This is a genomic window from Micromonospora sp. CCTCC AA 2012012 (assembly GCF_040499845.1).
Lineage (GTDB): Bacteria > Actinomycetota > Actinomycetes > Mycobacteriales > Micromonosporaceae > Micromonospora > Micromonospora mangrovi.
On the sequence record NZ_CP159342.1, the window covers coordinates 5,293,585 to 5,351,255 of the forward strand.

48 protein-coding genes and 1 pseudogene (2 of these 49 only partly in view) are annotated in these 57,671 nt (G+C 71.8%); 25 read left to right on the plus strand and 24 right to left on the minus strand.

The features are described 5' to 3' along the window. From rnpA to ABUL08_RS23760, 8 genes and pseudogenes are all read left to right on the plus strand, one after another. On the plus strand, window positions 1–272 hold the 3' portion of the coding sequence (gene rnpA, locus ABUL08_RS23725) for a ribonuclease P protein component (RefSeq protein WP_350932171.1). It extends 145 nt beyond the left edge of the window; 272 of the gene's 417 nt are visible here — the last part of the coding sequence; its start codon lies beyond the left edge, outside the window; it ends in the stop codon at window positions 270–272. 44 nt (window positions 273–316) lie between these two features. Next, entirely contained in the window at window positions 317–556 is a 240-nt protein-coding gene (yidD, locus tag ABUL08_RS23730; RefSeq protein WP_350932172.1) for a membrane protein insertion efficiency factor YidD, read from the plus strand. A 3-nt stretch (window positions 557–559) separates the two neighbouring features. Then, window positions 560–1,534 (plus strand): membrane protein insertase YidC, encoded by a 975-nt coding sequence (yidC, locus tag ABUL08_RS23735; protein WP_350932173.1) that lies wholly within the window; start codon window positions 560–562, stop codon window positions 1,532–1,534. A gap of 213 nt (window positions 1,535–1,747) precedes the next feature. After that, complete coding sequence (locus tag ABUL08_RS23740) at window positions 1,748–2,335, plus strand: Jag family protein (RefSeq protein ID WP_350932174.1); 588 nt, start codon at window positions 1,748–1,750, stop codon at window positions 2,333–2,335. Window positions 2,336–2,819: 484 nt separating this feature from the next. Continuing rightward, window positions 2,820–3,578 carry a 16S rRNA (guanine(527)-N(7))-methyltransferase RsmG gene (gene rsmG / locus ABUL08_RS23745; RefSeq protein ID WP_350932175.1) on the plus strand — a complete coding sequence of 253 codons (759 nt, stop codon included), beginning with the start codon at window positions 2,820–2,822 and terminating at the stop codon, window positions 3,576–3,578. Between the two features lie 257 nt (window positions 3,579–3,835). After that, window positions 3,836–5,200: a ParA family protein gene (locus ABUL08_RS23750; RefSeq protein ID WP_350932176.1), complete on the plus strand. Its 1,365-nt coding sequence runs from the start codon at window positions 3,836–3,838 to the stop codon at window positions 5,198–5,200. A gap of 27 nt (window positions 5,201–5,227) precedes the next feature. Continuing rightward, window positions 5,228–6,241: a ParB/RepB/Spo0J family partition protein gene (locus tag ABUL08_RS23755; RefSeq protein WP_350932177.1), complete on the plus strand. Its 1,014-nt coding sequence runs from the start codon at window positions 5,228–5,230 to the stop codon at window positions 6,239–6,241. A gap of 2,111 nt (window positions 6,242–8,352) precedes the next feature. Continuing rightward, a pseudogene (locus tag ABUL08_RS23760) lies at window positions 8,353–8,944 on the plus strand (hypothetical protein); the annotation flags it as partial. A gap of 412 nt (window positions 8,945–9,356) precedes the next feature. On the opposite strand, the gene ABUL08_RS23765 reads toward ABUL08_RS23760, so the two are convergent. Both ABUL08_RS23765 and ABUL08_RS23770 read right to left on the minus strand, forming a co-directional pair. Then, window positions 9,357–10,355 (minus strand): D-alanine--D-alanine ligase family protein, encoded by a 999-nt coding sequence (locus tag ABUL08_RS23765; protein WP_350932178.1) that lies wholly within the window; start codon window positions 10,353–10,355, stop codon window positions 9,357–9,359. Window positions 10,356–10,362: 7 nt separating this feature from the next. Next, complete coding sequence (locus ABUL08_RS23770; protein WP_350932179.1) at window positions 10,363–11,676, minus strand: aminotransferase-like domain-containing protein; 1,314 nt, start codon at window positions 11,674–11,676, stop codon at window positions 10,363–10,365. Window positions 11,677–11,969: 293 nt separating this feature from the next. Here ABUL08_RS23770 and ABUL08_RS23775 point away from each other — a divergent pair, with 293 nt between their 5' ends. Next, a complete protein-coding gene (locus ABUL08_RS23775) occupies window positions 11,970–12,635 on the plus strand; it encodes a GNAT family N-acetyltransferase (RefSeq protein ID WP_350932180.1) in 666 nt (221 codons plus the stop codon). A gap of 4 nt (window positions 12,636–12,639) precedes the next feature. Here ABUL08_RS23775 and ABUL08_RS23780 read toward each other — a convergent pair whose 3' ends face one another. The 7 genes from ABUL08_RS23780 to murJ form a co-directional block, all read right to left on the minus strand. Beyond that, window positions 12,640–13,800: an N-acetylmuramoyl-L-alanine amidase gene (locus ABUL08_RS23780; RefSeq protein ID WP_350932181.1), complete on the minus strand. Its 1,161-nt coding sequence runs from the start codon at window positions 13,798–13,800 to the stop codon at window positions 12,640–12,642. A gap of 143 nt (window positions 13,801–13,943) precedes the next feature. After that, complete coding sequence (gene trxA / locus ABUL08_RS23785) at window positions 13,944–14,267, minus strand: thioredoxin (RefSeq protein ID WP_350932183.1); 324 nt, start codon at window positions 14,265–14,267, stop codon at window positions 13,944–13,946. Window positions 14,268–14,306: 39 nt separating this feature from the next. After that, entirely contained in the window at window positions 14,307–15,260 is a 954-nt protein-coding gene (trxB, locus tag ABUL08_RS23790) for a thioredoxin-disulfide reductase (protein ID WP_350932184.1), read from the minus strand. Window positions 15,261–15,438: 178 nt separating this feature from the next. Then, window positions 15,439–16,506, minus strand: coding sequence for a hypothetical protein (locus ABUL08_RS23795; protein ID WP_350932185.1), 1,068 nt, complete (start codon window positions 16,504–16,506; stop codon window positions 15,439–15,441). Continuing rightward, window positions 16,503–17,237, minus strand: a complete 735-nt coding sequence (gene sigM / locus ABUL08_RS23800; protein ID WP_377522574.1) for an RNA polymerase sigma factor SigM — start codon at window positions 17,235–17,237, stop codon at window positions 16,503–16,505. The genes ABUL08_RS23795 and sigM overlap by 4 nt, the downstream gene beginning before the upstream one ends. Before the next feature lie 2 nt (window positions 17,238–17,239). Then, complete coding sequence (locus tag ABUL08_RS23805) at window positions 17,240–18,847, minus strand: protein kinase family protein (RefSeq protein ID WP_350932187.1); 1,608 nt, start codon at window positions 18,845–18,847, stop codon at window positions 17,240–17,242. A 438-nt stretch (window positions 18,848–19,285) separates the two neighbouring features. Then, a complete protein-coding gene (gene murJ, locus ABUL08_RS23810; RefSeq protein WP_350932189.1) occupies window positions 19,286–21,037 on the minus strand; it encodes a murein biosynthesis integral membrane protein MurJ in 1,752 nt (583 codons plus the stop codon). A 126-nt stretch (window positions 21,038–21,163) separates the two neighbouring features. Between murJ and ABUL08_RS23815 the strand changes: the two genes are divergently transcribed. After that, window positions 21,164–22,624 carry a CCA tRNA nucleotidyltransferase gene (locus ABUL08_RS23815; RefSeq protein WP_350932190.1) on the plus strand — a complete coding sequence of 487 codons (1,461 nt, stop codon included), beginning with the start codon at window positions 21,164–21,166 and terminating at the stop codon, window positions 22,622–22,624. Between the two features lie 184 nt (window positions 22,625–22,808). Beyond that, window positions 22,809–24,836 carry a S8 family serine peptidase gene (locus tag ABUL08_RS23820; RefSeq protein ID WP_350932191.1) on the plus strand — a complete coding sequence of 676 codons (2,028 nt, stop codon included), beginning with the start codon at window positions 22,809–22,811 and terminating at the stop codon, window positions 24,834–24,836. Between the two features lie 65 nt (window positions 24,837–24,901). Here ABUL08_RS23820 and ABUL08_RS23825 read toward each other — a convergent pair whose 3' ends face one another. The 4 genes from ABUL08_RS23825 to ABUL08_RS23840 are packed head-to-tail and all read right to left on the minus strand — an operon-like array spanning window position 24,902 to window position 28,605. After that, the gene (locus tag ABUL08_RS23825; RefSeq protein WP_350932192.1) at window positions 24,902–26,407 is read right to left on the minus strand and encodes a flotillin family protein; all 1,506 of its coding nucleotides are present in this window, start codon (window positions 26,405–26,407) and stop codon (window positions 24,902–24,904) included. Between the two features lie 23 nt (window positions 26,408–26,430). Next, the gene (locus ABUL08_RS23830; protein ID WP_350938808.1) at window positions 26,431–26,952 is read right to left on the minus strand and encodes a hypothetical protein; all 522 of its coding nucleotides are present in this window, start codon (window positions 26,950–26,952) and stop codon (window positions 26,431–26,433) included. A gap of 40 nt (window positions 26,953–26,992) precedes the next feature. Continuing rightward, window positions 26,993–28,087 (minus strand): TolB-like translocation protein, encoded by a 1,095-nt coding sequence (locus ABUL08_RS23835; protein WP_350932193.1) that lies wholly within the window; start codon window positions 28,085–28,087, stop codon window positions 26,993–26,995. Then, a complete protein-coding gene (locus ABUL08_RS23840) occupies window positions 28,084–28,605 on the minus strand; it encodes a SigE family RNA polymerase sigma factor (RefSeq protein ID WP_350932195.1) in 522 nt (173 codons plus the stop codon). Before ABUL08_RS23840 ends, ABUL08_RS23835 begins: the two co-directional genes overlap by 4 nt. Before the next feature lie 97 nt (window positions 28,606–28,702). Between ABUL08_RS23840 and ABUL08_RS23845 the strand changes: the two genes are divergently transcribed. Beyond that, window positions 28,703–29,191, plus strand: a complete 489-nt coding sequence (locus ABUL08_RS23845; protein ID WP_350932196.1) for a methylated-DNA--[protein]-cysteine S-methyltransferase — start codon at window positions 28,703–28,705, stop codon at window positions 29,189–29,191. Window positions 29,192–29,287: 96 nt separating this feature from the next. Here the strand turns inward: ABUL08_RS23845 and ABUL08_RS23850 are convergent, their stop codons facing one another. Together ABUL08_RS23850 and ABUL08_RS23855 are read right to left on the minus strand one after the other, a co-directional pair. Continuing rightward, entirely contained in the window at window positions 29,288–30,367 is a 1,080-nt protein-coding gene (locus tag ABUL08_RS23850) for an inositol-3-phosphate synthase (RefSeq protein ID WP_350932197.1), read from the minus strand. A 23-nt stretch (window positions 30,368–30,390) separates the two neighbouring features. Continuing rightward, window positions 30,391–31,029, minus strand: a complete 639-nt coding sequence (locus tag ABUL08_RS23855; protein ID WP_350932198.1) for a PadR family transcriptional regulator — start codon at window positions 31,027–31,029, stop codon at window positions 30,391–30,393. A 195-nt stretch (window positions 31,030–31,224) separates the two neighbouring features. Here ABUL08_RS23855 and ABUL08_RS23860 point away from each other — a divergent pair, with 195 nt between their 5' ends. From ABUL08_RS23860 to ABUL08_RS23870, 3 genes are all read left to right on the plus strand, one after another. After that, window positions 31,225–31,689 carry a DUF5318 domain-containing protein gene (locus tag ABUL08_RS23860; RefSeq protein WP_350932200.1) on the plus strand — a complete coding sequence of 155 codons (465 nt, stop codon included), beginning with the start codon at window positions 31,225–31,227 and terminating at the stop codon, window positions 31,687–31,689. 197 nt (window positions 31,690–31,886) lie between these two features. Beyond that, entirely contained in the window at window positions 31,887–34,664 is a 2,778-nt protein-coding gene (locus ABUL08_RS23865) for a transglycosylase domain-containing protein (protein ID WP_350932201.1), read from the plus strand. Between the two features lie 127 nt (window positions 34,665–34,791). Beyond that, entirely contained in the window at window positions 34,792–36,309 is a 1,518-nt protein-coding gene (locus ABUL08_RS23870; protein WP_350932202.1) for a glycosyltransferase family 87 protein, read from the plus strand. Between the two features lie 33 nt (window positions 36,310–36,342). Here ABUL08_RS23870 and ABUL08_RS23875 read toward each other — a convergent pair whose 3' ends face one another. Together ABUL08_RS23875 and ABUL08_RS23880 are read right to left on the minus strand one after the other, a co-directional pair. Beyond that, window positions 36,343–38,598: a hypothetical protein gene (locus ABUL08_RS23875; RefSeq protein ID WP_350932203.1), complete on the minus strand. Its 2,256-nt coding sequence runs from the start codon at window positions 38,596–38,598 to the stop codon at window positions 36,343–36,345. Then, window positions 38,595–39,386, minus strand: coding sequence for a deoxyribonuclease IV (locus ABUL08_RS23880; RefSeq protein ID WP_350932204.1), 792 nt, complete (start codon window positions 39,384–39,386; stop codon window positions 38,595–38,597). Before ABUL08_RS23880 ends, ABUL08_RS23875 begins: the two co-directional genes overlap by 4 nt. Before the next feature lie 678 nt (window positions 39,387–40,064). On the opposite strand from ABUL08_RS23880, the gene rpsF reads away from it, so the two are divergent. The 4 genes from rpsF (at window position 40,065) to rplI (ending at window position 41,725) form a co-directional block, all read left to right on the plus strand. Continuing rightward, on the plus strand, window positions 40,065–40,355 hold the full coding sequence (gene rpsF, locus ABUL08_RS23885) for a 30S ribosomal protein S6 (RefSeq protein WP_007073791.1): 291 nt from the start codon (window positions 40,065–40,067) through the stop codon (window positions 40,353–40,355). Between the two features lie 85 nt (window positions 40,356–40,440). Further along, window positions 40,441–40,983 carry a single-stranded DNA-binding protein gene (locus tag ABUL08_RS23890; protein ID WP_350932206.1) on the plus strand — a complete coding sequence of 181 codons (543 nt, stop codon included), beginning with the start codon at window positions 40,441–40,443 and terminating at the stop codon, window positions 40,981–40,983. A gap of 41 nt (window positions 40,984–41,024) precedes the next feature. Further along, window positions 41,025–41,264, plus strand: coding sequence for a 30S ribosomal protein S18 (gene rpsR / locus ABUL08_RS23895; RefSeq protein ID WP_007073789.1), 240 nt, complete (start codon window positions 41,025–41,027; stop codon window positions 41,262–41,264). A gap of 14 nt (window positions 41,265–41,278) precedes the next feature. Then, on the plus strand, window positions 41,279–41,725 hold the full coding sequence (rplI, locus tag ABUL08_RS23900) for a 50S ribosomal protein L9 (RefSeq protein WP_350932207.1): 447 nt from the start codon (window positions 41,279–41,281) through the stop codon (window positions 41,723–41,725). Between the two features lie 144 nt (window positions 41,726–41,869). Here the strand turns inward: rplI and ABUL08_RS23905 are convergent, their stop codons facing one another. After that, entirely contained in the window at window positions 41,870–43,438 is a 1,569-nt protein-coding gene (locus tag ABUL08_RS23905) for a hypothetical protein (RefSeq protein ID WP_350932208.1), read from the minus strand. A 413-nt stretch (window positions 43,439–43,851) separates the two neighbouring features. Here ABUL08_RS23905 and dnaB point away from each other — a divergent pair, with 413 nt between their 5' ends. Beyond that, entirely contained in the window at window positions 43,852–45,240 is a 1,389-nt protein-coding gene (gene dnaB, locus ABUL08_RS23910; RefSeq protein WP_377522576.1) for a replicative DNA helicase, read from the plus strand. A 10-nt stretch (window positions 45,241–45,250) separates the two neighbouring features. Here dnaB and ABUL08_RS23915 read toward each other — a convergent pair whose 3' ends face one another. The 5 genes from ABUL08_RS23915 to ABUL08_RS23935 form a co-directional block, all read right to left on the minus strand. After that, window positions 45,251–45,922, minus strand: coding sequence for a maleylpyruvate isomerase N-terminal domain-containing protein (locus tag ABUL08_RS23915; protein ID WP_350932210.1), 672 nt, complete (start codon window positions 45,920–45,922; stop codon window positions 45,251–45,253). Between the two features lie 89 nt (window positions 45,923–46,011). Then, window positions 46,012–46,398, minus strand: coding sequence for a TFIIB-type zinc ribbon-containing protein (locus ABUL08_RS23920; protein ID WP_350932212.1), 387 nt, complete (start codon window positions 46,396–46,398; stop codon window positions 46,012–46,014). A gap of 23 nt (window positions 46,399–46,421) precedes the next feature. Beyond that, window positions 46,422–47,054, minus strand: a complete 633-nt coding sequence (locus tag ABUL08_RS23925; protein WP_350932213.1) for a phosphoribosyltransferase — start codon at window positions 47,052–47,054, stop codon at window positions 46,422–46,424. 53 nt (window positions 47,055–47,107) lie between these two features. Then, window positions 47,108–48,403, minus strand: coding sequence for a glycosyltransferase 87 family protein (locus ABUL08_RS23930; protein ID WP_350932214.1), 1,296 nt, complete (start codon window positions 48,401–48,403; stop codon window positions 47,108–47,110). A gap of 47 nt (window positions 48,404–48,450) precedes the next feature. Further along, window positions 48,451–50,997: a putative bifunctional diguanylate cyclase/phosphodiesterase gene (locus ABUL08_RS23935; RefSeq protein ID WP_350932216.1), complete on the minus strand. Its 2,547-nt coding sequence runs from the start codon at window positions 50,995–50,997 to the stop codon at window positions 48,451–48,453. A 547-nt stretch (window positions 50,998–51,544) separates the two neighbouring features. Between ABUL08_RS23935 and ABUL08_RS23940 the strand changes: the two genes are divergently transcribed. From ABUL08_RS23940 to ABUL08_RS23960, 5 genes are all read left to right on the plus strand, one after another. After that, on the plus strand, window positions 51,545–54,586 hold the full coding sequence (locus ABUL08_RS23940; protein WP_350932217.1) for an AfsR/SARP family transcriptional regulator: 3,042 nt from the start codon (window positions 51,545–51,547) through the stop codon (window positions 54,584–54,586). Between the two features lie 259 nt (window positions 54,587–54,845). Beyond that, on the plus strand, window positions 54,846–55,337 hold the full coding sequence (gene moaC, locus ABUL08_RS23945) for a cyclic pyranopterin monophosphate synthase MoaC (RefSeq protein ID WP_350932218.1): 492 nt from the start codon (window positions 54,846–54,848) through the stop codon (window positions 55,335–55,337). Beyond that, entirely contained in the window at window positions 55,334–55,804 is a 471-nt protein-coding gene (locus ABUL08_RS23950) for a MogA/MoaB family molybdenum cofactor biosynthesis protein (RefSeq protein ID WP_350932219.1), read from the plus strand. Before moaC ends, ABUL08_RS23950 begins: the two co-directional genes overlap by 4 nt. A 37-nt stretch (window positions 55,805–55,841) precedes the next feature. Beyond that, window positions 55,842–57,101, plus strand: a complete 1,260-nt coding sequence (locus ABUL08_RS23955; protein WP_350932220.1) for a molybdopterin molybdotransferase MoeA — start codon at window positions 55,842–55,844, stop codon at window positions 57,099–57,101. After that, the gene (locus tag ABUL08_RS23960) at window positions 57,098–57,529 is read left to right on the plus strand and encodes a molybdenum cofactor biosynthesis protein MoaE (RefSeq protein WP_350938810.1); all 432 of its coding nucleotides are present in this window, start codon (window positions 57,098–57,100) and stop codon (window positions 57,527–57,529) included. The genes ABUL08_RS23955 and ABUL08_RS23960 overlap by 4 nt, the downstream gene beginning before the upstream one ends. 33 nt (window positions 57,530–57,562) lie before the next feature. Here ABUL08_RS23960 and ABUL08_RS23965 read toward each other — a convergent pair whose 3' ends face one another. Continuing rightward, window positions 57,563–57,671: the final stretch of a glycosyltransferase 87 family protein gene (locus tag ABUL08_RS23965; protein ID WP_350932222.1), read on the minus strand. It continues 1,334 nt past the right edge of the window; the window shows 109 of its 1,443 coding nt (coding positions 1,335–1,443); its start codon lies beyond the right edge, outside the window; its stop codon occupies window positions 57,563–57,565.

Sequence of the window (57,671 nt, forward strand, 5' to 3'; positions counted from 1 at the left end):
AGCCGGCGCGGAACATCGGTGCGGAGACATCCGCCCCGACCCGCGCCGGCTTCGTCGTGTCCAAGGCCGTCGGCAACGCGGTGGTCCGGAACACGGTCCGCCGTCGACTGCGGCATCTGGTCCGCGAGCGGCTCAGCGAGCTGCCCGACGGCAGCACCCTGGTCGTACGCGCGCTGCCGCCCGCCGCCGAGGCGTCGTACGCCCGGCTCGGGGCCGACCTGGACGCCGCTCTCGCCGCCGCGCGGACGGCCCGGGGCCGGCGGTCGCGGTGAGCAGCGGAACCGGCGCGCCCCGCCCCACCTCTACCGGTGCCCGGGTGCTGATCGCCCCTGTCATCGCGTACCGTCGTTGGATAAGCCCGGCACTGCCGGCCCGCTGTCGGTTCTACCCGTCGTGCAGTGCCTACGCCGTCGAGGCGCTGTCGCGGCACGGCGCGCTCCGGGGAGCCTGGCTGACGGTCCGACGGCTGTCGCGCTGCCACCCCTTTCACCCAGGTGGACACGACCCGGTGCCGGAGCCGGGCGGTCACCGCCGTGCCGATGTGACTGGAGTCTGAGAATTGAGTCTCGACTGGATCTACTACGCGATCTCGTGGATCCTGCTGACCTGGCACTCGGCCTGGGACGCCATCGGGGTGCCGGTGACCGCGGTGATCGGGACGAACTGGTCCTGGATCCTGGCGATCGTCTTCCTGGTGGTGACGGTCCGGGTGATCCTCTTCCCGGTCTTCGTCAAGCAGATCAAGTCGCAGCGGGCCATGCAGGCGCTCCAGCCGAAGGTCAAGGAGCTCCAGGAGAAGCACAAGGGTGACCGGGAGACGCTCCAGAAGGAGATGATGGAGCTCTACCGGAAGGAAAAGGCCAACCCGCTGATGGGCTGCCTTCCGATGTTCCTCCAGATCCCGGTCTTCCTCGGCCTCTTCCACACGCTGCGGCGGCTCGACCCCGGCAAGACCCAGAAGACCCTCTACGGCTGGACCGTGGAGCAGTTCGACAGTGCCGCGAACGCCAAGCTCTTCAGCGCCCCGATCGCCGGCAAGTTCGGCTCCACCGCGGACGAGCTGTCCCGGCTGGGCGCCAGCGGGCACACCGTCAAGATCGTCGCCGGCATCCTGGTCGCGATCATGATCGCCACGACCTACCTGACCAGCCGCCAGATGATCCTCAAGACCGGCTGGGCGGAGGACCCGCAGCAGCGGATGGTCCAGCGCCTGATGCTCTACGGCATCCCGGTCTCGCTGCTGGTCTCCGGCTCGATCTTCCCGATCGGCGTGATCATCTACTGGGTCACCAACAACCTCTTCACCCTCGGCCAGCAGCAGTGGGTGCTGCGGAAGTTTCCGCCGCCGGCGACCGCCAAGACCGGTGCCGCGGCCCGTACCGCCCAGCCCGCCAGGACCGGTGGTCTGCTCGGCCGTAAGCCCGCCGCGCAGGCGCCCGCCGCCACGCCGGCGGCCCCGAAGGTGGCCGGTCCGAAGCCGGGCGCGAAGCCGATGAACCCGAAGAAGAGCCGGCCCGCCAAGCGGCAGGGCTGACCCCGCGGGCCGCCGTCGATCCCGGCGGCGGCCCGGCTCCGGTACCGCGCAGCCACCGTACGGTCGGCGCCGGGCCGGAACCGCCGCGCGCAGCGCGGTCACGGGCGAGACTGGCCCGTACAGACGTGCCCGTGGGCACCGGCGAGAGCCCCCGCCGGCCCCGGGAGACCAGCGGACCCGACGGTCCGGACGAGCGAGTACGGAGAAGAGACCGTGACCGACACCAGCATTCCCAGCGCCGAGCAGTCCCTGGACGAGGAGACCGCGCCGGCCGCCGTGACCGAGGACGCCGACGAGACGGAGGCGGAGGCCGGCACCCGGGAGAAGAAGGCCCCGGCCGAGAGCGACCTGTTCCGGCAGAGCGAGATCGCCGCCGACTACGTCGAGGGCCTGCTCGACATCCTCGACTACGACGGCGACATCGACGAGCTGGTGGCCGGTGGCCGTCCGGTCGTCGAGGTGGTCGGCTCCGGCCTGCAGAACCTGGTCGGGCAGCGCGGCGCCACCCTGGAGGCGCTCCAGGAGCTGGCCCGGCTCGCCGTGTTCCGCCAGACCGGTTCCCCCAGCCGCCTGCTGCTCGACGTCGGTGGCTACCGGGCCAACCGCCGCAAGGAACTCGCCGCGGTCGCCAAGAACGCCGTCGAGAAGGTCACGGAGTACGGCGAGCCCGTGCGCCTGGAGCCGATGTCCGCGTTCGAGCGCAAGTGCGTCCACGACGTCGTCAACGCGATGAGCGGCGTGGAGAGCGAGTCCGAGGGCGTCGAGCCCAACCGACGCATCGTCGTCCGGCCGGCGGACTGATCGAGTGACCCACGACGACAGCACGGCGGGTGCCGTGTCCGGCCCGGGTGGCACGCCGCCCGGGCCGTCGCCTGTCCGCCCCGAGCGCGGCGATGCGGCCACCCCACTCTTCTCCGAGGACACGGACCACACCCCGACCTCACCGTCGGCCACGTCGGCCACCACCCCGGACGCCCCCTTCTCGGGTACGACGTCGGACGAGTCCGTCCCGGCCGCGCCGACGGGATCCGTCGAGGCGTCGTTCTCCTCGCCCCAGCCCGACGCCGCGCACCGGGCCGCCCCGACCGGTGCGGTCGGCCCGGCCTTCGCCGACGCCTCGCAGCACGCTGCCGAAGCGACTCCGGCGGGTGCAGCCGACCCGGCTTTCGTTGACGCGCCGGTCGGTGAGGGACGGTCTTCACGGCCGGCCCCCACGGCCGCGAGCGCCGGCCGTGAACCGGAGAGTGCGGCTGAGCCGTCGACCGGGGAGGTGCCGGCCGGGGAGGTGACCGCTGCGGTCCCGGCCGCGTCGGAGGTGACGTTGCCGCCGGAGTTGGCGGAGGCCGCCCGTACCCTCTTCGGCGACCGGATCGACCTGGCCGCCGCGTACGCGGAACTTCTTGCCACGGACGGTGTGGTCCGCGGTCTCATCGGCCCCCGCGAAGCGCCCAGGATCTGGGAGCGGCACCTGCTCAACTGCGCCGCGCTGGCCGAGCGGATCCCCGAGGGCGCCACCGTGCTGGATGTGGGCTCGGGCGCCGGGCTGCCCGGTCTGGTGCTGGCGATCGCCCGGCCCGACCTGACCGTCACCCTGATCGAACCGCTGTCCCGGCGTACCTCCTTCCTGGTGGAGGCGGTGCAGGAACTCGGCCTCGCGAAGATGGTGCGGGTGTTCCGGGGGCGCGCCGAGGAAGCGGCAACCGGCTCCCGGGAACGGGCCGCGCTGGTCGGGGACGTGGTGACCGCTCGCGCGGTCGCGCCGCTGGACCGGCTCGCCACCTGGTGTCTGCCCTTGGTCGTGCCGAACGGTCGGCTGCTCGCGTTGAAGGGTGCGTCCGCCGCCGAGGAAGCGGCCGAGCACGCCGAGGCGGTGACCCGGCTCGGCGGGAGCGAGCCGCAGGTGCACCAGTGTGGCGTCGGAGTGATCGAGCCCCCCGCCACCGTCATCGAGGTGGTCCGGGAGCGCATGGTCGGCCCGGCACGGAAGAAGACCGCGCCGAAGCGGTCGCGTGGCGGCCGTAAGCGCGGTGACCGGGGTCGGTAACGCTGATCCCGTGACGCCTTTCCGGCCGCCCCTTCGGTCGTTGAAAAGGGTGCGAGGTGGCCGACGGATCAGAACCCGACGTGGACCCGCTACGCCTGTCCGCCGTAGGCTGACCGCGCGTCGAAAGTGTGGAACGGCGGTGCCGGTGGCACCCGGCCCGACCGTTCCCGGGCGGGCCGTACGCCGTGCGAGACGAGCACGGGTGCGGCCGATTGACGGGGTGCGGACCGACCATCCGGAGCGGGCAGGGATGACAGGTGCATGACGACGGTAGGTACGACGATCCACGGGTGACCGGAGCGGGAGGACGATCCTCTGGCGACCCGGTTTCACGTGAAACCGAGCGCTGGCCGGTGAACGGGGACTCCAGCGACCCGTCCGTACGCCCCGAGAACTGCGACCCGGTCGTCCGGCGGGACACGCCGGTGGTGGGCGGTGTCCGACCCACCTCGTCGGTCCCGGCGAACCTCCCGCCGACGCGGGAGGCGCAGGAGCCGACCGGTCGACCGGCCAACGCCGCCGCCCCCCGACCGCTCCCCGTACGCGGCAACGCCGCGGCGGCTGCCCGCTACGAGCCGCCCACCGGCGGAATGGGCGCGGCGGTGCCGCAGCAGCCGTCGCCGCGTGCGGTGCCGGACGCCACCCCGGTCCCGGCGCTTCCCTCCGACACGCCATCCGTCGCCGGCTACGGCGCCGAACCCGATGCCAGCACGTACGTTTCACGTGAAACCCCGACGCGCGAAGAGGATGACCCACCGTTGGCTATGGAGGCGATGCGCGCCGTGCAGATCCTTAATCCGAGTGGCGAAGTGACCATGCCTCGCCCGGAGCGGACGCGGGTCATGTGCGTCGCGAACCAGAAGGGCGGCGTGGGGAAGACCACGACCACCGTGAACCTGGCGGTGGCCCTGGCCCTGCACGGCAACCGGGTGCTCGTGGTGGACCTGGACCCGCAGGGCAATGCCTCCACCGGGCTCAACGTCCCGCACCACACCGGCGTCCCGGACGTCTACGACTGCCTGATCGACAGCGTGCCGCTGGCGGAGGTGGCGCAGGCCGTCGAGGGCATCCCGAACCTGTGGTGCGTACCGGCCACCATCGACCTGGCCGGCGCGGAGATCGAACTCGTCTCCGTGGTGGCGCGGGAGTCCCGGCTCGCCCGGGCCATCGCCGCCTACCCCGGCCACTTCGACTACGTCTTCATCGACTGCCCGCCGTCGCTCGGTCTGCTGACCGTCAACGCGCTCGTGGCGGCACAGGAGGTGCTGATCCCGATCCAGTGCGAGTACTACGCGCTGGAAGGGCTCAACCAGCTGATCAACAACATCAACCTGGTACGGCAGCACCTGAACCCGCAGCTCGAGGTCTCCACCATCCTGCTCACCATGTACGACCGCCGTACCCGGCTGGCCGACGCGGTCGAGCAGGACGTCCGTAACCACTTCGGTGACAAGGTGCTCCAAGCCGTCATCCCCCGGAACGTGCGGGTCTCCGAGGCACCCAGCTACGGGCAGTCCGTGATGACCTACGATCCCGGATCGCGGGGGGCGACGAGTTACTTCGAGGCCGCCCAGGAGATTGCGGAGCGCGGCGTCAAGGAGCCGGTGAGCCGGAATGCGTAGTGCGGACAAGTCGCTGGGAGGCGTCGCATGAAGAACCGTCCCCGTGGCGGTCTGGGCCGAGGGCTCGGGGCACTGATCCCGACCGCGCCGGTGGAGCCTCCCGCTCCGCTGAACGGTGAGTCGGAGACCTCCGGCCCGGCGGCGGTCGGCACTCCCGAACCGACCGCCCCGTCCCCGGTCGCTCCGGCCGTGGAGACCGGTCCGCAACTGAGCCCGGTGCCCGGCGCGCGATTCGCCGAGATTCCGGTCGACGCCATCCTGCCGAACCCGAAGCAGCCGCGTCAGGTCTTCGACGAGGAGGCCCTGGAGGAGCTGAAGACGTCCATCCAGGAGGTCGGCTTCCTCCAGCCGATCGTGGTCCGCCAGCTCGACGGCGAGAAGTACGAACTCGTCATGGGTGAGCGACGCTGGCGGGCTGCCCAGGCCGTCGGCCGGGAGAACATCCCCGCGATCGTCCGGGACACCAAGGACGACGCGATGCTCCGCGACGCGTTGCTGGAGAACATCCACCGGGCCAACCTCAACCCGTTGGAAGAGGCCGCGGCGTACCAGCAGCTGCTCGAGGAGTTCGGCGCCACGCACGAGGAACTGGCCCGGCGGATCGGCCGGAGCCGGCCGCAGATCTCCAACACCATCCGGCTGATGAATCTGCCGGCCCAGGTGCAGCGCCGGGTCGCCGCCGGGGTGCTCTCCGCCGGTCACGCCCGGGCACTGCTGAGCCTCGACGACGCCGAGGCGCAGGAACAGCTCGCGTTGCGCATCGTCGCCGAGGGCATCTCCGTACGCGCCACCGAGGAACTGGTGGCGCTGGCGCTGGCCGACGGGCCCGCGAAGACCCCCGCCGCCAAGCGGCGGTCCAAGCCGCATGCCCCGGCGCTGACCGACCTGGCGGACCGGCTCTCCGACCGGTTCGACACCCGGGTGAAGGTCGACATCGGCCGCAGCAAGGGAAAGATCACCATCGAGTTCGCCACGGTCGACGACCTGGAGCGGATCGTGGGGATCATCGGGGTCGGCGAGGAGGAGCAGTCCGGCGAGTGAGCCGCCCCCGTCCGGCTTTCGGCCGCGTTCCCCGCCACGGGGTACGCGGCCGATCCGTTTCCCGGCCCCGAGGCCGGATCGGCGGATCTGCCCTCGCCGGTCCACGTGGAAGTAAGGGCGGGTCGGGCACACCACGAGCCTCGTGCCCTCGCCCCCCGTGATCCCGTGACCGGTCGGCGGTAGCCGTCTGGGAGGGGCAGCAATGACTGACCACACTGGGGCTGCCCAGTGCCGTTTCCTGACCGCCCTCGTTTCACGTGAAACGAGGGCGGTGGTGGTAGCGGACGGAACCTCAGCTCCAACGCCCGGCCTGGGAGGCCGAGCAGGTCTGCCGAGGTTGCCGAAGGGGCGGACTGCGGATCTCCGTCAGTCGCCCGAGACGGGATTCAGGAACGGCCGTCCGGCTTCGGGCGAGGCGGTCGCCCCGTGCTCCTTACGGCTGGACAGCCGACGCTCGCCACCCCGGCTCAGTGGGCTCCTACCCCGAATCGGACCGCTCCGCCGATCATCTGCGGCACGTCGAGCGGACGTGCCGCAGGCGGAAGGTTCTGCCTCGAACGAGGGGGCGGGGCCGTACCGCCGAGCGATCGGCATGCCAGGCGGTTGTGGTGATCCCAGCCTTTGTCGAAAGACGCGGCGGAGGGCCGACACGATCACGGGCGACACCAAGACCCCGAAGAAGCCGACCGCAGAGCACCCGGCGAGAGGACGAGTCCCGGAGGTGATCGGGCACTTTCGGCCGCCAGCGCGGATCACGACCGCCCCGGTTGATCACGATCACCCCGCCACCGGGATGGCGACCGCCCCAGTCGATCACGGACACCCCGTCACCAGGATCACGGCCGCCCCGGTTGATCACGAACGCCCCGTCACCGGGATGACGACCGCCCCGGTTGATCACGAACACCCTGTCGCCGGGGCGAAGTGACGCTCCGCTGAGACGGGTCATACCCGGTTCTTGAGCCCGCCTGACGGGCCCTGGACGCGTGGGCGCAAGTGCGGGCACGCCCGTGGTCTCCCGAACCGGCAGCGCGCCCTCCTCGTCGTGCTGAGGCCCTGACACCACTGGCGACGCTCACGCTTAGGCATGGCCATCATCACGCGCGCCACTGGCACGCGAACTGAAGTGAGCTGATCCGGGCGGCCGAGGTCACGAGTAGAGCCCGCTTGCCAGCATGGTTTCACGTGGAACAGAGGCGCCTACGCGACGCGAGCATCGGTGGCGCCCGGTCGAATAAGGCGACGAGCACTACTGCCAGCGGGAAGGTCGAGTGTTGTGGGGATCCTCCACCCAGAGACAGGGAGGGCACGTCCCCAACCACCCTTGGCCGGCCACCCCTGCTGTCGGCTGGCCACCCGCGCCCGTGCTCGCGGAGCTGCCTCCGTAGGTCTGGCATTCGCTGACGACTACTACGACGAGATCAGCCGTGGCTGCAAAGAGCCACTGCTCGCCGCCCGGCCCGGCGACTGGGTCCTCGACGTGGGCTGCGGCAGAGCACGGAAGGGAGACTCCACCGGTTGCGGTTCTGCCCAGCGAGGGCCGAACGGCCGTTGGTTCCGCCCCTCCCGGACCGCCGGCTTGAACAGAGGCAACTCTTCGTTCCCGACAACCAGCTCCCGCAGCCATGGGGTAGAGGTAGCGCCCAGCCGCTCCCGTCGTGTTCCACGTGAAACGACCGGGACTCCCAGGCGTGGACCCGGGTTGGGCCAACCACTCGGTCCGGCACCACGCCGCTGCCGGAACCGGCATCGGTGGGCCCTCGGCCCGCAGTCTCGGTGTCAAGATTTCACGTCCCGGGCAGTGCCGATCTCGGACTCGGTCGTTAGAAAGTGAGGGCCCGCCCGAAAGCCCCACCGGAGTTGTGGACGACCGGACGGGACCGCCCCCAGTTATCCACAGCGGTTTTCCACAGGCCACCCTCGTTTCACGTGAAACCCCGCGTGAAAGAGCCCACTGACCTGTGGATGACGCGGTGTGGTGGTGATCTCAGCACCCTGTGGACAACCTCGTGGACAAGGCCCGAACCCGGCCGATCCCAGTCGTGCGTTCCGGCATCCCGAAGCTAATTCAGGTAGGGACAGCCGTCGCCGTCTCGGTTAGGGTCAGCGTCGTGCAGGACACCCCTCCCTCAGTTCCAGACTTCACTCAATGGCCCTCCTTCCCCTTCGAGGGCGACCTCCGCGTCAAGAAGCTCGACGATCCGGTCCCGGTGGAACCTCCCCGTCGGGGTGAGGAAGATCGGGAGTGCACCGCGTGCAACGCCCCCGACGAGGCGTACATCTGGGTGGGCGAGCGGTGGCGGGTCCGCGCGATGGACCGGCCGACCGGCCTGCCGATGGTGCTCATCCTCGAATCCCGGTCTCACCTGGACCTGGGCGACCTGCCGAACCTCCTCGCCGCCGAACTCGGCGTGATGACGGTGCGGCTGGAGCGCGCGATCCGCTCACTCGACGGGGTGGCCCGGGTACACGTCAACCGCTGGGGTGACGGCTCGGCTCACCTGCACATGTGGTTCCTCGCCCGGCCGTACGGGCGGCTTCAGCTGCGCGGGACCTTCCTCTCCCTGTGGGACTCGATCCTGCCGCCCATCTCCGAGTCCCAGTGGCGGGAGAACCTCGCGATGGTCGCCGCCTGGCTGGCCGAGTTCGGTGGCCGACCCTTGGCGGAGCCGCCGCGCATCCAGTGGCAGGCACCGTCGAGTCTCTCCTCAGCGCCGGCAGCGGAAGCCGACGTCGTCGACGACGAGCCGGTGTCCGTGATCGAAGCGGCCGAGGAGATCCCCGAGCCGGAGCCCGAGTACGACAGCGCGAACGACACCGGCGACCTGGACGAGGGCGACGGGTCGGACGAGGGCGACACCGACGGGGAGAACCGGCCTCAGGGAAAGCCGGCGAACTGAGCTGACGCCGCCGGCGACCGAACGGCGGCCGGTCCGGGATCCAGGCCCCTGCGCACGCTCGACCCCGGTGACAGCGGCGGTGGCGGCCAGGGGCGCGAGGACCGCCGACACCGGCCCGAGCCACCCGAGGCTCGGGCCACGCGGACGAGCAGCCTGGAAGGCGATCGGACCGGCCGACGCCGAGGACGGCGGAACCGTCAGCGACGGCGGAACCGTCAGGGGCGGCGAGCTGCCGCGCGGGTGACCAGCGAGCCGAGGAGCCGGCCGAGGTCCAGCCCGGCTGCCTGGACCGCGAGCGGCAGCAGGGACGTCTCCGTCATGCCCGGGGAGACGTTCACCTCCAGCACGTGCGGCTGCCCGGCCGCGTCGACGATCAGATCCACCCGGGACAGGTCCCGCAGGCCGAGCGCCCGGTGGGCGGCGAGGGCCACCTCCGCCACCCGTGCGGTCACGTCGGCGTCCAGCCGCGCGGGGGCGTGCCAGGTGGTCCGGCCGGCGGTGTAGCGGGCGGCGTAGTCGTAGACGCCGTTGCGGGGGACGATCTCCACCGGCGGGAGCGCCTGCGGGCCGTCGCCGAGGTCCACCACGGAGACCGCCACGTCCATGCCCGGCACGTAACGCTCGACGAGAGCGGTCTGGTCGTACGCGAAGCAGCCGACCATCGCGGCCGGGAGTGACCCGGCGTCCCGGACCACCGCGGCGCCCAGGCCGGAGCCGCCCTGCGCCGGCTTCACCATCAGCGGCAGGCCGAGGCGGTCGACGATGCGGTCCAGCACCGCCACCGCGCCGAGTTCCGAGAACCGGTCGTGCGGCAGGGCCACCCAGTCCGGGGTGGGGATGCCGGCCTCCCGGAGCACCGCCTTCGCCGACGGCTTGTCCCAGGCGAGTCGGGACGCCCGGGCGTCGCAGCCGACGTAGGGGACGTCGCAGAGGTCGAGGACGCCGCGCAGCGAGCCGTCCTCGCCGGTGGCGCCGTGCAGGGCGATCACCACCGCGTCGGGCGGGTCGGCCGCGAGCGCGGGCAGCAGCGCCACGTCCGCGTCCCGCAGCTCGGCCTCCACGCCGACCGCCCGCAGGGCGTCGAGCACGCGCCGGCCGGAGCGGAGCGAGACGTCCCGCTCGTAGGAGAGCCCACCGGCGAGGACCAGCACGTGCAGGTCGGTGGTGACGGCGGGACCGGTCATGGGATTCGGTGCGGTGGAGCTGACAGCCATGCGGGAATCATGCCAAGTCGGGTCCGGGCGCGTCGGAGCCGCCCTGGCGCCGCCGTGGACCGGGACCGCCCACCGCGCCGAAGACCCGGCGCATGGCGATGTCCTGCTCCATCACGCCGGCCAGCCGGCGGACGCCCTCCCGGATCCGCTCCGGCGACGGGAAGGAGAAGTTCAACCGCATGTTGCCCGTACCGGTGCCGTCGGCATAGAAGCCGGTGCCGGGCACGTAGGCCACCCGGGCGGCGATGGCCCGGGGCATCATCGCCTTCGAGTCGAGGCCGTCGGGCAGGGTCGCCCAGACGAAGAGCCCACCGCCGGGAGTGGTCCAGGTGGTGCCCGCCGGCATCAGGTCCGCCATGGCGTCGAGCAGCGCGTCGCGGCGCTCGCGGTAGACCTCCCGGTAGACCTTGAGCTGCTGCCGCCACGGCATGGTGCTCAGGTACGTCGAGACGGCCGCCTGGGCGTATCCGCTGGGGCAGAGGATCTGTGCCTCGCTGGCGATCACCAGCTTGTCGCGGACCGCGTGCGGCGCGAGGATCCACCCCACCCGCAGGCCGGGGGCGAAGGTCTTGGAGAAGGTGCTGAGATAGAAGACGCCGTCGCGGCGGCGGGCGCGCAGCGGCTTCGGGGCCTCACCCTCGAAACCGAGCTGACCGTACGGGTCGTCCTCCACCACCAGCAGGCCGGCGCGCTCGCAGATGTCGAGCACCCGCTCCCGCCGCTCCTCGCTCAACGTCACGCCGGTCGGGTTCTGGTAGGTCGGGATGGTGTAGAGGAACTTCACCCGCCGTCCCGCCCGGGCGAGGTCGGCGATGGCTGCCTCCAGCGCCTCCGGGACGAGCCCGTCGTCGTCCATCGGCACGTGCACGACCTGCGCCTGGGCGGCCTGGAACACGCCGAGTGCGCCGACGTAGGTCGGGCCCTCGGCGAGCACCACGTCACCCGGATCGAGGAAGAGCCGGGCCACCAGGTCCAGCGCCTGCTGGCCGCCGACGGTGACCACCACGTCCTCCGGGGAGGCGCCGCAGGACGCGTCGATCCCGGAGAGGGACATCACCTCGCAGATCCGCTCACGCAGCTCCAGGGTGCCCTGGCCGATGCCGTACTGGAGGGTGGTGGCACCGTGCTCGGAGCCGAGCCGGCCGAGCATCTCGCCGACCGCGTCGAGCGGGAGCGCGGCGATGTAGGGGGCCCCACCGGCGAGCGACACGACCTCCGGCCGGCTGGCCACCGCGAAGAGCGCCCGGATCTCGGAGGCGGTCATCCCCCGGACCCGCCGGGCGTACCGGTCGGTGTAGTCGTCGAGTGTCGTGCCGGTCATGACATCACCTCGATCAGGTGTCGGCGGGCCTGCCGCTCGGTGTGGTACCCGCGGGGCCGGCAACCATGGCGGCGCGCGGACACCGGTTGCTCGATGGTAGTCCGCCCCGGCCTGGAACGTCCCCACGCCGTGAGGTTCTTCCACATCCCGGACCGCCGTCACCGGCTCGGGTGGGCATTCGCGCGTCCCCTCCCGTACGGTCCGGTTGCGGCGTACCATCGCTCGTCGGGGGCAGGAAAGCGGTGCCGGGCCGTGGTGGTTTCCCCTCCGAGCCTAGTTGTGGGGATGCGCTGATGTCGCGACGTCTGGTCAGTCTGACCCTCGACACCCTCGAAGACCTGCCCCGCCCGTGCCGGCAGTGCGTCTACTGGGAGCTGGATCCCGTCTCCGCCGACCGTGCCTGCGCCGCCGGCGACCCCGGGTTGGAGAAGGAGGCGTGGGTCTCCCAGACGCTGCTGGAGTGGGGTTCCTGCGGCAAGCTGGCGTACGTCGACGGCATGCCCGCCGGTTTCGTCATGTACGCCCCGCCGGCCTACGTGCCCCGCTCGATGGCCTTTCCGACCTCGCCGGTCTCCGCCGACGCCGCGCTGCTGATGACCGCCAACGTGGTGCCCGCCTTCGCCGGTGGCGGCCTGGGCCGGATGCTGGTGCAGGGCGTCGCCCGGGACCTCACCAAACGGGGCATCAAGGCGATCGAGGCGTTCGGGGACGCGAAGTTCGGCGACGGTGACGACCCGACCCGCGCCTGCGTCGCCCCGGCCGACTTCTTCCTCTCGGTGGGCTTCAAGACGGTCCGCCCGCACCCCCGCTTCCCGCGCCTGCGGCTGGAGCTGCGCACCGCGCTGAGCTGGAAGTCGGACGTCGAGTACGCGCTGGAGAAGCTGCTCGGTTCGATGAGCCCCGAGACGCTGCTCCGGCCGGTCCGCCCGGCCCCGGCGACCCGCTCGACGGCCGGCTGAGCGGTCAGCCGGTCCGGGTGCCGGCGGCCACCACCGCCCGCAGCTCGCTCACGTCGATCGAGCCGGTCGGCACGTCCCGCTCGATCGGGAAGTACATCCGCTGCACGGCGGCGACGATCGCCTCGACCACCCGGTCGCGGAACCTCGGGTCGACCAGCCGACCCCGGTCCTCCGGGGAGGTCAGGTAGCCGACCTCGACCCGTACCGCCGGCATCTTCGTCAGCCGGAGCAGGTCCCAGGCCTTGGCGTGGGTACGGCAGTCGCGCAGCCCGGTCCGCGCCACGATCTCCCGCTGCACCAGCCCGGCCAGCCGTTCGCCGGTGGCCGAGGTGACCCCGTTGTCGGTGCCGTAGTGGTAGGTCGCCACCCCGTTGGCGGCCGGGTTGGCGTGCCCGTCGGTGTGCAGCGAGATGAACACGTCGGCGCCGAGGGAGTTGGCGAGCTGCGCCCGGTCGGCGTCCGGGAGGCAGGTCTGCGGGGCCGGGCCGCGGGTGAGCTGCACCCGCACCCCGGCGGCGGCGAGCCGCCCCTCCAGCCGGCTGGCCAGGTCGTGCACCAGGTCCGCCTCGATCCAGCGCAGCGGCCCGTCCGGCACCACCATGCCCGGGTCGGTGCCGCCGTGCCCCGGGTCGATCACCACGGTGCGGCCGACGAGGGCCGGCCCGGCCTGTCGGATCGCGTCGGACTCGCGCAGCCACTGGGGTCGCCCGCCGACCACCTTCCGACCGAGGCGACGCAGTGCGCCCATGGTGTGCGGGCCGCAGGAACCGTCCGGTTTGAGGCCCATCTCCCGCTGGAACTGGGCGACCGCCCGGGCGGTACGGACGCCGTAGACGGCGTCGGCGCGTCCGGTGTCGTACCCCATCTCCAGGAGCCGTTCCTGGAGCGAGCGGACGTCCTCGCCGATGAGCGGCTCGGGCACCGCGTGGTAGAGGGTGCGGGCGCCGAGCCGCCAGCGGGCGGCGTCCAGGGCCTGCCAGGTCTCGGTACCGACCCGGCCGTCCACGCTGAGCCCCCGGGACTGCTGGAAGGCGCGGACGGCGCGTTCCGTCGCGGCGTCGAAGTCGTCGCCGTGGCCGTCGGGCGGGAGCAGGTCGAGGCCGGTGAGGACGGTACGGATCTCGGTCACCGCGGGTCCCCGGTCACCGGGTCGGATCGGACGCACGCACGACCCCCTCTGCTGCGGATGCTTACGGAGCGTATCGTGACCGCTCACCGATCGGCTCCAGGTTCGCGCAGGTCAGAGCCCGGAAAGACGGAACCCCGCGCCCGGGATCGGGCGCGGGGTTCTCCAGGTGTACGTCGGCTCTACAGAGCGGACTCGATGAGCTTGACCAGCTCGCCCTTCGGCTTCGCCCCGGCGATCGACTGCACCGGCTCGCCGTTCTTGAAGACGGTGAGGGTCGGCACGGACATCACCCGGTAGGTCCGGGCGGTCTCGGGGTTCTCGTCGATGTTGAGCTTGACGATGCTGACCTGGTCACCCATCTCGCCGGCGATCTCCTCCAGCAGCGGCGACACCTTGCGGCACGGGCCGCACCACTCCGCCCAGAAGTCCACCAGGACCGGCTTGTCGGACTTCAGCACGTCGCTCGCGAAGCTCGCGTCGGTGACCGCCTTGGTTGCTCCCACTATGAACCCCTCCTCCGGGAACTGCTTCTTGAAGGTCTTTCAGTCTTGCAGGGTGGCGATGAAGCGCTCGGCGTCCAGGGCGGCGGCACAACCCGTACCGGCCGCCGTGATCGCCTGCCGGTAGGTGTGGTCGACCACGTCACCGGCGGCGAAGACACCCGGGACGTTGGTCCGGGTGCTGGGCGCCTGCACCTTCACGTACCCCTCGTCGTCGAGTTCCACCTGCCCGCGGAAGAGCTCACTGCGCGGGTCGTGGCCGATCGCGACGAAGACGCCGGTCACGTCGAGCACCTTGCTCTCGCCGGTGTGCACGTTGCGCAGCCGGACCCCGCTGACCTTGCCGTCGTCGCCGAGGATCTCCTCGACGGTGGAGTTCCACTCGACCTTGATCTTCTCGTTGCCGAGCGCCCGCTCAGCCATGATCTTGCTGGCCCGGAACGAGTCACGGCGGTGGATGATGGTCACCGAGTCGGCGAACCGGGTGAGGAAGCTGGCCTCCTCCATCGCCGAGTCACCGCCGCCGACCACCACGATGTGCTGGTTGCGGAAGAAGAACCCGTCACAGGTGGCGCAGGACGACACACCGTGGCCCAGGTATTCCTGCTCACCGGGGACGCCCAGCGGACGCCACGCCGAACCGGTGGAGAGGATGACCGCCTTCGCCCGGTAGGCCGTCTCGCCGACCCAGACGGTGCTGACCGCGCCGGAACCGGTGTCGCCGGTGTCCTTCAGCTCGACCCGCGTCACGTCGTCGGTGAGGAACTCGGCACCGAAACGCTCGGCCTGCTTGCGCATGTTGTCCATCAGCTCGGGACCGAGGATCCCGTCCGCGAAGCCGGGGAAGTTCTCCACCTCGGTGGTGGTCATCAGCGCGCCGCCGGACTGCACGCCCTCGATCACGAGCGGCTTCAGGTTGGCCCGGGCGGCGTACACCGCCGCGGTGTAACCGGCCGGCCCGGAGCCGATGATGATCAGGTTGCGGACCTCGTCCACTGCCGTCTCCCGATGTGTGTGTTCGTCACCGGTGCGCACCGATGTCGATCCGAGTGCCGACCGCCCGAGGGAAGCCGGCGCCTGATGTGCAGAACGTCATCGTACGAAGCGGGGATTCCCGAGCCGGTCATCCGGTGGGTCAGGTCACGTGACGGGACAACCTGCGGTGACCGCGCCCTCACCCTACCCGCGTACGGAACCGGGTGTCCGCGCCGGATCCGGGGACGCCGCACTCGGGCCCGCTCACCCACGCCCACCGGGCGCCGGCGGCGTCCACGAAGTTGAGGACCAGGGCCGGGCGGCCCTGGAAGGAGGCGAAGTCGACCAGGTCGACGGTGACCGCGCCGCCGGCGTGCTCGGCGGCCACGGCGGCGAGGCAGGAGTCCAGCGCGTCGGAACCGGCGAGCCGACCCAGGTCGCCGCTGACGGAGAGGCGCTGAGCCTCGTCCTGCGGCACGTCCTGCGGGCTCTTCGGGGCGGCGGTGCCCATGGGCGGCACCATCGCCAGGGTGCGACCGGGCTCCGTCATCGACAGGTTGCTGCTCGACAACCGTTCGGGCGTCCAGTCCGTACCGCTGCGGCGCGGTGGGCCGGTGGTGCGGAACGGCGCGGCCAGCGGTCGGGCCGCGTTCCCCGCGCTCTGGTCCTGGGCGGTCACCGGCGCGCCGTCTCCGCCCGCCGTACCGACCAGCTGGTTGACGCCCAGCCCGACGGCGGCGATCGACGCGGCGGCCAGCGCGACCGGCCCGGCCAGTCGGGCCCATCGGCGTTGCCGGCGCCCGGGACCGGTGCCCTTGGTCGGCCCCTCGGCCGGCCGGGCCGTCCCGCTGCCGCGTCCCGGACGGCCGGTGCGCTGCCCGACGACCGTGACCGTCGGGGTGCCGCTGCGCCGCTGCCGGGCCACCCCGGGCTCCGCCGTCGGGTCCTCCTCGTCGTGGCTGTCCGGGCCGTCGGCGGCGCGGGGCTGCGGCACGTCGGCCGGAGCCGGACCGGCCCCGGCCAGTGCCGCGGTGATCCGGTCGGCGACCGCCAGGGGCAGCTCCGGCGCCGGGACGGCGGCCCAGTCGGCCAGGTCGGCCCGGACCAGGTCCAGCGCCGGCGCCAGCAGGGTGTACGCCTCGCGCCACGCCGGGTCCTCGTCGACCAGCCGGGCGACGGTGGCCTGTTCCGGGGTGCCGTCCAGGGCGCCGCCGAGGTAGTCGGCGAGCAGGTCGTGGTCGACCTCCCTGAACATCCCGGACGTCACGTCTCCTCCTGGCGGGGTTCCCGTCGGGCCAACCCCGACGACGATCCGACGGCGCCGGAGGCCCTGGGGTTCCCGGCGGTGACCCGCGGCACGTCGGACGTCGTACGGGCGGCCGGGCCCGGCATCGCGGTGGGCTCGTCGGAGCCGGTACGCAGGTGACCGAGGAGCACCGCCAGCCGGGCCCGGCCCCGGGCGCAGCGGCTCTTGACCGTCCCCTCGGCCACGCCGAGGATCCGGGCCACCTCGGCCACGGGATAGCCCTGCACGTCCACCAGGACGAGGGCGGCGCGCTGCTCGGCCGGCAGCTCGGCCAGCGCCTGGCGGACCACCAGGGCGGTGTCGTGGTCCCGGGCGGGTGCGGCGGGCTCCACCCCGCCGGTGTGCCGACCCGGCTCCGAGTCGGCGTGGACCCCGTCGGGCAACGGGACGGTGGCGTGCGTCTGCCGCCGACGCATCCGGTCCAGGCAGGCGTTCACCACGATCCGGTGCAGCCAGGTGGTGACCGCCGAGTCGCCGCGGAAGCGGGCCGCCGCCCGGTGCGCCGAGAGCAGCGCGTCCTGGAGGGCGTCCGCCGCCTCCTCCCGGTCGCCGATGGTCCGCAGGGCGACCGCCCAGAGCCGGTCCCGGTGCCGGTGGAACAGTTCGGTGAAGGCGTCCCGGTCACCGGCCACGTGGGCACGGAGCAGCTCGACGTCGGACGCCTCCGCGCCCGCCCCCGTACGCCCCGGCAGGTTCACGAACCCTGGACGGTGATCTCCTGGACACCGATCTTGTAGCCCCGGTCGTTCTCGGGCAGCTCGGTGAGCCAGAACAGCAGGTAGCGGTACTTCTTGTCGGGGTCGAAGCCGTTGCTGAAGGTCATCGTGGTGCCCCCGGCGGCCGGGACCTCGCCGATCGGCGACTTCAGGTATTCCGCCACCAGCGCCTTGTCACCGGCGGAGCTGGATCCGGGGTCGTTGCTGCCGGTGTAGAGCCGGGCGCTCGCCCCGCTGGCGGAGAGGACGGCCCGTACGGACTTGACGGTGTGCGGCGAGCCGAGGTCGAGCCAGACGCCCATGCCGCGCTTGAAGTTGCCGAAGTTGGCGGTCTTGTAGGTCTGGGTCTCCCAGCCCTCGTCCTCGCTGCCGTCGATCACCTTCTCGGCGTCGTCGAGCTCGTCGCGGACCTTGCTGTCCGGGTCGATGATCCGGACGTCCTCCACGGCGAGCTTCCGGATCGGGGCGGCCGAGGTGGTGTCGCCGGCCGGCGCGCTGTTGGAGGGGCGGGCGACCGGCTCGGTCTTCGGGTCCTTGTCGTCGCCGCCGCCGAGCGCGCTGATGCCGATGAGCAGACCGACCAGCGCGACGGCCAGCAGACCGGCGATGCCCAGGGCCACCTTGCGGCCTCCGGCGGCGGCCAGCGGGGAGGGCTCCTCGTCGGTGTCGGCCGAGAAGCGCAGCGGACCGGCCTGCGCCAGGAAGTGCTCGTCGGCCGGGATGTCCAGCCGGCCCAGCTCGGCCGCGAGCACCTCCGAGGAGGGCGGGGCGATCTCCGGGTCCAGCAGGTCCATGGTCAGGTCGTCCAGGTAGGCCGGCACACCGGCCCGGACCTGGCGGGGGGCGGCGATCCCCCCGGTGGCGTCGCGGACCGCGTCCGGGATGGCGGCGCGGCCGTGCCCCGCGGTGGCGCCGTGCAGCGGAGCCTCGCCGTGCGGCCAGTAGCCGGTCAGCGCGAAGTAGAGGATGCCGCCGACCGCCCGGATGTCGTTCTCCTGGCTGTCCGCGCCGTCGGTGCGGGCGTCGGCCAGCACGACGCGACCCTCGTCGCTGAGCATCACGGTGCCGGGGTGGACGTTTCCGTGCACCATGCCGGTCGCGTGCACCGCGGCCAGCGCGCTGGCGACGGCGTTGCCGATGGCGGTCGCCCGGGCCGGGTCCAGCGCCCCGTCGGTGGTGACCAGCTCGCGCAGGGACTGCCCGTCCACCCACTCGCGGACCACGTACGCGCGGTCGGCCTCGTCGATCGCGTCGTAGACGCCGACCAGGTTGGGGTGGATGACGCGGCTGGCCGCGACGGCGGCCTGGAGCATCTCGGTGGCGGAGTCGCCACCCGGGTAACGGAGGACCACCGCGACGGGACGGCGCAGCACGACGTCGACCCCGCGCCAGACCAACCGGCCCGCGCTGTCGTTGTTGATGTGCTCGACCAGCTCGTACCGCTCGGCGAGGATCTCACCGGCCGTGGGAGCACCGAAGGTCATGACGGGCGGAGCAGTCTCCTCCGCCTCCTGACCCTCGCCGACCTGGGTCACCCGTCCTCCCTCGGTGATCGTGTCGATCGATGGATCCGCGCTGCTGGGCATGTGCTTCCCGCTCTGCCTTCGATGGAACCGGCAGGCCGGCGTCGACACGCAGCGTCGGCACCTGCCGTACCCGTCGAGAGCGACCTTACCCGGGATGCCCCGTTCTCCGACATGTCATCTTCCCGCCGTGACCGCCCGGGAACCGGCAGCCGGGCGGTCCGCCCGGTGACGGCCGGAGTCAGCCAGGTTGCTGGCAGATGCACCAGCCAATCTAGAGGTTGACCGCAAGTAGTCGACGCAGGGGCGGCACCGGTGTGGCGACGCGTCCGACGCCATGTCGAATTCCCGCCGTTCGGGCCGTCACCCTCATCCGTACGGTTGGTTGTCCACAGGCCGTTAGGGCTGCTGAGCGGTGAATAATCGAGTTATCCACAGGCGTGTCCCCAGGCTGGTGATCCTCGTTTACCGTCCGTGTTCGGCGGGATCGAGGGGCCGGAGTCAGCGCCCCAGCCGGCGGCGGACCATCCCCACCACCTCGGTGATCTCGCTGATCCGCAGCACCATGGCCAGCCCCAGGTACGTCCCGGCGATCACCGCGCCGCCGATCACCAGCTGGACGGCGGCGGCCGACCAGCTCAGGTGCCCCGGGTCGCCGGGGAGCAGCTTGACCACGAGCAGCCCGACCAGCGCGGCGCCGAGCGCGGCGAGCACCACCCGACCCAGGGTGCGCATGATCGCGCCGAGCCCGATCCGGCCCACCCGGGGCCGCAGCAGCAGCGCCGAGATGATCGCCGCGGCCAGATAGGAGACGGCGTTGCCGAGCATCATGCCGGCCGCCGCGAAGGTGGCGGAGAAGGCGAGGAAGAGCCCGATCTGGAGGAGCACCCGCAGCGCCACCACCGGAATGTTGATCAGCGCCGGGGTGCGGGTGTCCGGCAGCGCGTAGAAGGCGAAGGTGAAGAGCTGGCTGATCGCGAAGGGCACCAGCCCCACCGCGGCGACCAGCAGCACGGTCGAGGTGGCGGTCGCGTTCTCCCCGGTGAAGGCGCCGTAGCGGAACACCACCACGGAGATCGGGCCGGCGAGCACGGCGTAGCAGACCGCGATCGGGGCGAGCACCGCGCTCACCATCCGGGTGCCCCGGGACAGGTCGGCGGTCACGTCGCGGAACCGGCCGTCGGCGGCGGCGGCGCTCATCCGGGGCATCAGCGCCGTGATGATCGAGACGGCGATGATCCCGTGCGCCATCATCAGCAGCAGGAAGACGTTGTTGTAGATCAGCAGGCCGGCGTTCTTGCCCTTCCCGCCGGTGGCCCGGGTGAGCAGGTTGACCACCACGAAGAGGCCGAGCTGGTTGACCGCGACGTAGCAGAACATCCAGGCGCCGAGCTGGGCCAGCTCACGGAGCCCCAGCTCACGGAAGTCGAACCGCCACTTCCACCGGAAGCCGACCTTGCGCAGCGCGGGCAGCAGGCCGACGGCCTGGACCGCCACACCGAGCAGGGTGCCGCCGCCGACCAGCAGGATCCGGTCCCAGCCCACCTCGTCGGGGCGCAGCCCGGTGGCACCGTAGACGACGATGTAGAGGCCGAAGGTGCCGATGGAGACGATGTTGTTGAGGATCGGCGCCCACATCGGGGCGGCGAAGTGGCCGCGGGTGTTCAGCACTGCCGCGATCAACGCGCTGATGCCGGTGAAGAAGAGCATCGGCAGCATCAGGTACGACAGCCGGGTCACCAGGTTCGTGTAGGCCGGGTCCTTGCCGCCGGCGGCGTAGATCGCGGTCAGCACGGGCGCCAGCAGCACCGCGATCAGCGCGGTGGCGGCGAGCGCGAGCACCGCCAGGGTGAGCAGCCGCTGCGCGTACGCCTCGCCCCGGTCCGCGTCGGTCTTGCGGCGGCGGACCAGCACCGGGATCAGCACGCTGGTGAGCACGCCGCCCAGCAGGAACTCGTACACCTGGTTCGGCAGGAACTGGGCGGTGGTGAACGCGTCGCCGACCATGGTGCCGAGGGCGGCGCCGATCATCAGGTTGCGGATGAAGCCCGTACCCCGGCTGACCAGGCTGCCGACGGCCATCACCGCGCTGTTCGCGGCGGCGCTGGTCTCCGCGACCTGCTCCGGCGGCGGCGCGGTGGCCTCCACCGCCGGCTGGTTCAGCGGCTCGGCCGAGATGAACGTCGCCTCGTCCGTGGGAGGGATCGCGCCGTCCGGCGTGGCGTTGGAACTGCGGTAGAGCCCGCCACTCATCGGAGCCTCCCAGGGTCACGTCGGGACGGGGTGCCGCCCCGACGATGAAGAACCTTAGTCAACCTGTACCTCTTACCCGCGCCCGGCGGCGGTGTTCCCGGAGAGGACCGATAGGCTGGCGATCCCATGTCCGAAGCCTCCGCATCCCACGCCGCCGACCGCCGCGAGCTGACCGCCGCGCAGCGCAACGCCGTCGCCGAACTGCTCCGCGTCTCGCCGGTCGCCGACGAGCTCGGTCGCCGGTTCGCCGAGGCGGGCCACGAACTGCACCTGGTGGGTGGTTCCGTCCGGGACGCCCTGCTCGGCCGGCTCGGCGAGGACCTGGACTTCTGCACCGACGCCCACCCGGACCAGACGCTGCAGATCGTCAAGGGCTGGGCCGAGGCGATCTGGGAGACCGGTCGGGAGTTCGGCACCATCGGCTGCCAGCGCGACGGCCTCCAACTGGAGATCACCACCTTCCGCGCGGAGGCGTACGACCAGGTCAGCCGGAACCCGGTGGTCGAGTACGGCACCAGCCTCGACGACGACCTCAAGCGGCGTGACTTCACCATCAACGCGATGGCCGTGAGCCTGCCCGAACACCGGTTCACCGATCCGCACGGCGGCCTCGCCGACCTCGCCGCCAAGGTCATCCGTACCCCCGGCACGCCGCAGGAGTCGTTCCGGGACGACCCGCTGCGGATGCTGCGCGCGGCCCGGTTCGCCGCCCAGCTCCGCTTCGCCGTCCACCCCGACGTCCGGGCGGCGATGGCCCGGATGGCTCCCGACCTGGACCGGATCACCGCCGAGCGGATCCGGGACGAGTTCACCAAGCTGCTCTGCGGCGCCGACCCGATCACCGGGCTGCGGCTGCTGGTCGACACCGGGCTGGCCGAGCGTTTCCTGCCCGAGCTGACCGGGTTGAAGCTGGAGATCGACGAGCACGCGCAGCACAAGGACGTCTACGAGCACACCCTCACCGTCGTCGAGAACGCCATGTCGATGGAGGAGAACGGCTGCGACTTCGTGCTGCGGATGGCCGCGCTCATGCACGACGTGGGCAAGCCGGCCACCAAGGCGGTCGGGTCGGACGGGCGGGTCAGCTTCCACCACCACGAGGTGGTCGGTGCCCGGCTGACCAAGGCCCGGATGAAGGCCCTGCGCTATCCGAAGGACGTCACCGCCCAGGTGGTCAAGCTGGTCGGCCTGCACCTGCGCTTCTACGGGTACGGCCGGGGCGAGTGGACCGACTCGGCGGTCCGCCGGTACGTCGCCGACGCCGGTGACCTGCTCTCCCGGCTGCACAAGTTGACCCGGTCGGACTGCACCACCCGGAACCGGCGCAAGGCCGCCGCCCTGGCCGCCGACTACGACGCGCTGGAGGAGCGGATCGCCCGGATCGCGGCCGACGAGGACCTGGCCCGGGTCCGCCCCGACCTGGACGGCAACGCGATCATGGAGCTGCTCGGCGTACCGCCGGGGCCGGTGGTGGGGAAGGCGTGGCAGCACCTGAAGGAGCTGCGCCTGGAGCGCGGGCCGCTGGACCGCGACGAGGCCGAGGCGGAGCTGCTTCGCTGGGCCCGGGAACAGGGCATCGCCGGCTGACCCCGGCCCCTTCGACGACGACACGCCGGCGTATCGACCGAACGGTTGACGCCCTTCGCGGCGATCTTCCCGCATGATGTATCGGCGTCCTTCCGCCCTGCCGACCGCAGTCCGGGGCGGGACGCGTCGATCACCCGTCGCCCGTCCGTCGTGGACGGTCACCGACCCACGGGGAGAAACACACGTGCTACGCCGTTCAGCGGTGGCCGGGCTCGCCCTCGCCACCGCGACCACACTCGCCTGCGTCACCACCGGCGGTCCCGCCTCGGCCGCCCCGCTCGCACCGGACAAGGTGCGCGGCACCGACTCGCCCGACGCCGTGCCGGGCCGCTGGATCGTCGTGCTCAAGGACCGCAAGGCCAGCGCCCGCACCGTCCGCACCACCGCCGACGGGCTTGCCGACACCGCCGGCGGTTCGGTCGGCCGGATCTTCAGCAGCGGCCTCCGCGGCTGGTCGGCGCAGATGAGCCCGGCGCAGGCCGCCCGGCTCGCCGCCGACCCCGACGTCGCGTACGTCGAGCAGGTCCGCAAGTTCTCCGTCGCCGGCACCCAGAGCACCCCGCCGTCGTGGGGGCTGGACCGGATCGACCAGACCACCCCGGTGCTCAACCGCTCCTACACCTACCCGACCACCGCCGCCGACGTGACCGCGTACATCGTGGACACCGGCATCGACATCAGCCACCAGCAGTTCGGCGGCCGGGCCAGCTACGGCTACGACTTCGTCGACAACGACGCCGTCGCCGACGACTGCGAGGGGCACGGCACCCACGTCGCCGGCACCGTCGGCGGCAGCACGTACGGCGTCGCCAAGGACGTCAAGCTCGTCGCCGTACGGGTGCTCGACTGCAACGGTGAGGGCTACAGCGACCAGCTGGTCGCCGCCATCGACTGGGTCACCGCGAACGCCGCGAAGCCGGCCGTGGTGAACATGAGCCTCGGCTTCGGCGGGGTCGTGCAGTCCGTGGACGACGCGGTCAACCGCTCCATCGCGGCCGGCGTCACGTACGCCGTCGCGGCCGGCAACGACCACGGCGACGCCTGCCTCGCGTCGCCGGCGCACGTGCCCGACGCGATCACCGTCGGCGCCACCGACCACCTGGACTTCCGCGCCTGGTTCTCCAACTTCGGTCCCTGCCTGGACGTCTTCGCGCCGGGCGTGAACATCACCTCGTCGATCGGCGAGAGCACCGGCACGGCGGTGGAGAGCGGCACCTCGATGGCCTCCCCGCACGTGGCCGGTGCCGCCGCTCTGCTGCTGTCGGCGCACCCCGACTGGACGCCGCAGCAGGTCCGCGACGCGATCGTGACCGGTGGCATCTCCGGTGCCGTGCAGGACGGTCGCAACTCGGTGAACCGGCTGCTGCACGTCGGCCCGACGCAGGCGGCCCGGTCCTCGTTCGGTCTGCGGGCGCGGGTGAACGGCCGGCTCGTCACCGCGGAGAGTGCGGGCACCCTGCCGCTGATCGCCCGCAGCACGGCGCTCGGCCCGTGGGAGAAGTTCGACGTGGTGCCGACCAGTGACGGCTTCGTCGCCCTGCTCGCCAAGATCAACGCGAAGTACGTCACCGCGCCCGCCTCCGGCACCTCACCGCTGATCGCGAACAAGACCACCATCGGCGCGGCGGAGAAGTTCACCGTCGTGGACAACTCCGACGGCAGCGTCAGCCTGAAGGCCAACTCCAACGGCAAGTACGTGATGGCCGACAACTCCGGCAAGCTGCCGCTGATCGCCAAGTCCACCGCGATCGGCCCGTGGGAGAAGTTCGACTTCACCGCCCCGGCGCCCACGGTCAGCATCAAGGCCACCGCCAACGGCAAGTACGTCACCGCCCAGAGCGCCGGCACGCTGCCGCTGCTCGCCAAGGCCACCGCGGTCGGCCTCTGGGAGAAGTACGAGGTGGTCGACGCCGGGCTGGGCTTCGTCGCCCTGCGGGCCAAGGTGAACAACAAGTTCGTCACCGCGGAGAGCGGCGGCGCCCGTCCGCTGATCGCCCGGTCCGCCAGCATCGGCGCCTGGGAGAAGCTCTGGGTGCTCGACTACAACACCGACGGGACGCTCTATCTCGTCGCGGCGGTCAACAACAAGGTGATCACCGCGGAGAGCGGCGGCGCCCGTCCGCTGATCGCGAACCGGACCATCGACTGGTCCAGCCCCACCCTGGGGGTCGGCGCCTGGGAGAAGTTCACGGTGACCCCGATCCAGCCCTGACGTACCACCCGAACGACGGTGCCCGCCGGAGGAATCCGGCGGGCACCGTCGTTTCTGCGGGTCGGTCAGTGCTCGACGCTGCTGCCGTCCACCGTGGCCCTGCCGTTGGTGTGCGCGCCACTCAGCTTGGCGAGCAGCCCGGCCAGGTCGATGCCGGTCAGGTCGGTGCCGAGCTGGAGGCCCTGGGCGACGTTTCCGGCGACCGACTTGGTCAGCGACGAGGCACCGTCGGTGGAGATGACGGTCATCTTGTCGATCGCGCCGATCGGGGCGCTGGCCGCCTCGACCACCTGCGGCAGCACCCGGACCAGCAGGTCCAGCACGGCGGCCTCGCCGTACGCGGCGAACGCCTCGGCCTTGCGGGCCATCGCCTCCGCCTCGGCCTGACCCTTGGCCAGGATCGCCGCGGCCTCCGCCTGGCCCTCGCGCTCGATCGCGTCGGCGATCGCGGTACGCCGGCGCTGCTCGGCCTCACCCTCCTTGGCACCCTCGACCGCGTTCGCCTCGGCCAGCGCGGCCCGGCGGGCCCGCTCGCCCTCACCGGTGAGCCGGGCCTGCTCGGCCTCGGCCTGCGCGGCCGCGATGGTCGCCTGCCGCCGCGCGTCGGCGTTCAGCACCGCCGCGTTGCGGGCCGCCTCGGCCTCCTGCTCGACCTTGTAGCGGGCCGCGTCGGCGGGCTTGCGCACCTCGGTGTCGAGCTGCCGCTGCTTCAGCTCCGCGTTCCGCTCGGCCACCTTCTGCTGCTCGGAGAGGATCGCCTGGTCCCGCTCGGCCTGGGCGAGCGGACCGGCCGCCGCCGACTTCGCCTTGGCGGCGTCGATCTCCGCCTGGATGCCGGCCTGCTTGAGGGAGAGGTTCCGGTTCGCCTCGGCGATCGCCTCCTCGGCGAGCAGCCGCTCCTGCTCGGCCTGCTGCCGGGCCCGGGCCTCGGCGATGGCCGCGTCCTTGAGCACCCGCGCGGCCTCCGGCCGCCCCAGGTCCTGCAGGTACGACCCCTCGGCCAGGATGTCCTGGAGTTGGAAGGTGTCCAGCACCAGCCCCTGGTTGGTCATCGAGTGCTCGGCCTCCTCCGCCACCGCGCTGGCGAACGCCGCCCGGTCCCGGATGATCTCCTCGACGGTGAGCCGGCCGACGATGGAGCGGAGCGCGCCGGCCAGCACCTCCCGGGTGAAGTTGTCGATCTCGTCCTGCTGGTGCAGGAAGCGCTGGGCGGCGGCGCGGATCGCGTCCTCGGTCCCGCCGATTTTCACGATCGCCACGCCGTGCAGCTCCGTACGGATGCCCTGCTTGCTCACCGCACCCTTGATGCCGACGTCGATCCGGCGGCTGGACAGGTCGAGCGACTGGAGCTTCTGCACCACCGGCAGCACGAAGACCGACGCGCCGAGGACGACCTTCTGCCCGGACATGTCGGTGGAGCGCAGGCCGTCGGCGGTCTGGGTGGTCCGACCCTTGCGGCCGGTGACGATGAACGCCTCGTTCGGACCGGCCACCTTGATCCGGGAGAGCACGAAGAGGATGAGGACGACGGCGAGGAGGACCGCGCCGCCGATGGCGACGAGCAGGGGCATGGGAGTTCCCGTCTGTCGGGGGTTCAGTAGGTTTCGACGTGCACGCTGGTCTCGCTCAGCGCCTGGACCACGAAGATCTGGGCACCGACCGGGATGGGCTGGTCGGCGCGGGCGTTGAGCTTGACCGGCTGGCCGGCGACGCGAACCCGGACCTCGCCGTAGCCGCCGGCGGGGACCGGGGTGACGACCAGGCCGATCGCGCCGACCAGGTCGTCGCGGGTGGGGGTGGGGTCGGTGCGCATGTCGCGCGCCGCCCGGGTCAGCCGGATCGCCAGCCACGCGGTGGGCACGGCCGCGAGCACGCCGCCGGCCGCCGCCGCGGCGACCATCCCGGGGGTACGTCCACCGAGGAGCTCGTTGACGATCGCGGCCCCGAAACCGAACGCCCCGACGAAGCCGGCGACCGCCTCGACCGACACCGGACCGTCGACGTCGGGGTGGCCGATGTGGAGCAGCCCGGCACCGAGCAGGGCGAGCGCCAGCACGCCGACGCCGGCCCCGCCGATGATCAGAAAGACGAGCGTCCCCGTGGCCACGACCTGCACGGTAGTCCGCCGACGCAACCGGACGACCTTGAGCGACGGGTCAGCGAGGGCTGAGGGTGAGGTGCTGTGCGACGAGTTCCCTCGGCAGCGGTTGCCGGACCAGTTCCCGACCGGCCGGGTCGGCGAGCACGTAGTCGCCGGCCCCGATCGGCTCGCGGTAGAGCAGTCGGTCGTCGGAGACCCAGACGACGTCGGCGGCCGGCAGCGGGTTCACCACCCGGCCGGTGGCGGTCTCGACCAGCAGCGGCTCCCGCTGCCCCTGGACGACCACCAGCCTCCCGTCCGGCGACCAGGCGTCCGGCCCCGCCGGGTCGCCGGGAACCGGGACGAGCCGGGTCGGCTGCCCGTCATCGGCGGAGAAGAGCTGTACGCCCCGCCGCTCGTCCCGGACCGCCTCGTTGTGGTCGCCCCCGCCGGTCTGCGGCAGCGCGACCTCCCGGCCGTCCCGGGTCCAGGTGAAGTTGCAGTAGTCGGTGCAGAACCACCGCCTCCGGTCCACCGGGTACGTGTGCGTCGTGCCGTCGGTCTCCAGCACGATGAACCCCTCGTGATCGAGTCGGCGGGTGGTGAGGAGCAGCCGTCGGCCGTCCGGGGACCACTGGGGGTCGGAGAGGGCGCGGCCCACCTCGTACCAGTGGAACCTGCCGGTGCGCAGGTCCGCCAGGCCGACCTGGCGGGGTCGTTTCTCGTCCCGGACCGCGACGAAGGACCCCGTGGGCGCCGGATAGACGCCGTCGAAGCTGCTGGTCCTGCGGTATTCGCCGGTGCCGCGGTCCAGCACGAAGGCCCGCCCCGCGCCACCCGGGTACGCCGCGCCGACCACCAGCCGGTCGCCGGGCAGCAGCAGCGGCTTCGTGGTCCAGTCCGGCCCCGGCGTGGGCAGCACGGTCGGCTCGGGGGTGGCCGTGGCGGGGGGCGTGGCCGGCGGCGCGACCGGGTCCGGCCGGAGCAGCACGAACGGCAGGAGCACCGCGACGATCGCCGCCAGTGCGGCCCCCGCGGCGGTGGCCCGCCGACGGCGGCGCAGCCGGCGGCCCCGACGCAGCGCCGCACCGGCCAGGTCCGGTGCGGGCCGGACCCCGGCCGCGAGGTCGTGTACGGCCGCCCGCAGGGCGTCCTCCGCCGACCGGGTCATCGCGTCACCTCCGAGCGCTCGGTCAGGTCGTCCAGTCCGGGCACCAGTACGCGGAGCTTCGCCAGCGCCTTCGACGCCTGGCTGGCCACGGTGCCGGCCCGGCAGCCGAGGAGCGCGGCGGTCTGCTCGACGCTGAGGTCCTCCAGGTAGCGCAGGGTGAGCACGGCGCGCTGCCGGGGCGGCAGGGCCAGCAGCGCCTCGCGCAGCAGCATCCGCAGGTCGGCGTCGTGACCGCTGTCGCCGGTCGCCGCCCGCTCCGGCAGCACCGCGACCGGCACCTCCGGGCGCCGCGCCCGACGCCGCCAGCCGGAGACCTGGTCGTGGTAGAGGATCCGTTTCACGTACGGCTCGGCGTCGCCCCGGATCCGCGGCCACCGGGCGTACGCCTTGGCCAGCGCGTTCTGCAGCAGGTCCTCGGCCGCGTGCTGGTTGCCGGCGAGCGCGTACGCGATCCGCAGCAGCGCGTCGCCCCGTTCGTTGACGAACGCGGTGAACTCCCCGTCGGTCACCTCAGTCACCGCCCACCTCCGCTAACCAGGACGCGGGCCACGCCGGAAACTTTGCCTCGGTCCGCGCGTGGAGTCGATGTCGTGGGGCAGGAGCAGAATGGCGGGCATGCGCTGGGCCGTGCTCGATTCCCCGATCGGTGAGTTCTCCGTGGCCACCGAGGGCGGGGCGGTGTGCGGGGCGCACTTCGGCCGGGTGGAGTCGGCGGTCGAGGAGCCCGTCGACGAGGTGGCCCGGCTGGCCGTGGCGGAGCTGCGGGCGTACTTCGCCGGTGCGGCGACCGGCTTCACGGTGCCGGTGCTGGCGCCTCGGGGGTCACCGTTCGAACGGGCCGTCTGGCGCGAGATGACCCGCATTCCGTACGGCGAGAAGCTCACCTACGGCGAGGTGGCCCGGGCGGTCGGCGAGCCGGGCGCGGCGCGGGCGGTCGGGGTGGCGTGCAACCGGAACCCGGTGCCGGTGCTGGTGCCCTGTCACCGGATCGTCGGGGCGGGCGGCAAGCTGGTCGGCTTCGGCGGCGGCCTGCCCCGCAAGGTCACCCTGCTGGAGCTGGAGGCGTCGGTGGCGCTGCGCCGCGTCTGGCTGCCCGAGGGTTGATCGCACACGTCGTCGCCGTACCTGGAGATGTCGGAGTGAACGCGCGAGGGCCGGGTCCGTGCGGACCCGGCCCTCGGTGCTGCGTGGTTCAGCGCGTCAGCGCTCGACCTCGCCCTTGATGAACGCCTCGACGGCGGCGTGCGCGTCGTGGTCGGCGTACTGGGTGGGCGGGGACTTCATGAAGTACGAGGAGGCCGAGAGGATCGGGCCACCGATCTTGCGGTCCAGCGCGATCTTCGCGGCCCGGACGGCGTCGATGATGACACCGGCCGAGTTCGGCGAGTCCCACACCTCGAGCTTGAGCTCGGCGTTCAGCGGGGTGTCACCGAAGGAGCGGCCCTCCAGGCGGATGTACGCCCACTTGCGGTCGTCGAGCCACGGCACGTGGTCCGACGGGCCGATGTGCACGTCGCTCTTGCTCATCTCGTGCGGGATCTGCGAGGTCACCGACTGGGTCTTCGAGATCTTCTTCGAGACCAGGCGGTTGCGCTCCAGCATGTTCATGAAGTCCATGTTGCCGCCGAAGTTGAGCTGGTACGTGCGCAGCAGCTCGACACCGCGGTCCTCGAAGAGCTTCGCCAGCGCGCGGTGCACGATGGTGGCGCCGACCTGGCTCTTGATGTCGTCACCGACGATCGGCAGGCCCGCGTCCTCGAACTTCTTCGCCCACTCGGGGTCGGAGGCGATGAAGACCGGCAGGGCGTTCACGAACGCGCAACCGGCGTCGATCGCGGCCTGCGCATAGAACTTGTCGGCCTGCTCGGAGCCGACCGGCAGGTAGGAGACGACCACGTCGACCTGCGCGTCACGCAGCGCCTTGGCGACGTCCACCGGCTCGGCGTCCGACTCCTCGACGATCTCGCGGTAGTACTGGCCCAGACCGTCGAAGGTCGGACCGCGCTGGACGCTGACGCCGGTCGGCGGCACGTCGCAGAGCTTGATGGTGTTGTTCTCGCTGGCGACGATCGCCTCCGCGAGGTCCATGCCCACCTTCTTGGCGTCCACGTCGAACGCCGCGACAAACTCCACGTCCGATACGTGGTAGTCGCCGAAGGTGACGTGCATGAGACCCGGGACGCGGTCGTTCGGGTCGGCGTTCCGGTAGTACTCCACGCCCTGCACGAGGGACGAGGCGCAGTTACCCACACCGACGATGGCGACGCGGACGGAGCCCATAGCGTCTGCCTCCTTCTTCTTCATCACGGCCGCTCTGTCCTGGACGCTCCAGGCGGGGGCGGGCTGTTGTCTTCTCGTCGGCCGCCGGCTGCCCCGCTGTGCGGGACGGTCGGGGCTCGGCCGGAGCGCTCATTGGCGATGAGCTCCTCCAGCCAGCGGACCTCACGCTCACAGGCGTCGAGGCCGTGGCGCTGCAGTTCCAGGGTGTACGCGTCGAGCCGCTCGGCTGCCCGGCCGAGCACGTCACGAAGACCTTCGCGACGCTCCTCGATCTTGCGACGACGACCTTCCAGGATCCGGAGTCGGGTGGCCTGGTCGGTCCGGGCGAAGAACGCGAAGTGCACGCCGAAGCCCGTGTCGTCGTACGTCTCGGGTCCAGCCTGCGCTATCAGCTGGGCGAAGCGTTCCTTGCCCTCCGCGGTAATGGTGTAGACCACCCGACCGCGTCGGCTGGTCAGCGCGGGAACCTCCTCGGCGGTCGCGGGTGTCTCGGCGGCTTCGGTGATCCAACCCGCCGCCTGCAGCCGCCGCAGGGTCGGGTAGAGCGAGCCGTAGCTGATCGCCGCCCGGATGGCACCGAGCTTGGCGGCCAGCTCCTTGCGCAGCTCGTAGCCGTGCATCGGGGCCTCCTGAAGGAGGCCCAGGATGGCGAGCTCGAGCATGGCCACCCCTTCTTCAACCCCGACGCGGAGCTGTTTACCCCGGGGCACGGCCCGGTAACCGCCGCGATGTATCGGACCGATACATCGCAACTTAGCGGAGAGCCGTGATCAGGGCAAACCCTCGCTCCGGGGTGCCGTCGTCACGGATGGTCACGGTGGTCGCCTGGCCCCGCCGGACCGCGTACCCTTTGCCGCATGCGTACGCAGCGCCAGGTCGTCGACTACTCGCTCCAGAAGCGAGCGGTGCTGCGTGAACTCCTCGCCGGCCGGATCGGCACGTACGACGTCTGCGACGCGTCGCCGTACCTGAAGAACGCCGCCCGGTTCCACGGCGAGCCGACCGATGAGCGTTGCCCCATCTGCCGGAGCGAGAACCTCATCCACGTCCACTACATTTACGGGGACGAACTCAAGCAGTCCGCCGGCCAGGCGCGGACCCGGGCGGAGTTGCCCGTCCTGGCGATGACGCTGCGTGAGTTCCAGGTCTTCGTGGTGGAGGTGTGCCCCGGGTGTGACTGGAACCATCTCGTCGAGCAGTTCCTGCTCGGGCGGGACGGGCTGACCGGTGGCACGGAGGACGGGTCGGCTCAGGACGCGATGGGTGGCTCGTCCACCACGTCCGGGTCGACCCCTCGTCGAAGGCGAGAGGCGCAACGGTGATTCGAGCGGTGTCGGCCGATCCTGGTCCGGTGGACGAGGGACGGGACACTCGACAGCTCGTACGTCTGATTGGTCCGAATGATCAGGAATTGACGCCTGCGCACCGGCTGGCCCGGGGTGTAGCGTCGCGTGTTCCGGCTCACGGCAACCCGGTGGTGGCGCGTCCGCGCCCCACCGCGACCGGCAGGGTGTGAGGAATGAACTACGGCGAACCCAGTTCTTCGCGTGGGCGGGCGCAGATCCCGGGGCAGGAGGGCGGGGCCTCGGCCCGGGCCTCCGTGACGCCCCCGGGTTCGGCATCCGCCGGCCGCGCGTCGGTCGGCGGCGCGGCCCCCGTACCCCGCAGTGGTGGCGCCTCCGGCGCGGCCCCGGTGGGTCGGGCCGGTGCGGGACGGGCCTCGGTCCCGGTCTCCCCGGCGCCCGGCGGTGTCTCCGGGCGGGCGGGCGCGGGGCGGGCCTCCGTCCCGGTCTCCCCGGCACCGGGTGCCGCGTCCGCGCGGGCCTCGGTCGGCGCGGCCAGCGTGGGTACGGCCGGACGGGCGAGCGTCGGCTCGGCCTCCGTCGGTGGTCGGGCCGCGGTGGCCCGGGCGGGTGTCCCCGGCATGGTCGGCGGCGGGCCGGGTGGCCCCGGCGGACCGGGTGGTCCCGGTGGGCCGAGCGGCCCGGGACGGGGCGGTCGTGACCCGAACGCGGTGGCCCGGGCCAAGAAGCGCCGCCGGATCAACATGCTGATCGCCGGCTTCGCCGTCTTCATCATGCTCGCCGGCATCGGCGTCGTCGGCTTCACCTACTACTCGACGAAGGTGATCCTCCCCGAGGACGTCACCCCGCCGCTGGCCACCACGATCTACGCCAAGGACAACAAGACGCCGATCGCCAAGGTCGGCGCGGAGAACCGCACCTTCGTCACCATCCAGCAGATTCCGCAGTGGGTCCAGGACGCGGTCGCCGCCGCCGAGGACCGGAACTTCTACGAGCACTCCGGCGTGGACTACAAGGGCATCGCCCGGGCCGCCTGGAACAACCTCACCGGCGGCGACAAGCAGGGTGCCTCGACCATCACCCAGCAGTACGCCCGCAACGCCTACGACAACCTCAAGCAGGACACGTACGGCCGGAAGGTGAAGGAGGCGATCCTCGCCTCCAAGCTCAACGACAAGTACAGCAAGCCCGAGATCATGCAGCACTACCTGAACGTCATCTACTTCGGGCGGGGCGCGTACGGCATCGAGGCGGCGGCACAGACCTACTTCGGCCACTCGGTGTCGAAGCTGACGGTGGCCGAGGCGGCGGTGCTGGCGGCATTGATCAAGCAGCCCGAGCCGAGCGCGACCCACAAGGGCTACGACCCGGCGATCAATCCGGAAGCCGCGCTGGACCGGTGGAACTACGTGATCAGCGGCATGATCACCAAGGGCTGGCTGGACGCCGCCGGCAAGCCGGCACACCCCACCGAATACCCGAAGAACATCAAGAAGCCCAACCTGAAGGGCAACGCCGCCGACTTCGGCGTCAACACGCCGTACGGCAACGTGATCAACTATGTCTCGCAGGAGATGCGGGACATGAAGCTCTGCACCGACGAAGACGCCCAGGTCACGCCGACGAAGCCGCTCTGCTCGCAGGCCCTGCAGAAGGGCGGCTACCGGATCACCACCACGATCGACCCGGACGTCCAGGAGGCGGCGCTCGAGGCGGCCCAGCGGGCCAAGAAGGGCTCGGAACTCGACGGTCAGCCGGCGAACCTGATGGCCGCCGTGGTGGCGATCGACCCCGGCACCGGCGGGGTGCGCGCCTACTACGGTGGTGACAACGGCACCGGCACCGACTACGCCGGCAAGAACTACGAGAACGGCCAGGTCAGCGGCGGCCACTCGCCGGGCTCGAGCTTCAAGATCTATACCCTGGCCGCGGCGCTCAAGGCGGGGATCTCCGTCAAGTCGCTCTGGAAGGCCTCGGCGTTCACCCCGGAGGGGACGAAGTTCAAGGTCAGCAACGCCGGTTCCGACAAGGTCTCCTGCGGCGACTCCTGCACCCTCGAGTTCTCCACCCTGCGGTCGTACAACGTGCCGTTCTACTACGTCACCGAGCAGATCGGCCCGGACAAGGTGATCGACATGGCCAAGCAGGCCGGCGTCACCACGATGTGGCGGACCGACACCAACCCCGCCAGGGCCTACGACCTCACCAACGCGGACCCGAAGAAGCTGGCGCCGAGTCCCTTCTTCAACGTGGTCGGCTACGGCCAGTACCCGATCACCGTGCTGGACCACGCCAACGGCGTCGCCACCTTCGCCAACGAGGGCCTCTACAACAAGGCGCACTTCGTGAAGCTGGTGCAGAAGCAGAACACCACGACCGGCAAGTGGGACACGGTCGGCACCGAGCGGGTGAAGCCGCAGCGGCGCATCGACAAGGACATCGTCGCCGACGTCACCTCGGTGCTGGAGCAGTACCCGAAGGGCATCAACCGCGAGTTGGCCGGCGGCCGGCCGGCGGCCGAGAAGACCGGCACATGGGAACTCGGCGACGGCAGCGACGACAACGGCGACGCCTGGATGATCGGCTACACGCCGCAGCTCGCCACCGCCGTCTGGGTCGGCAACGTGGGCGCCCGCAAGGCGATCAAGGACAAGAACAAGCGGATGATCAGCGGCGCGCGGATGCCGGGTGCCATCTTCCAGCGCTTCATGAACGACGCGCTCAAGGGCAAGGAGAAGCTGGACTTCCCGCCCGCCGCGCACGTCGGCAAGGACGACGTCGGCAACGGCACTCCCCCGCCGCCCCCGGCGCCGGACCCGAACCAGCAGCCGCAGCAGCCGCAGAACTGCACCGACCCGCTCGGCATCTTCTGCCCGCCGAACAACGGCGGCGGCAACCCCGGGCCGGGCGGCCCGAACGGCGGCGGCGGTCGACCCGGCGGTGGCGGAGGCGGGATCCTCCCGAGCACACCACCAACCCGTCAGACGTACTGACCCGTCAGACACGCACCGCCGACGGCGGCCGGACACCACGTCCGGCCGCCGTCGGCGTTTCCGCGTACCGGAATCTTTGCCGTCGGGGCGGGACGGCGACCCCCGCCGTACGGCAGGATGCCTCTTCATGAGCACCCAGTCGACGGCAGGCATCGAGGACACCGGGACGGTCGACCACCCGTCCCGCTCGGACGGCTTCGTCCGGGGCGTCTCCGAGGTGATCGGTGGCCCGCTCGGCGACCACGCGGTCGCCCTGGACCGGCCCGCCGGTCGGGAGGGCCGATTCTGGACGGCCGCCCGGATCGTGCTGGCGCTGGTCTGCCTCACGCTCGCCCTGCACTGGGTGCAGAAGTCGCCCTGCCAGGACGGCGCCTGGCAGAACAACGTGCAGTACACCCGGCTCTGCTACACCGACGTGCTCGCGCTCTACTACGCCGAGGGCCTCAACGAGGGCAAGGTGCCCTACGTCGACCACCCCGTCGAGTACCCGGTGCTGACCGGCTACTTCATGGGCGCGCTCGGGCTGCCGGTACACGCCCTCGGCGCGGACCACCCCGGGATCAACCAGGGCCAGTGGTTCTACAACCTCAACGCGCTGGTGCTCGGCGCGCTCGCCGTCGCCACGGTCGGGGTGATCCTCGCGCTGCGCCGCCGACGACCGTGGGACGCGGCGCTCTTCGCCCTCGCCCCCGCACTGGCGCTCACCGCCACCGTCAACTGGGACCTGCTCGCCGTCGGTCTCGCCGCCTTCGGCCTGTACGCCTGGTCGCGGACCAGACCCGGCCAACAAGGTGTCCTGATGGCTGTCCTGGCCGGGGCACTGATCGGGCTCGGTGGCGCCGCGAAGATGTGGCCGCTGTTCCTCCTCGGACCGATCCTGGTGCTCGCGTTCCGCGCCGGCCGCGCCCTGACGGCCCTGCTCTCCGTGGCCGCGGCTGCCGTGGCGGTGCTGGCGGTCAACCTGCCGATGGCCATTCCCTACTGGGACAACTGGAACCGCTTCTTCGAGCTGAACACCACCCGGCCCATCGACTGGGGCACCCTCTGGTACATCGGCCGCTATCTCGACGGGAAGGTCAGCCCGCAGGCGGGACCCTTCGACTGGCTGAACGCGCACATCCCCACCCTCAACTGGGTGTCGTACGCCCTCTTCGGGCTGGCCTGCCTCGGCGTGGCCGCGCTGGCGCTGCTGGCGCCGCGCCGCCCCCGGCTCGGCCAGCTCGCCTTCCTGGTCGTCGCCGCGTTCCTCATCTTCAGCAAGGTGTGGTCGCAGCAGTTCGTGCTCTGGCTGCTGCCGCTCGCGGTGCTGGCCCGGCCGCGCTGGGGTGCCTTCCTGGCCTGGCAGCTCGCCGAGGTCTGCTACTTCGCCGCCTTCTACGGCGAACTGCTCGGCGCGGCGACCAGCCGTCCCGTCTTCCCCGAGGGCGTCTTCGTGCTGGCCGCCAGCCTCCGGCTGGTCACCGTCGCGGTGCTCTGCGGCCTGGTGATCCGGGACATCCTGCACCCCGAGCGGGACGCGGTACGCGCCACCTACGCCGACGACCCGGACGGCGGAGTCCTGGACGGCGCCCCGGACGCGCCCTGGCTCGCCCGCCGGCGCGACCGGGAGGCCAGCCACCTCCCGGCCGAACCCGCCCCGGCCTGACCGGGCCGCGGGGGAGGTCGGTCGCGAGGCGGGTCAGAGCCGGTAGACGACGGCGTCGCCGACTTCCTCGCGGGTGATGCCGAGCCCGTCGACCGGGTTGTCCACGATGCGCTCCCAGGGCGTGCCGGCGAGCTGGCCGCGCAGGATCACCACGTTGCGGACGCCGAGGCCACGCAGGTAGTCGACGCTGGGCCGGTCCGGGAAGCCGAGGGTGAGCTCACGGACCTTGGCGAGGGAGTCCGGGGTGAAGCCGCTGCCGCCGTTGACCACGTCCTGGAACCGCGTGGTCGACCAGAGCATCACCGGCTGGTCCAGGTTCTGGCTGCTCGGCAGCACCAGCATCGGGCCGTTCACGTCGCGCATCGCCACCGGCTGCTGGGGCACGACCGGGTGCGGCGTGACGTTGAGCCCTTCCCCGATGACCAGCAGTAACGGCAGCAGGGTGGCCAGCCGCAGCCACGGGCCCGGCCACGGCGGGACCCGCTCGGCGGCCAGTTCGCGTACCCGGGCGCAGAACGCGGTGACCGCGCCCGCCGCAAGCAGGCCGAGCAGCAGCGTGGTCCAGAGCATCATCCGGCCCGGCGTACGCAGCCCGTTCCAGCCGGGCAGGTGCTCGAAGAGCGGGACGTAGGTGTAGGTGCCGTGGAGGAAGCGGGTGCCCATGGCCAGCGCCATCGTCACCAGCACCCCGGCCAGCAGCAGCAGCCGGTGCCGCAGCCGCCAGACCGAGAAGAAGAGCCCACCGGCGGCCAGCGCATAGAGCACGAAGCCGGGCAGCAGGGTCATCTCCGGATGCCAGGGCAGCGCGGCCCGGGCCCCCTCGTGCAGCTCACCCCAGACCCGCGACTCGGCGGGCGCGGTGAAGAAGCCACTCACCGGCGGCGAGTAGATGGCGATGTCGCCGATCGTCCGTACCGCGTTCGGGTGCAGCTCACTGACCTTGAAGTACGGCACCGCGAGCAGGCCGCCCACCACGGCGAAGAGCAGACCGCCGACCAGGTCGGCCACCAGCAGGCGTACGCCGAAGGGACGCCGGACGCCGGTCAGCCGCCGGCCGAACCAGCTCACGGCCGAGACCAGCACCACCCCGGCCAGCAGGTACGCGAACGGCAGCCCGATGCCGAAGCCGAGGCTGAGCTGCCACGCCGCCACCACCCACCCGGCGTACGCCCAGCCGGCATGCCGGCGCTGCGGCCGGTAGCCGTGGCGCAGCGACCAGCCGTGGCCACGGGCCAGCATCGCCAGCGCGAGCGGGATGCCGCCGTTGGAGACGATGTGCAGGTGCCCGGCCTGGGCGAGCAGCCACGGCGCGTAGGTGTAGCTGGCCCCCGCGACGGCTGCCCCGATCCGACCCGCACCCAACTGTCGCGCCAGCGCGTACGCCCCGAACGTGGCGAGGGCGTGCGCCAGCACGAACATGATGTTGTAGCGGAGCACAGCGGCCTCGGGGCCGTTGCCGATCATCCCGGCCGGGGCGTAGCCCAGCAGGGTGTCGGAGAAGGCGAAGCTCCACTGCTCCGGGAAGAACGTGTTGGAGTCCCACAGGCGCGCGGGATCGGTCAGCAGCGCGTGCCCCGACCAGGCCATCTGCCAGGCCTGGAGGCTCGGGTCCCAGTAGTCCTGCGGGAGGGTGTAGAGCGGGTAGCGCAGTGTCGGCCAGGTGAGCAGGACGGCCAGGGCCAACGAGGCGACGGCGGCCAGCGTCCACTCGTGCCCCAGGAACCGGCCGGTAGCCCGCCCGATCCGGCCGAGCCGGGTGGGCACCGGATCCGGGGCGGGCCCGAAGGACTCCCACGGGTCGGTCTTCGTCTTTGTGCCGCTGTCGGGGCCGGCCTTGCCGTCGCCGGCCGCGCCCTGGACCTTCTTGCCGGCTCCGGCCTTCCCGGCGCCGTCGGCCCCGCCACCACCCTCGGCTTTTCCGGCCCCGTCGGGCTCTCCGCCGCCGTCGGCCTTCTCCATCGCGTCGGGCTTCCCGTCTCGGTCGGCCTTCCCGACCGCGTCGGGCTCGCCGCCTCCGTCGGGTCTGCCGATCGCGTCCGACTTCGGGGCCGCGTCGTCGGGCTGTCGGCCCGGGGCGCCGGTCGGGGTCGCGTCGTCGGGCTGCCGGCCCGGGGCGCCCGTCGGGGCTGCCTCGTCCGTCCCGGTGCCACCGTCGGTCCCGGTCGGGGCTCCGCCCCCCGTCGTCCCGCTCTGCCGCGCGCCGGAACCGACCGCGCCCGCGGGAGCCGGTGCGTCCGCGTCGGCCGGCTCGGCGCGACCGCTCGTCGCGTCGGACTGCCCGGTGGTCATGCCGCCCGGCTCTCCGCGCCGAGCTGATCGCGCAGGAAGGCGATGTCGGCCGACTGGCCGTCGACCCCGCCGGGGGTCTCCACGATGACCGGCGCGCCGGCTGCCCGGATCACCGCCACCACCAGTTCCGGCTCGATGGTGCCGCCGCCGAGGTTGTCGTGCCGGTCCTGACCGGAGTTGAAGGCGCCCTTGGAGTTGTTGGCGTGCACCAGGTCGATCCGACCGGTGATCGCCTTGACCCGGTCGACCAGCCCGAGCAGCTCCTCACCCCCGGCATGCGCGTGGCAGGTGTCGAGGCAGAAGCCGACCTCATGGTCACCGAGGACGTCCCAGAGCCGGGCCAGCGCGTCGAGGTGCCGGGCGCAGGCGTTGTCCCCGCCGGCGGTGTTCTCGATGAGCACCGGCAGTGGGAAGCCGCCGGAGTCCGCCGCGTACGCGAAGGTCTTGCGCCAGTTGTCGAAGCCGACGGCCAGGTCGTCACCGGCGTTGACGTGGCCGCCGTGCACGATCAGCCCCTTGGCGCCGATGGCCGCGGCGGCGGCCGCGTGGCCGAGCAGCAGCTTGCGGCTCGGGATCCGGATCCGGTTGTTGAGGGTGGCCACGTTGATCACGTAGGGCGCGTGGACGTAGAGGTCGACGTCCGCGTCGCGCAGCCGTTCGGCGTCCTCCCGGGGCTTCGGGGCCTTCCAGCCCTGCGGGTCGGAGAGGAAGAACTGCACCGCCTCGGCGTCGCGGGCGGTCGCCTCGGCGAGCGGGTCGGTCGGATCGACGTGGGCTCCGATTCGCATGCAGGGGAGCCTACGTCGCCCCTGCGACGTCCGGGGTGACGGCGGCGGGGAGTTGCGGTGACCGGTTCGGGGGATCGACCGCCGTCGGCGCGTCCGTGGCCCGCGTCACCCGCCGGGCGGGCGGTCGTTGTGCGAGGTGGGATCGATGGTCGACGCTCCGGACGGGCGCGGTCCACAACGCGTCCGGGTCGGAGGGTCGACCCCCGGAAACGGGGTCGCCCCGCCGTGCGGCCCGGCACGACGGGGCGGGATCCGGTCCGGCCAGGACGGCACCCGACAAATTATCGGGACGAGTTTCGCCAATCGCCGCAAGACGTGACGAGAGTCGTTGTATGGTCACATCAGGTAACAACCTGATAAAGCTCCGCGGGGTGTCCTCGATCCAACCTCATCGGTGTGGTCGTTCCTCCCCAGGTCCCACCCAAGGAATGCGGACGGGACGCCCCGCGGCCTCGTGGACAGGGGTCCACCTCCGGTGCTCGACACCGGCGGTGGACCCCTGTCGCCGCGCCGGCCCGGTGCCCGTTCCGACCGGCCCGGGCATGATCGTCAGGACCGGGTATTCTGGTCAGGTTGTCCGCACCCGGCCGGGTTCCCCCGGTGTCAGAGCGGGCCACGACGCAGACCTCCTGCCACGGAAGGACCGTGGCCGCATAGCCCACAGGAGGTGAGCACGTCTTGCGTCATTACGAAATCATGGTGATCCTCGATCCCAGCCTCGAGGAACGCACCGTCGCACCGTCGCTCGACACGTACCTGAACGTGATCCGGACCGCGGGTGGCTCGGTGGAGAAGACCGACGTGTGGGGCCGCCGGCGCCTCGCGTACGAGATCAACAAAAAGGCCGAGGGCATCTACGCCGTCGTCGACCTGCAGGCCACGCCTGCGGCGGTCGCCGAGCTCGACCGTCAGCTGCGGCTGAACGAGTCCGTGCTGCGCACCAAGGTCATCCGGCCGGAGATGCGCTAAGCATTCACCCCTTTCCGGTTCGTCCGGACCAGCCTCATCGGCTCTGTCGGAGGGCTCTGAGAGCCTGTACGACAGACCTGATTGAGTGCGCGAGGAGATGGTCATGGCAGGAGACACCACCATCACGGTCATCGGCAATCTGACCGATGACCCCGAGTTGCGGTTCACCCCGTCGGGTGCGGCGGTCGCCAAGTTCCGGGTCGCTTCGACGCCCCGGTTCATGGACAAGACCACCAACGAATGGAAGGACGGCGAGCCGCTCTTCCTGGCCTGCACCGTGTGGCGGCAGGCGGCGGAGCACGTCGCCGAGTCGCTCCAGCGGGGCGCCCGCGTGATCGTCTCGGGCCGGCTGCGTCAGCGGTCGTACGAGACCCGCGAGGGCGAGAAGCGCACCGTCATCGAGCTCGAGGTCGACGAGATCGGCCCATCGCTGCGCTACGCCACGGCGAAGGTGCAGAAGATGTCCCGCTCCGGCGGCGGCGGTGGCGGCTTCGGCGGCGGTGGCGGTGGCGGTGGTGGCCAGGGTGGCGGCGGAGGCAACTTCGACGACCCCTGGGCCTCGGCTGCGCCAGCTCCCTCGCGCGGTGGTTCGGGCGGCGGAAACTTCGACGAGGAGCCTCCGTTCTAATGGCGCAAAGCGCCCGCGATCGCAAACCAGGAGCACGTGCAATGGCCAAGGCTGCGGCACTTCGCAAGCCGAAGAAGAAGGTGAACCCGCTCGACAAGGACGGGATCACCTACATCGACTACAAGGACACCGCGCTGCTGCGCAAGTTCATCTCCGACCGCGGCAAGATCCGCGCTCGACGGGTGACCGGCGTGACCTCGCAGCAGCAGCGGCAGATCGCCCGTGCGGTCAAGAACGCCCGTGAGATGGCGCTCCTGCCGTACACCGCCACGGCCCGCTGAGAGGAGGCACCGACATGAAGATCATCCTGACCCAGGAAGTTTCCGGTCTCGGTGCCCCCGGCGACATCGTCGAGGTCAAGAACGGCTACGGCCGTAACTACCTGCTGCCGCAGGGCTTCGCGATCAGCTGGACCAAGGGTGCGGAGAAGCAGGTCACGGTCATCAAGCGGGCCCGCGGGGCCCGTGAGATCCGCGACCTCGGCCACGCCAACGAGGTCAAGGCCCAGCTCGAGGGCCTGAAGGTCAACCTGAAGGCCCGCGCCGGTGACGGCGGTCGGCTCTTCGGTTCGGTCACCCCGGCCGAGATCGTCGATGCCGTCAAGGCGGCCGGTGGTCCGACCCTCGACCGTCGTCGGCTCGAGATGCCCGGGCACATCAAGTCGCTCGGCGCCTACCCGGTCAGCGTCAAGCTGCACCCCGAGGTGAGCGCCAAGTTCGACCTGAACGTCGTTCAGGGCTGACACCCGCGACACCCACGACAGGGCCCGCACCGGAACCCCGGTGCGGGCCCTGTCGCTCGTGAAAGGGCCGGCGCTGGTGGGGCCGGCGTTCGGGAAAGGACCGACGCCCGGTCAGCGCTCGTAGCTGCCGGCGCTCGCGGGGCGTCAGCCGATCGGCTGGCCCGTCACCGCGCTGATCATCACCGTGGAGAGGCCACCGCCGACCACCGCAGCGGCGAGCGCCACCGTCGTGGAGCGCCAGGTGGTGCCGACCCGGCGCAGCAGCACCGCCACCACCAGGCTGCTGACCAGCGCCAGAGCGAAACGGGGCGCACCCGCGACGAGCGAGTCGAAGGCGTGCGCCCGCGGTGAGTCGCACCCGCCGCCCGTGATGTCGGTGACGCACCCCGGCGGCGCCTGACCGCTCAGGGTCAGCAGCCAGAGGAAGACCAGCACCCCGGGGACCAGATAGCACGCGGCCGTGTACAGCAGCGGACGGACCGGACCACCCGGATCGGGATCGAGCAGGTCGTCCTCGAGCCGGCGGCTCCACGAGCCACGACCCATCGTCTCGATCCGGCTCCGGACCGACCCGCCACCGGCACCCCGACCCGCACCCGCCGGCTCCGCCCGGCGGCGCGGCACCGCACCGGGTCGCGGGCGCGGAGCGGTGTACGCCACCACGGGCGAGCGCGGCGCCGACGACGGCGCGTCCACCCAGCGCGGGTCGTCCCCGGCGAGCCGGGTGCCCGACCAGAACCCCTCGGCCTGCTCGGTCGTGGCCCAGCCCTCGGCCACCCGCTCCCGGACCGGGCCGGGCGGTGCCGTCCGGTCCCACTGGTCGACCTCGGCGTACCGGTCCGAGCGGGCCGGCTCCGCGTACCGGTCCCACTGGCCGGTGTCCGTGAACCGGTCCCACTCGCCCGTGTTGTCGGACTGATCCCAGCGGCCGGTGCCGTCCGCCTGGTCCCACCGGCCACCCGGGGCGGAACGATCCCACGCGTGCACGCCGGAGGCGTCCCACGGATCGACGGCGGGACGGTCGGCGGGGTCCGGCTCGGCCGGTCGCCCCCGGTCCCAGGAGTCGGCCGCCGGGCGGGACCACGAGGAGTCGACCCCGCGCCGGGTGCGCCGGGTCGTCGGCCCGCCGTCCCACCCGTAGCCCGGCTCCACCGCCGGGGCGGCGGAGGTGGACTCCTCCAGGCCGGACCAGACCACCTGCGGCCGCCGGGACGGGGCACGACGGGGCCGGCTCCGCGGTGCCGCGCCGGAGACCGGCTCCCCCTCGGCGGAGTCGGCGCGCCGGCTGCCGACGTACCCCTGCTCCTGCGGGGTGTCCAGGGTCCACTCGGCGGTGTGGTCGGAGGCCGGGGCGGCGCCGATCGCGCGCAGGTCGCGCCGGCCGGACTCCCGGCGGCGGCCGATGTCGGTCGCGCCGCGTCGCCCGGGGTCCGAGCGCGGGGCGATCTCGTCATCGTCGTCGTCGGGGGCGGCGTGTCGGCCGCCACCGTCGGCGCGGCGGATGCCGGACTCCAGCGCCCACCTCGGCAGGTACGCGTCGACCGGTTCCTCCTGCCCGCGCTCGATGGCGCGGCGGCGGCTGGGGGTGCGGCGCCGGTCGGAGTCGGCGGCGTACGGGTCGACCGGGAGCGACTCGGCGGGAGCGTCCCACGGGGCGATCGGCTGGCGCTCGCGCGGGCTGCCCTCCCCGCGTCCCCAGTCCCGGTAACTCACGGCCGGAGCGTGACCCTTCTCAACCGAAAGCGCAATCCGCTGTCCAGGTGTAGCCGTTCGCTGAGATAGTACGGGACGATCGGCCCCAGGGCTCGACCCGAAATCTTTCCTCCACAGGGTGGGGATTGAATAACCGCAGGTCAGAGCGGTTGCCGTCAGAATTCCCCATCACTTATCCACATGCTGTGCACACCCTGCGCACATGTCCGTCCACCGGCGTCCACAGGTTGTCCCGAGGCTCGTCCACCGGCCTTGTTGAGCGGCTGACCTCGGGTTCCGTATCGTTGGCTCCCGACCGTCCGGGCGGTGGCCCCCGATCGACCGGAGGGGTCGTCGGAAGTTGTCAGACCCCGGCGGTAGAGCTGGACTCGATCCGACGCAATGAGGGGGGACCCGTGTCGGTCACCGACGACATGCGGACGGAGCGGGCCGGGGGGCCGTCGTCCGCGCCACCACCACAGCGCGACGGGCAGTTCGACAAGACCCCGCCGCAGGACGTGGCGGCCGAGCAGTGCGTGCTCGGCGGCATGCTGCTCTCCAAGGACGCGATCGCCGACGTCGTGGAGATCCTCAAGTCCAACGACTTCTACCGACCCGTGCACGCCACGATCTTCGACGCGATCCTCGACATCTACGGCCGGGGCGAACCGGCCGACCCGATCACCGTCGCGGCGGCCCTGGCCGACTCCGGCGATCTGGCCCGGATCGGTGGCGCCCCCTATCTGCACACGCTGATCGCGAGCGTGCCCACCGCCGCCAACGCCTCCTACTACGCCCGCATCGTCGGCGAGCGGGCCGTGCTCCGCCGGCTGGTCGAGGCCGGTACGAAGATCGTCCAGCTCGGATACGGCACCGGCCAGGGCGGCAGCCGCGACGTCGACGACGTGGTGGACCTGGCCCAGCAGGCCGTCTACGAGATCACCGAGCGCCGGGTCAGCGAGGACTTCGCCGTCCTCGCCGACATGCTCCAGCCGACCCTCGACGAGATCGAGGCGGTCGGTGCGCAGGGCGGCGTGATGACCGGCGTGCCGACCGGCTTCAGCGACCTGGACCGACTCCTCAACGGCCTGCACGCGGGCCAACTCATCATCGTTGCCGGCCGGCCGGGTCTCGGAAAGAGCACCGCGAGTATGGACTTCGCGCGGAATGCCGCCATTCGTGCCAACCAGGCGGCGGCGATCTTCTCGCTGGAAATGAGCAAGGTCGAGATCGTCATGCGACTGCTCTCGGCCGAGGCCCGCGTGCCGCTGCACGTGCTGCGCAGCGGGCAGCTCTCCGACGACGACTGGACCAAGCTGGCCCGGTGCATGGGCGAGATCAGCGAGGCGCCGCTCTTCGTCGACGACACGCCGAGCATGAACCTGATGGAGATCCGGGCCAAGGCCCGTCGGCTCAAGCAGAAGCACAACCTGAAGATGATCGTCGTCGACTATCTCCAGCTGATGACCTCGCCAAAGCGCACCGAGAGCCGGCAGCAGGAGGTCGCGGACCTGTCCCGTGGCCTGAAGCTGCTCGCCAAGGAGGTCGAGTGCCCGGTGATCGCGGTCAGTCAGCTGAACCGTGGCCCCGAGCAGCGTACGGACAAGCGACCGCAGCTGTCCGACCTGCGGGAATCCGGCTCGATCGAGCAGGACGCCGACGTCGTGATCCTGCTGCACCGTGACGACTACTACGACAAGGAGTCGCCGCGCGCCGGCGAGGCGGATTTCATCGTGGCCAAGCATCGAAACGGTCCGACGGACACCGTGACGGTCGCGGCGCAGCTGCACCTGTCCCGCTTCGTCGACATGGCGATCGTCTGAGCCGCGCCGCTCAGCCGAGCAGCGGGAACCAGCCGGCGGCCTCGCCCAGTTCCCGCCGGTCCCGCTCGGTGAGCGGCACCCGGCCGGTGGCCTTGAGCAGATAGTCCCGGTCGTCCCAGCCGGTGGGGCGGACCGCGTCGTCGCTGAGCAGACCGTCCATCGTGGCGACCGCCACGGCGACGGCGGCGGCGCCGGGTGCCGGCGCGTCCGGCAGGTCGACGACCAGGTCGAGGTGGTGCACCACGGCCTCGGTGGTGAGGGTGGCCAGCAGATCCGGTACGCGGAGCACGTGCCCCTGGGTGGTGACGCAACCGGACGGGTCGGCGGCACCGGCCGCGCGGACGGCGGCGGGCGCGGTGTCGCACCAGACCTGGACCACGCCGCTCGGCCGGGGGAAGGCCGCTGCCGAGCGGCGGACCCACCAGGCGTGCGCGGCGGCCTCGTCGTCCCGGCCCGGGGTGAACTCGCGCCAGTAGCTGACGTCGTCGACGTCGGCCGGTCCCTCGGCGGGGCTGGCCAGCGCCACCAGGGCCCGTTGGGCGTCGACGAGGACGTGCAGGAGCAGGTCGGCGACGAGCCAGCCGCGGCAGCGCGTCGGTCGTTGCAGATCCGTGTCGGAGAGGTCGGACACCACCCGGGTGATGCCGTCGTAGGCCTGCGCCAGCGCGATGTGCCCGGTCATCGCCCGAGCGTCGCACGAGCGACGCCGCACGGCACGCGGGACGGCGGGTACGGCGAGCGGGCCGGGGCATCCGCCCCGGCCCGCCGTGCTCAGTCGAAGAGTTCGCCGAGGAACCCGCCGTGGTGCTTCTTGCGCCGGTAGTGGCCGTGGTAGCCGTGGTGCTGCCCGTACGCGGGCTGGGCGTAGCCGTGACCCGGGGGCGGTGGGGGCGGCGGGGGCACCGTGCCGTAGCCCGGCTGGTGCGGGGCGGCGGCGGGCGGCGGTGGCGGGGGCGGTGCGTAGCCACCGGCGGTGGGCTGCGGCGCCGGGGTCGGGGCGGTGTGCTGCCGGTTCCAGTTCGCCTCGGCCTCGAAGAGCTTCTCTAGCTCGCCGCGGTCGAGGAAGATTCCCCGGCACTCGCCGCACTGGTCGATGATCACTCCGCTGCGCTCGTACTGGCGCATGTCTCCGTGACATTTGGGGCAGGTGAGCTGCATGGCACCGACGGTACCGGGTGGGCTCACGCGGTGGCGGTGAGCGCCTCGGTGACCTCGTCGTCGGAGACCTCGTGGAAGTCGTCGTAGTAGGCGCCGACCGCGCCGAACTCCGGCGGCAGTTGGACGGCGACCACCTGATCGGCCTCGGGGGCCAGCAGGTCGTACGCCTGCTCGGAGCCGACCGGGACGGCCACGACCACCCGCGTGGCCCCCAGGTGCCGGGCCACCTGCACGGCGGCGCGGGCGGTGGCACCGGTGGCGAGGCCGTCGTCGACGATGATCGCGGTGCGACCGTGCAGGTCCAACGGGGGCCGACCGGCCCGGTAGCGGCTCTCCCGACGGTCCAGTTCGGCCTGTTCCCGCCGGCGTACCTGGTCCCGGTCGCGGTCGCTGAGCCGACCGGCGACCATCTCGTTGAGCACCTGCACGCCACCGGGGCCGAGCGCGCCGAAGGCCACCTCGGGCGCCCACGGCATGCCGAGCTTGCGGACCACCAGCACGTCCAGCGGTGCGCCGAGCCGCTGCGCGACCTGCCGGGCCACCGGTACGCCGCCGCGGACCAGCCCCAGGACGACGAGGTCGGGGCGCCCGGCGAGGTCGGCGAGCCGGTCGGCGAGCGCCTGGCCGGCCTCGGCCCGGTCGCGGTACGTGGTCATGCCTCAGGTCTACGCCCTGGCGGTGCGCCGCGTCCGGAACTTCCCGGAAGCGGTCACCCGACCTCCGGGCGCACCGGCCGTTCGGTGAGCGCCAGCGCGGGCACCCAGACCAGCAGGGCGAGCGGATAGAGCAGGTAGCCGAAGCGGGTCGAGGGCATCAGCGCGATCGCGGCGAGGAGGCCGTACCCGCAGATCAGCGCGGTGGTCGCGGCCGTGCGGGGCGGACGGCGCAGAAGCCGGACGGCGATCGCCACGCCGACCGCGACGAGCAGCGCGGCGGCGACCACCCGGCCGGCGGGCAGCGCCGTGGCGATCAGGTGGCCGGGGAACGGGGACTGCGCCGGGCTGGTGACCAGGCCGTGTCCGAGCGGGAAGCGGAGCACGTTCTCCACCAGGGCGTCCCGGTCGACCAGCAGGGCGGGCAGCAGCGCGGCGGCGGGCAGCCCGAGCGCGCCGGCGGCGGTCCGCAGGCCGGCCCGCCGGGTCGCCGCCCAGCAGATCAGGACAACCGCGACCGGCCAGGCGAAGAGCTTCAGCGCACCCGCCAGGCCGACCGCGACGCCGGCCCGGCCGGGCCGGTCGGCGGCGGCCAGCGCGAGGGCCAGCAGGCAGAGCGCGAGTACGGGGAGGTCGTCGCCGCCGGTGGCCAGGGTCAGCGCGCAGACCGGCAGGACGGTGGCGGCCTGAACGCCCCGCAGCACCGCCGCGTCCCGTCGGCCGGTGGGTGCACCGGTGCGACGCAGTGTCACCACTGCCAGGGCCAGCGTCACCGCGGTGACCAGCGCGAACCAGACCCGCGCGTCGGTCCACCAGGCGTCGACGACCGTCCGGGGCAGCCCGAACAGCGCCATTCCCGGCTGGTACGGGGTGTAGCCCAGCAGTTGTTCCCCCGGCGGCAGCGCGGCGATCGCGTCGTGCCCGAGGTAGGGCGTGCCGTGTTCGGCGAGCCGCGCCCCGGCGTGCTCCACCACCACCACCTCCTCCTGCGCCCGGTCGGTACGCCCGGACGCCCGCTGCCAGCTCTCCACGATCAGCGGCAGCAGGGTGGTGGTGGCCCAGGCGAACCCGGTGACCGCCCAGCGGGCGGTCGGCCCGACGGCCGGCGCGTCGGCGTGCCGACGACGCAGCAGCAGTTGACCGGCCACGGCCAGCGCCGCGACCAGGTATCCGACGGCCGCGATGGCACCCCACGGTCGGTGCGGCGGGAGCGTGGAGGTGACGGCGGTGACCGCGGCGAAGAGCGCCGACACGGCGTACAGGCCGAGGTCGAGGGCGAGGCCACCGGCGGCGGTGTCCAGCGCCGACCAGCGGCTGGGGCGGCGCGGTTCCGGGTCGGGGGTGGCGGTCACGCGGGCAAGTCTGGCAGACGACGGGGATGGTCCCGTCCGACGTGGCGTCAGTGGCGGCGCGGTTCCTCCACCGCCGGTCCGCCGCCGTTCCCGGTCGCCCGGCTCCGGCCACCCTGGCGGCGTCCCGGCAGCCGGATGACCGCGCCGGCGTCGTGCAGCGGTGCCGCGAGGGTGCCCGGTCGCCCGCCCGCACCGCGTTGGAGCGCGGCGAGAAGTGCGCCGGCCGGCAGCGGCCGGGCGAAGAGGTGACCCTGACCGGAGGCGCAGCCCAGCTCCCAGAGCGCCCGGCGCTGCGGTTCGCTCTCCACGCCCTCGGCCACCACCGCGAGGTCCAGGCTGCGACCGAGGTCCACGGTGGAACGGATCACCGCGGCGGCCTCGGCCGAACTCTCCATCGAGGTGACGAAGCTGCGGTCGACCTTCAGCTCGTGCACCGGGATGCGGGAGAGCAGGGAGAGCGAGGAGTAGCCGGTGCCGAAGTCGTCCAGCGCGAGTCGGACGCCCGAGTCGCGCAGCCGGCTGAGCACCCGGTCGACCACGTCGAGCTGGCTGAGCGTGAGGGTCTCGGTCAGCTCCAGCACCAGGCGGTCCGGCGGCAGGTCGTGCGCCCGCAGCCGGGCCAGCACCGCCCCGGGGAACCGGGCGTCGAGCAGGCTGCGCGGGGAGACGTTCACCGAGACCGGCAGGTCGTGGCCGGCGGCCCGCCAGCTGCCCGCCGCGATCAGCGCCTGGTCGAGGATGGCCTCCGCGAACGCCGGAAGCAGGCCGGAGCGTTCCACGGCCTCCAGGAAGCGCAGCGGGTCGATCATTCCGTGCGTCGGATGGTGCCAGCGGGCCAGCGCCTCCGCGCCGGTCACCTGCCCGGTGCCGAGGTCGACGATCGGCTGGAAGTTGACGGTGAACTCGTGGTCGGCCACCGCGCGGGGCAGGTCGCCGCCGAGGGTGAGCCGGCCCAGGTCGGCGGTGTCCCGCGTCGGGGCGTACGTGGAGATCCGCTGGCCGGCCCGTTTCGCCTGGTACATCGCCACGTCGGCGCGGCGCAGCAGCTCCGCCATCCCGCCGCTGGCCGGGGCGATGGCGATGCCGCCGCTGGCCTCCACGCTGATCCGCATGCCGTCCACGTCGAGCGGCTCGTGCAACGCGCCGAGGAGCGCCTCCGCCCGGTGTGCGGCGATCGCCGGTGCGGGCAGGCCACGCAGCAGCACCGCGAACTCGTCGCCACCGAGCCGGGCCACCAGGTCGTCGGGGCGGGCGGCGCCACGCAACCGGTCGGCGACCTGGATCAGCACCTGGTCCCCGGCGGCGTGCCCGAGGGTGTCGTTGACCTCCTTGAAGTGGTTGAGGTCGATCAGCACCAGCGCGGTCACCCCGTCGGCGTGCCGCCGGCCGAGCTGCTCGCTGCCCTCGTCGAGGAGGTGGCGCCGGTTGGCCAGCCCGGTCAGCGCGTCGTGGCGGGCGGCGTACGCGTGTTCCTCGGCGATCCGGGCCAGCTCGGCGTACGCCTGGGCGTTGCGGACCGCGGTGCAGAGGGCGGAGGCGAAGGTACGCAGGGTGTACTGCTCCCGCTCGGAGAGCGCCACCGGCCCGGTGAACCGTAGCCGCAGCACCCCGAGGTCGATCGAACGGTCGTGGCCTTCCAGCGCCACCGGGATGACGGTGCCGGTCACCTCGCTCGGCTCGGCGGCGGGGCCGTCGTAACCGGGGCCTGCGGCGGTGCCGCGGATCATCCGTTCGGTGCCGCGTAGTTCGATCTCGACCTCGTCGGCGGAGAAGAGCTCCGCGGCCTGGGTGACGGCGGTGGTGAGCACCTCGTCGAGGTCGACGACGTTCAGGGCGTCGGTGGTGCGGGCGAGCCGCTGCCATGCCTGCTGCTCGGTGCGGGTGCGGATCCGGGTGGAGTAGGCGAGGTGGAGGCTGAGCACCAGCGGCGGTACGGCGAGCAGCAGTCGGGGGTCGGCCCGCAGGATGAGCAGGGTGGAGGCGGCCACGACGAAGCGGACGGCGAAGCCCGCCAGACGTAGATCGAGGTTGCTGCGGAACTGGCGGTAGATCCGGGTGCCGGAGGCCAGCGCGATGACAGGGATCGCCAGGAGGTCGTCCAGCAGCGCGGCGACGGCGTAAATCGCCGCCAACTCTGCGAGAGCGGACCCAACGGAAGCCGTTGCCTGCCAGCCGAGCAGAGCGGCCGTGGCCCCGGCACTGCCTGCGACCAGCACGTTCTTGCCGATGCCGAATGCGGTCTTGATGGCGGTTAGCCGCAGCACGGCGGATGCCGCGGCGACCCCCACGCCGGTGCTCAGGACGACCCACGAGGCCGGTGCAATGGCTACGCCGATCACGATGGCCGTCTCGACCCAGGCGATGGCCAATGTGGTGGAGCGAATTCGAACCGTCGTCTTGACGATCACACTGACCGCGATCATGAAGGTGAGTGCAGTCAGGGTGGCGCCGTCCCGGATGGAGCTTGGGGGGTGACTGACGAAGAGAAGGAAGGCCGCGACGGAAGCAGCAAAGGCAAGAACGACGATGAGGCCGACAAGCGTCGTCAAGCGCCGCGCGGTCTCAGTAGCCCGTCGTTCCTCAGTGTGGCTCATTCAGCTCCACGGGCTGACGGCTCCAGCCGTGGGTCGGCTCAGCCAGTTCGTCGATGCTGCGAGCTTACCGTGATGGTTTGGTCGCGTGAAGCGCTAGATCAGTGCCACTCGGTGCTACGCATCGTCCGACTCCTCTCGTTCGCTTGCCGAAGATCCATGGGCGACCTTCAGGTCAACGACCGATAGGTTAGAAGACCGATGCGTACATATAGAAGGCATAAATGTCGGTATGCGCAATATCAGCTAAGATGTTGGTCATTCATAACGTTCTGTCCATTGCGTCTGTGCGGAGCGCAGCTACGAGTGTGCGAAAGGTGGCTGTTCGGTTGCCCACTGCAATCCCGTGTGGATGGCAGACATGCCCGTGATGAGCATTGCGAGTTGACCCGCAACCTTCATCAGTGGTTCGGTTGGATCTCGGCCCGATTCGTCCGACTGGGCAAGCAGGTGTCAGCAGCTGCCTTTAGGAACGGGGCGGTGGAAACGGACAGTGAATCGCTAGACTTCCAAGGTCTCGGTAGCGGATGCTGACACCGGAGTCGACCTATTGGAAATCCGAGTCCTAGGCGGCCTCTCAGCGCGGCTCGATGGGAAGCCTCTCCGTCTCGGCACGCCGAAACAACAGCTGGTCCTGGCCCGGCTGGCGGTGGAGCCGGGGCACCTGGTCATGGTCGACGAGTTGATCGACGAACTGTGGCCGGATGGGCCGCCCCGCTCCGCCGTTGCCAACGTTCGGACCTACGCCGCGAACCTCCGTCGCGCCTTCGATGCCACCGAGCAGGGGCGGAATCTCCTCGTACGGGACGGGTCGGGCTACCGCCTGGACGTGGCGCCGCTCCTGACTGACGTCGGACGTGTCGACCAAGTTCGTGCAGCAGCCCGTGCAGCAGCCCGTGCAGGTGAGTCGTCGCGGGCAGTCGAGCTGCTGACTCGCGCGCTCTCCGGCGGACGAAGAACGTTGCTCGCCGGCCTGTCCCTCGGTCCCAGCCTCTCCGCCCGGCGGATACGCGTCGAGGAGGAGGAACTCGCCGACATCGAGCTTCTCGCAGACCTGCGCACCGGTATCGGAGAGACCGATGCTGCCATTGCTGCGCTACGCGAACTGGTCAGCGCGCACCCCCTCCGCGAGCACGCCCACTTCTTATTGGTGCGCGCTCTTCGACAGACCGGCGATGCAGCGGGTGCCGTCGCCGCCTACCACGAGGCCCGCCGAATCCTGGCCGACCAGCTCGGAGTCGAACCAGGCAGGGAGTTTCGGCAGTTCTATGCGTCGCTGCTGGACGACGAGGGCTTGCCGGTCGACTTCGGCGGACCGAGCACGGATTCCGCCGCAAGCAGGCGGGGTGATGCAATCACCGACGCACGCTCCCCGATCAACTGGCTCCCCCGGACCGTGACTGACTTCGTCGGACGCGGGCAGGCAGTGGAACGACTCTCGCGAGAGATGTCTCCTGGCTCGGCTGGGCCGACAGTGGCGGTTATCGACGGCATGGCAGGCAGTGGAAAGACAACCCTTGCCGTGCATCTGGCGAACCTCCTGGCCGGGCTCTACCCCGACGGGCAGCTCTTCCTCGACCTGCGGGGGCACGGCAGTGGAGAGCCGATCTCGCCGGCCGCTGCCCTGTTCGACCTGCTCCGCCAGTTGGGCGTTCCGGCCAACCGGATCCCGGCCGAGTTCGATGCCCGTATTGAGGCGTGGCGACGGGAGACGGCATTCCGACGCGTCGTCGTGGTGCTCGACAACGCTGCAGAGAGCGCACAGGTCGAGCCGTTGCTGCCGAGCGTCGGCACGGCTGCGATCCTCGTGACCAGCCGTAGACGGTTGCTCGCGCTCACCACCCGACCGCCTCTTTCGTTGCCTGTGCTCGCCGAGGAGGAGTCTCTGGAACTGCTTGCGGCCCTGGTCGGTAAGAACCGGGTGACGGCCGACATTGATGGGGCCCGCCAACTGGTCCGCCGTTGCGGACATCTGCCCCTGGCCATACGTCTGGCTGGTGCCAGGCTGGCCCACCGGGCCACTTGGAGCATGTCTGACATGGCCCGTCGTCTCGACCGGGAGCCGATCTTTCTCCCGCAGTTGCAGGCCGAGGACCGCACGATCGTCGGAGCGTTCGCGGCCTCCTACGAGCCGCTCAGCCCATCGGCGAAAAGGGTGTTCCGGGCCGTCGGCCTGCACCCGGGTAATCATCTGGACACTGCGATGATCGCCGCACTGGTGAACCTCCCCCTGAGCGAAGCGGCGGCTCTGGCGGATGAACTCGTTGACCGGTATCTGCTGGAGGAAGGTTCCGGTGGCTCCTATCGATTGCACGACCTCATGCGCCAGTATTCGTCAGAGTTGGCGCTGCAGTTCGATACCGAGGTGACACGGCGAACGGCGATGGAAAACCTTCTGGATCATTTCCTTCACTCCGTGGTGCAGGTGTCACAGTCGATCGATGACCAGCGACTGCTGGACTCACACCTGCGGGCGAGACTTCCGCGGCGTGTTGAACTTCTGGCTGTCCGTCGCCCGGGTGACCTCGACTGGTTGGAGGAACAGCGACTGAACCTGGCGGCCTTGGTCCGCCGAGCCGTGGAAGATGGTCATGACACCCTTGCGTGGCAACTGACTCGCGCCGGATGGCGCTTCTTCTACCTACGCGGCTATTTCGACGACATCTCGATCACCCATCAAGAAGGGTTGAAGGCGGCGAGGCGCTCGGGCGACAGGGCCGCCGTTGCCCTGATGCACAACTATCTCGCCTCCGCCCTCGTCCGCACGGCCTCCTATCGCGAAGCGCTGGCTCATCTCGACCAGGTGGTGGCGATCCGCACCCGCCTGCATGACGACGACGGAACCGAGCGAGCCCGGGTCAACATGAGCATCGTGTACTGGCGCCTCGGGCGACTGCAGGACGCATTGGACGTCCAGCTATCCATGCTCAGGAAACAATCGTTGGACACTCTCCCGGTGCTGTCGAATGTCGGTCTCATTCTGCGTTCCCTGGGAGAATACGCAGAAGCGGCCAGGTTTCATCGCACCCATCTCTTCCTGGCCCGTACCAGGCAGGATCTCTTCCAGATCGCCAATGCTCTCGGTCACCTGGGTGGGGTGCGCTACCGGCTTGGGGAAAGCGTCTGGGCGGAACGTCTGCTCCGCGCTTCCCTGGCGCTGCGAGCCCGGACTGGTCATGGATTCGCCACAGCGGAGACGTTGAGCGATCTGGCGGGTACGTACCGACAGCTTGGTCGCCACGAAGAAGCGCTGAGGATCCATCGGGCCGCTATCGAAAGCGCCGTGAACTGCGGCGAACGGCACGCGGAGGCGGCGGCCCTGAACGAGTTGGCCCGAACGCTTCTGCAGATGGGCAGGCGGGCTGAGGCGATGGACGGCCACCGGATGGCGCTGGACCTGGCCACCCGGATTGATCATCCGCACGAGCAGGGTCGGGCGTTGGCGGGTCTGGCGGAGTGCGAGGTGGCGACGGACCCTGACGCGGCCTGTCGCTATTGGCAGCGGGCGCTGGTGCTCTTCGAGCAGGTGAATGTGCCCGAGCAACATCATGTACGCCTTCGACTGACAAATAGCCCTGGCCCAGTCGGCTGACCAGGGCTGCACCGGCTTATCGGTTTTTTATCGCCGGCCTCGCTAGTGTCCCGCGTGTGTCGGCGATCGGGGGAGATCCTGCAGGTCAGGGCTGCGCCGACTTCGACGCCTGCCGCCAGGTTTCCCCCCAGCGACTCGGCGGCGGGTGGCAAGGGGGAGCGTCGCGGATGCGCCATCGGCACCCTGGCGCAGTCAACCGTGACGCTCCCCCGCTCGGAGGCTGACGTGGCGGTCGTACCCGAAAGATAGGCTCGCGGCCGTGACGGATCCCGCCCAGCTCACCCACGTCGACCCGGCCGGCGCGGCCCGGATGGTCGACGTCTCCGCCAAGCCGGTCTCCGGCCGGCTGGCGGTCGCCGCCGGCCGCCTGCGCACCACCGCCGAGGTGGTTGACCTGCTGCGCCGTGACGGTCTGCCGAAGGGCGACGCGCTCGCCGTCGGTCGGCTCGCCGGCATCATGGGGGCCAAGCGCACGCCCGACCTGATCCCGCTCTGCCACCCCATCGCCCTGCACGGGGTGACCGTCGACCTGCGGCTCACCGGCGACACGGTGGAGATCACCGCCACCGCGCGGACCGCCGACCGCACCGGTGTCGAGATGGAGGCGCTGACCGCGGTGGCCGTGGCCGGGCTGGCCCTGGTCGACATGGTGAAGGCCGTCGACCCGGCGGCGTCGGTCGACGCGGTCCGGGTGCTCCGCAAGGAGGGCGGCAAGACCGGCGAGTGGGTCCGGCCGGAGGACCGGTCGTGATCCGGGCCCGGGTGATCGTGGCCTCCAACCGGGCCGCCGCCGGGGTCTATGCCGACACCAGCGGTCCGTTGCTGGTCGCGGGCCTGCGTGAGCTGGGCTGCGAGGTCGACGAGCCGGTGGTGGTGCCCGACGGTGAGCCGGTCGGAGCGGCGCTGCGGGCCGCCCTGGCGGACGGCGTCGACGTGGTGCTGACCAGCGGCGGGACCGGGATCACCCCGACCGATCGCACCCCCGACGTGACCCGCGCCCTGCTCGACTACGAGATCCCCGGCATCGCCGAGGCGATCCGCGCGTACAGCCGCGACCAGGTGCCCACCGCCGCCCTGTCCCGGGCGTTGGCCGGGGTCGCCGGCCGGATGCTCGTGGTGAACCTGCCGGGCTCGCGCGGCGGGGCCAGGGACGGGCTGGCCGTGCTCGGGCCGATCCTCGTGCACGCCGTCGACCAGCTCCGCGGCGGGGACCACTGACCACGCGGGGTCGCCGTCGCGGCGATAGGCTCGCCCGATGAGCACGGAAACCGCAGCCGCGGCGGCCCCGGTCGCCACGCCGCCGCCGGCCGGCTGGGAGGAGGCCCGCTCCCGGGTGTACGCGGTCGGCCTCGCCGCCGCGCTGCCCGCGGTCAACCGGGGCCTCGCCGACGCCGACGGGCACACCCTCGCCGAGCCGTTGACCACCCGGAGCGACCTGCCGGCCTTCCCGACCTCCAGCGTCGACGGCTGGGCGGTGCGCGGCAACGGCCCGTGGCGGGTGGTGGGGCGGGTGCTCGCCGGTAACACTCCGGCTCCCTTGGCGGCTGACGGCATCACCGTCGAGATCGCGACCGGGGCGATGGTCCCCGAGGGGGCCGACGCCATCCTGCGGATCGAGGACTCGACCCGCACCGCGGAGGGCCTGGTCGCGGGCACGCCCCGACCGGCACCCGAGTGGCGGATGCCGGGCGAGGAGGCGTACGCCGGTGAGGAGCTGGTCCCGGCCGGCACCCCGGTCGACCCGGCGCTGATCGGGCTGGCCGCCTCCTGCGGCCTGGACTCCCTGCGGGTCCGTCGGCAGCCGCGCGCGGCGTTGCTGGTCTTCGGCGACGAGCTGCTCACCTCCGGTCCGCCCGCCGCCGGCCGGGTGCGGGACGCGCTGGGCCCGGCGGTGCCGGCCTGGCTGCGCCGCTACGGCTGCGCGGTGCGCCCGGCTGACGTGGTGGGCCCGGTGGCGGACACCCTGCCCGCCCACGTGGCCGCCCTGCGGGGTGCCCTGGCCACCGCCGACCTGGTCTGCACCACCGGCGGCACGATGCACGGCCCGGTCGACCACCTGCACCCGACGCTGGAGGCGTTGGGTGCCGACTACGTGGTCAACACGGTCGCGGTGCGCCCCGGTTTCCCGATGCTGCTGGCCCGGCTGGCCGGTGCCGACGGGCGGGTCCGGTTCGTCGCCGGCCTGCCCGGCAACCCGCAGTCGGCGATCGTCGCGCTGGTGTCGCTGGTCGCTCCGCTGCTGGCCGGACTCCAGGGCCGGCCGATGCCGGTGCTGCCGCAGGCGACCCTCGCCGAGCCGGTTCCCGGCCGGGGCGACTACACCCATCTCGCGCTGGTCCGGCTGGACCGGGCGGCCGGCACCGCCCATCCGGTGCGGCACGTCGGGTCGGCGATGCTGCGCGGGCTGGCCGGGGCGGACGGCTTCGCGGTGATCCGGCCCGGCACCAGCGGGGAGGTCGGCGCGCGGGTGCCGGTCGTGCCGCTGCCGCTGCTGCCCGGGGAGCGGTCGTGGTGAGCCCCGCCGGCACGGTCGCGTACGGCACGGTCACCGAGCAGCCGCTGGACCTGGCCGCGCACGAGGCGGCGGTCGCCGATCGTCGGGCCGGCGCGGTGGTCTCCTTCCAGGGCGTGGTCCGCGACCACGACCACGGGCGCGGGGTGATCAGCCTGGAGTACGAGGGCCACCCCACCGCCGAGGCCGTGCTCCGCGAGGTCGCCGCCGAGGTCGCCGCCGACCCGGAGGTCTACGCGGTGGCGGTGTCGCACCGGATCGGCCCGCTGGAGATCGGCGACGCGGCCCTGGTCGCGGCGGTCGCCACCGCCCACCGGGCCGCCGCGTTCGCGGCCTGCGCCCGGCTGGTCGACGAGGTCAAGGCGCGGCTGCCGATCTGGAAGCGGCAGGTGTTCACCGACGGCACCGAGGAGTGGGTGAACTGCCCCTGACCGCTCGACCCGGCTGCCGTCCCGTGGGAACGGTCAGCGGCGGCCGGTGAGCTGGCCGGCCCGGGCCAGCCGGTCGGTGTAGAACGCCGGTTCCGCGCCGGGGCGCCACGGCAGCGCCGCGACCAGCACGATCAGGGCGATC

Coding starts and splice junctions, on each gene's coding strand:
- ABUL08_RS23755 (WP_350932177.1), top strand. CDS start 5,228: ATGAAGAACCGTCCCCGTGGCGGTCTGGGCCGAGGGCTCGGGGCACTG.
- ABUL08_RS23765 (WP_350932178.1), bottom strand. CDS start 10,355: ATGGCTGTCAGCTCCACCGCACCGAATCCCATGACCGGTCCCGCCGTC.
- ABUL08_RS23770 (WP_350932179.1), bottom strand. CDS start 11,676: ATGACCGGCACGACACTCGACGACTACACCGACCGGTACGCCCGGCGG.
- ABUL08_RS23775 (WP_350932180.1), top strand. CDS start 11,970: ATGTCGCGACGTCTGGTCAGTCTGACCCTCGACACCCTCGAAGACCTG.
- ABUL08_RS23805 (WP_350932187.1), bottom strand. CDS start 18,847: ATGCCCAGCAGCGCGGATCCATCGATCGACACGATCACCGAGGGAGGA.
- murJ (WP_350932189.1), bottom strand. CDS start 21,037: ATGAGTGGCGGGCTCTACCGCAGTTCCAACGCCACGCCGGACGGCGCG.
- ABUL08_RS23815 (WP_350932190.1), top strand. CDS start 21,164: ATGTCCGAAGCCTCCGCATCCCACGCCGCCGACCGCCGCGAGCTGACC.
- ABUL08_RS23825 (WP_350932192.1), bottom strand. CDS start 26,407: ATGCCCCTGCTCGTCGCCATCGGCGGCGCGGTCCTCCTCGCCGTCGTC.
- ABUL08_RS23835 (WP_350932193.1), bottom strand. CDS start 28,087: ATGACCCGGTCGGCGGAGGACGCCCTGCGGGCGGCCGTACACGACCTC.
- ABUL08_RS23845 (WP_350932196.1), top strand. CDS start 28,703: ATGCGCTGGGCCGTGCTCGATTCCCCGATCGGTGAGTTCTCCGTGGCC.
- ABUL08_RS23850 (WP_350932197.1), bottom strand. CDS start 30,367: ATGGGCTCCGTCCGCGTCGCCATCGTCGGTGTGGGTAACTGCGCCTCG.
- ABUL08_RS23855 (WP_350932198.1), bottom strand. CDS start 31,029: ATGCTCGAGCTCGCCATCCTGGGCCTCCTTCAGGAGGCCCCGATGCAC.
- ABUL08_RS23860 (WP_350932200.1), top strand. CDS start 31,225: ATGCGTACGCAGCGCCAGGTCGTCGACTACTCGCTCCAGAAGCGAGCG.
- ABUL08_RS23865 (WP_350932201.1), top strand. CDS start 31,887: ATGAACTACGGCGAACCCAGTTCTTCGCGTGGGCGGGCGCAGATCCCG.
- ABUL08_RS23870 (WP_350932202.1), top strand. CDS start 34,792: ATGAGCACCCAGTCGACGGCAGGCATCGAGGACACCGGGACGGTCGAC.
- ABUL08_RS23875 (WP_350932203.1), bottom strand. CDS start 38,598: ATGACCACCGGGCAGTCCGACGCGACGAGCGGTCGCGCCGAGCCGGCC.
- ABUL08_RS23880 (WP_350932204.1), bottom strand. CDS start 39,386: ATGCGAATCGGAGCCCACGTCGATCCGACCGACCCGCTCGCCGAGGCG.
- rpsR (WP_007073789.1), top strand. CDS start 41,025: ATGGCCAAGGCTGCGGCACTTCGCAAGCCGAAGAAGAAGGTGAACCCG.
- rplI (WP_350932207.1), top strand. CDS start 41,279: ATGAAGATCATCCTGACCCAGGAAGTTTCCGGTCTCGGTGCCCCCGGC.
- dnaB (WP_377522576.1), top strand. CDS start 43,852: ATGCGGACGGAGCGGGCCGGGGGGCCGTCGTCCGCGCCACCACCACAG.
- ABUL08_RS23915 (WP_350932210.1), bottom strand. CDS start 45,922: ATGACCGGGCACATCGCGCTGGCGCAGGCCTACGACGGCATCACCCGG.
- ABUL08_RS23920 (WP_350932212.1), bottom strand. CDS start 46,398: ATGCAGCTCACCTGCCCCAAATGTCACGGAGACATGCGCCAGTACGAG.
- ABUL08_RS23925 (WP_350932213.1), bottom strand. CDS start 47,054: ATGACCACGTACCGCGACCGGGCCGAGGCCGGCCAGGCGCTCGCCGAC.
- ABUL08_RS23935 (WP_350932216.1), bottom strand. CDS start 50,997: ATGAGCCACACTGAGGAACGACGGGCTACTGAGACCGCGCGGCGCTTG.
- ABUL08_RS23955 (WP_350932220.1), top strand. CDS start 55,842: ATGAGCACGGAAACCGCAGCCGCGGCGGCCCCGGTCGCCACGCCGCCG.